We start from the raw sequence: 56,643 nt of genomic DNA on the forward strand, positions 1-56,643 counted from the left end.
GGCGCTACCAGCCGCGCTTATTGAAGGCTCTAAATGCATCGCTTATTGAAGGCTCTAAACGCATCGCTTATTGAAGGCTCTAAATGCATCGCTTATTGAAGGCTCTAAATGCATCGCTGATTGAAGGCTCTAAACGCATCGTTGATTGAAGGCTCTAAACGCATCGCTTATTGAAGGCTCCAAAGCTGTCGATTATTCAAACGTCACCCTGCGCTGCTGCGCGTGGCTCTGCATCGCCAGGCGGATGATCTTGATCACCGCCAGCCCTTCGCGCGCCGTCACCGGCGCGCCCTTGCCGTTGACGATGGCGTCGAACACGCGCTGGTAGTATTCCTGGTAGCTGCCGGGCAGCGAGGCTGCCTTGCCGGTCACCGTCAAGCCGCCCTTCACGAAGCTCACTTGCGCGTGCTGCCCTTCGGCTTCCACGCCCCATCCGGGCGCGCCGGGGCGCTCGCCGCGGATCAGCGCCGCCTCCTGCGGGTCCATGCCATGCTTGATAAAACTGCCGGTTTCGCCATGCACGATGAAGCGCGGGCCGGCCTGCAGCACCAGCGAGGCCGCGTGCAGGATCACGCGCCGCGCGCCGTAGCGCATGGTCAGATGGAAGTAGTCGTCCGAGGCGGTGCTGGGCGCGGCGCCGCGCTGCACGCCCATGTCGCAGTTGACGCAATCCGGGTTGCCGAACAAGACCAGCGCCTGGTCGATCAGGTGCGCACCCAGGTCGTACAGCAGGCCCGAACCGGGCAAGTCCTGTTCGCGCCAGCGCCCGCGCACGTTGGGCCGGTAGCGGTCGAAATGCGCTTCATAGGTGTTGATGGGCCCCAGCAGGCCCGATTCGATGGTCTGGCGCAGGGTCAGGAAATCGCTGTCCCAGCGCCGGTTGTGGAACACGCTGAGCACCAGTTGCCGCTCGTCGGCCAGCGCAATCAGGTCGGCGCCATCGTCGAGCGTGATGGTGAACGGCTTTTCCACCACCACGTGCTTGCCGGCCAAAAGCGCCTGCCTGGCCAGCGGCGCGTGGCTGGCGTTGGCGGTGGCCACGACCACCAGATCGACCTCGCTGGAATCGATCAGGGTCGCCGGATCGGCCACCACCACGGCATCGGGAAAGTCGCGCAGCACGCGTTCGCCCTGGCTGGAGCAGACGCGCGTGATGCGCATGCCCGCAATCGAGGCGATCAGCGGCGCCTGGAAGGTGGCGCCGGAAAAGCCGTAGCCGATCAGGCCGACGCGTACTTCACGCGCTGCGTCCGCCGTCATGCCTGCTGCCATGCCGCGTAGGCATCGACCAGGCCGGCACCGGTGGCGCCATCGATGCCCGGCCCGGCCTTGATGCCGAGGCCTTCGGGGTCGCTGGCCGGACTGGCCGAGCCGTCGCGCACGTCGATCGCGGTGCGCACCAGCAGCGCCTTGATTTCGGCCGGCGTCAGCTTGGGGTTTTTCTGCAGCAGCAGGGCGCACACGGCGGCGATCTGCGGGGCCGAGGCCGACGTGCCGCTGAACACGGCCCAGCCGTCGCCAGCGGTGGTGCCGTCATGCTCGGCGTTGCCGGTGTCGATCTCGGCGCCGGGCGGCACCGGCAGCATGATGTAGTCGGCATTCGGCAACATGCCGACCAGCCCGCACACATCGGGCACATGGCGACCTGAATAAATGCCGCTGGTAAAGGCCGAGGCGTAGTCGGACGCGGTCATCGCGCCATCTTCGGCCACGAAGGTGCCGCCCACGCTGAGCACTTCCGGCATCGAGGCCGGGAAAGCGTAGTGGCCGTTGCCTGCCGAGAAAACCACCACGATGCCGCTGGCAATCGCCGCCTGGATTTCGGCTTCCAGCGGCTTCAGGCCGTTCGGCAACTCGCCGAGTTCGGCAACGCCATTATCGTCGCGCAAGTCGTAGCACATGCTCACGGTAATCACGTGCGGCTTGTGCTTGAGCGCTTCCTGGAAACCTTCGAGGATGCTGGCGCCGCCGTTCGGATCGGCATCGTCGCCCAGCTTGACGCCGATAAAGGTCACTTTCGGCGCCACCGCGAACACATTGGCCGATTCGCCCGTGCCATGGCTGCCGGGGTCGGTCTGGCGATTGGTGGCCGAGGGCGCCAGCACCACCGAGGAGGTGAAGCCGTTGCGGGTGAAGAACGGGTGCGAATGGTCGAAGCCGGTGTCGATCATGGCCACCCGGATGCCTTCGCCGTGCTGGCGTTCCTTGTGGATATTCGTTACGTTCAGCTTGGCCGGCACATCCTTGAGCACGTCGAGATGGTAATACCCGACCGAGGGCGGACGCGCGCTGGCGCCCGGGTCGGCCAGGTAGATGTGCGGCCACTGGATATACGCGTCGTCGATCAGGGCGGACAGGGACGGATCGGGATTCCACGGCGCGCCCTTGGCCGGGTAAAACACCTTGTCGCTCGAATAGCTCTGCTTCTGGCTCAGGTTGAACGGGGTCAGGCGGGTGCCGAACGCGTGCTCGAACTGGGCCACGCTGCCTCGCACCGACACCGTCATGCGTCCGCGCCCGGACACGATGAAGCCGCGCTGGCGCAGTGCCTCGATGGCTTTTTCCATTTCACCGGGCTCGGGGGCAAAGCTGAGGATGCTGCGCGACGACAGGCGCGCCGCCAGCTTGGTCGGACCGGTGTGGGTGCGGCCCTTGAAGGTGATAGCGATGCGCAACTGTTCTTCCGGCGGAGCGGACTCGCCCACGGCAGGACGCGGTTGGCTGGGTTTGAAAGGCTGCATGGATTCCCCCTAGGTAGGTTGGCCCGGCGTGGCGTGGCGCGGAGCGATGGTAATCAGGCTGACGGCGTGTTGCAGATCTGCAGGAATCGCCAGTGCCGGGGTCGATGTTACATCGGATGCGAACCCAGCCCTTACATTTGGAATTGGTCCGAATAAATTTTCTGCCTCGGCCGGGGAGGTTTCGGCCGAGATGGTGGCCAAGCCGCAGGCGGTCACGTGCATGCCGTGCGCCTCGAGCAAGGCGCACAGGGCGGGGTCATCGCTGCGATCGCGGGCGGGATCGCGCAGCAGGAGCTGGAGCTTGATCATGACGGTGCGGAGAGGGGAACGCTGATGTCATGATAGTAAGGCTTCGCGGAAATTTCTGCCGGACACGGGCAATCGTGCGCGCCGGCGGGGTGTCAGGCGCCGCCGGCGTAGCCGTTCTGGCGCCAGGCTTCGAACACGACCACCGCGACGGTGTTGGATAAGTTCAGGCTGCGGTTGTCGGGACGCATCGGCAGGCGGATGCGCTGTTGCGCCGGAAACGATTCGCGCAACTCAGGCGCCAGGCCGCGCGTTTCGGCGCCGAACACGAAGACGTCACCCGGCAGAAATTTTGCCTCGGAGAACGGCGAGGAGCCGTGCGTGGTCAGCGCGAACATGCGCGCCGGGTCGGGCTGGCACGCACTGATATAGGCATCCCAGTTCTTGTGCACCTTCATGGTCGCATAATCGTGATAGTCGAGCCCGGCTCGCTTCATTTTGGCGTCGTCCAGCGGGAAACCAAGCGGTTCGATCAGGTGCAGCTGCGCGCCGGTGTTGGCGCACAGGCGGATGATGTTGCCGGTGTTGGGCGGGATTTCGGGTTCTACCAGTACGACGTGAAACAAGTCATTCTCCTTATATATGAGATCTGATGCATGGCATCTGATACGGCATCTGATTAATGCGGCGGCGTGCGTGCAAACACGATATTGCTCACGCGCGCGGCGCCGAAGCGCTTGAAGGTGGCCGCCAGCGCATTCAATGTGTGGCCGCTGGTCATCACGTCGTCGACCAGGCCGATGTGGCGCCCGCGCACCGCCGCCAACATGCCGGGCGCGACCAGGAATGCATGGCGCATATTCTTCTTGCGCTGGCCCGGCGCCACGCTCGACTGTGCCGGCGTGTCGAGCGGACGCAGCGCCAGGGCCGGATACAGCGCGATACCCAGCAGGCTTGATAACGGCCGGGCGATTTCGAGCGCCTGGTTGTAGCCGCGCTCGGCCAGGCGGCCCGGTCCCAGCGGAACCGGACACAGCATTTCCGGCGGCGCGAAGCCGGGCGCGGCCAGCACGGCCCGGGCCAGCACGCCGGCGCACCACGGCGCCAGCGCCAGGGCGCCGCCGAACTTGAGCCGCAACACCAACTGGTCGAGCGGACTGGCGTAATCGGCCCCCGCCACGGTGGCGTCGTAGGCCGGGACCTCGGCCAGGCAGGCGCCGCACACATGGCCGGCATCCGGTCCGCCGAGCGGATTGGCGCAGCAGCGGCAACGCGCGCCGCCGCCGGGCACGAACTGGCGCGCGCACGCTGTACAGACAGGCGCATCGGCGTCGCCACCGCACAACACGCAGGCCGATGGCAGCAGCGCGCCGGCGCCCGCCCGCACCACGGCCCCAAGCCAGCGCCGCGCAAACTCGCTCATCGGACGGCCCTTTCAAAATCGGCTCGCGCCGGACCGGTGGACGGCAGCGAGGACGGCAAACGGGTACACTGCCCGCATTATCTCATCTCACAGTCCTATGAACACCCCCGACACTTTGAGCGCGCCGATCGACCTGGCGCGCGTGCGTTTCCTGTTTTCGCGCCCGCAACGCGTGGAGCGGTCCGATTTCCTGCGGCGCGAGATCGCGTCGCGCATGCATGAGCGGCTGATGCTGGTCAAAGTCGCGCCCACGCGCGTGCTTGACGCCGGCTGCGGCAGCGGCGCCGACCTGGCCTTGTTGCAAAAAGATTATCCCGCCGCGCATATCGTCGGCCTCGACGCCGCCAGCGCCATGGTGGAGGCGGCCAGGACGCCGGCCTCGGCCCTCAAGTCCCTGATCAGCCGCCTGTTGCCCAGCAAGGCCGGAGTCGACCTGCTGTGCGGCGATTTCGGCAATTTGCCGCTGGGGCCGAACTCGGTCGACCTGGTGTGGTCCAACCTGGCCTTGCACTGGCATCCCCAGCCCGACCGTGTCTTTGCGGAATGGCGCCGGGTGCTGCGCAATGATGGCTTGCTGATGTTTTCGAATTTTGGCCCGGATACCCTGCGCGAGCTGCGCACGGCCTTTGCGCAAGCCGACGCTGCGCCGTCACCGCGCGTGTTGCCCTTCGTCGACATGCACGACTTCGGCGACCAGCTGGTGGCGGCCGGGTTTTCCACCCCGGTGATGGACATGGAAGTCATTACCGTCACCTACGACACGGCCGAGGCGCTGCTGGCCGACGCGCGCGCACTGGGCGGTAATCCGCTGGCCACGCGCGCGCGCGGCCTGTTCGGGCGCGCCGCGCACGCGCGCATGCTGGCGGCACTGGAGAAGCAGCGCCGCCCGGACGGCAAGCTCGCATTGAGCTTCGAAGTGATCTACGGCCACGCCTTCCGCCCGGCGCCGCGGGTGACGGCGGCGGGCGAGGCGATCATCCGCTTCGAGCCGCGCAAGGGGCGTTGATGCCGCGTCAAGGGTTTTCATGCCCGGGCGCCACTTGTACCCGGCATGGTACAAAACGGCTGTAAAAGCGGGGCAAACAGGGGGGCGCTGACCCGTTACGGGAGGATTTTCCCTTGATGACGTTGGGCATACTTGAGTATAATCAAGGACTAATTTTAGCGACTGTGTTGATTGCTCCTGAAAACATCATGAGTTTTTCAGCGGTGCAGCAGTCGAAAGCGATAGCAAGTCAGCGTTCATCAGTGTGCTTTGTGCGCCAATGGCCGATGTCAGGGTTCCAGTCGGGTCCGCCGTGCCGTGAGCGCGCCGGGACGGTATGGGCCCTTTTTGTGCGATGGTTTCGGAGCGCCGGCGTCCGATCAGGATGACCGGCGTAGAAAAAATATTTTTATTTTTGGGTGGTTGGGGAAAACATGACATATGCAAAGCGACTTCAGGCCTTGATGTTCGGTCTGGCAATTTCGGCCAGCATCCCAGCGCTGGCCGCACCGGTGGAGGGACGTCCGGTGGATTACCAGCTGAACCTGCAAATGCCAGTGACGAAGATTGCGACGGAAATCAACGACCTGCACACCTGGATGATGATCGTCTGCCTGGTGATCTTCGTCGCGGTGTTCGGCGTGATGTTCTATTCGGTCTTCAAACACCGCCGTTCGCTGGGCCACAAGCCAGCCACCTTCCATGAATCGACTGCCGTCGAGATCGCCTGGACCGTCGTACCGTTCCTGATCGTCATCGTGATGGCGCTGCCTGCGACCAAGACCGTGGTGGCAATGAAAGACACGTCGAACGCCGACATCACCATCAAGGCCACCGGCATGCAGTGGAAATGGGGCTACGATTACCTGAAGGGCGAGGGCGAAGGCATTTCCTTCCTGTCGAGCCTGTCGACCCCGCGTTCGCAGGTCGGCGAGCCAGGCGTGGCGCCTACCCAGGCCCGCGGCGTCAACTACCTGATGGAAGTCGACAACGAAATGTACGTGCCGGTCAACAAGAAGATCCGCATCGTCCTGACCGCCAACGACGTCATCCACGCCTGGATGATCCCGGCCTTCGGCGTCAAGCAGGATGCGATTCCCGGTTTCGTGCGCGACACCTGGTTCAAGGCCGAGAAGATCGGTGTCTACCGCGGCCAGTGCGCCGAGCTGTGCGGTAAAGAACACGCCTTCATGCCGATCGTGGTCAATGTCGTCTCCGACGCCGACTACACCAAATGGGTGAACGGCGAGAAGAAAAAAATGGCTGCCCTGGCCGACGATCCATCGAAAGTGTGGACCATCGACGAACTGAAAATCAAGGGCGAAAAAATCTACGCCACCAACTGCGTGGTCTGCCACCAGGCTAACGGCAAGGGCGTTCCGAACGCGTTCGCCGCGCTCGACGGCTCGCCTGTGGTGACCGGTCCGAAAGCGGAACAGATCAACGTGCTGCTGCATGGCCAGAAATCGGGCAAGTACCCGTCTGAAATGCCAGCCTGGAAACAATTGTCGGATTCCGATATTGCTGCGGTGATTACCTACACCCGCAACAACTGGTCGAACAAGGCAGCGGAAAACATCGTTCAACCAGCCGAAGTCCTGGCTGCACGTAACAAGTAATCGGGAGTAACTCATGAGCACCAGCACACTAGATCACGCACACGGCCATGACCACGATCATAGCCACGATCATCCGACGGGCATGACCCGCTGGCTGTTCGCCACCAATCACAAGGATATCGGTACCCTGTACCTGTGGTTCTCGCTCATCATGCTGCTCTCCGGCGGCGTGCTGGCGCTGATGATCCGTACCGAACTGTTCAAACCGGGCCTGCAATTCTTCCAGCCCGAGTTCTTCAACCAGCTGACCACGATGCACGGCCTGGTGATGGTGTTCGGCGCGATCATGCCGGCCTTCGTCGGCTTCGCCAACTGGATGATCCCGCTGCAAGTGGGCGCGTCCGACATGGCCTTTGCGCGCATGAACAACTTCTCGTTCTGGCTGCTGCCGCCCGCGGCAATCCTGCTGGCGACCTCGTTCCTGGTGCCTGGCGGCGCAACCGCTGCCGGCTGGACCCTGTACGCACCGCTGTCGACCCAGATGGGCCCCGGCATGGACATGGCGATTTTCGCGATGCACCTGATGGGCGCGTCGTCGATCATGGGTTCGATCAACATCATCGTCACCATCCTGAACATGCGCGCTCCCGGCATGACCCTGATGAAAATGCCGATGTTCTGCTGGACCTGGCTGATTACCGCCTACCTGCTGATCGCCGTGATGCCTGTACTGGCCGGCGCAATCACCATGACCCTGACCGACCGTCACTTCGGCACCTCGTTCTTTAACGCTGCCGGCGGCGGCGACCCGGTCATGTACCAGCACATCTTCTGGTTCTTCGGCCACCCCGAGGTGTACATCATGATTCTGCCGGCCTTCGGTATCGTCTCGCAGATCCTGCCGGCGTTTGCCCGCAAGCCACTGTTCGGCTACGCCTCGATGGTCTACGCCACCGCCTCGATCGCGATCCTGTCGTTCATCGTCTGGGCTCACCACATGTTCACCACCGGCATGCCAGTGACCAGCCAGCTGTTCTTCATGTACGCCACCATGCTGATCGCGGTACCGACCGGCGTGAAAGTGTTCAACTGGATCGCCACGATGTGGAAGGGTTCGATGACCTTTGAAACCCCGATGCTGTTCTCGGTCGGCTTCATCTTCGTGTTCACGATGGGTGGTTTCACCGGCCTGATCCTGGCTGTGACCCCGATCGACATCCAGCTGCAAGATACCTACTACGTCGTGGCCCACTTCCACTACGTGCTGGTTGCCGGTTCCCTGTTCGCCCTGTTCGCCGGTTTCTACTACTGGTCGCCGAAGTGGACTGGCCACATGTACAACGAATTCCGCGGCAAGATGCACTTCTGGCTGTCGCTGATCACGTTCAACATCACCTTCTTCCCGATGCACTTCCTGGGTCTGGCGGGGATGCCGCGCCGTTATGCGGATTACCCGGCGCAGTTCACCGACTTCAACACGATCGCCACCATCGGCGCTTTCGGTTTCGGTCTGTCGCAGGTGTACTTCCTGTTCTTCGTGATCCTGCCGACCATTCGTGGCGGCGCCAAAGCGGCCGACAAGCCATGGGATGGCGCTGAAGGCCTGGAGTGGACCGTGCCGAGCCCGGCGCCGTTCCACACCTTCGAAGTTCCGCCGACGGTGAAGTAATCAGTTTTACAGCAGCGTGGGCGCCGCAGTCGGTGCCCACGCTACTGCACTTGTAAGTGAGCACCATGTCCGATCCAAAAAAGCCGAACAACCTCCGCACGGGCCTGATTATCGGCGCGCTGGCGGTATTTTTCTTCTCGATGGTTTTCATCAAACGCATTTGGCTGTGAGCTGACGTGGCAAACGAACAATCCGGCATGTTGAAACTCAATCGCGCGATGCTCGGCAAGCTGCTGGTCGTCGCGGTGTTGATGTTTGGTTTCGGTTACGCCCTGATCCCCGTGTACAAGCACATGTGCGAACTGCTCGGCATCAATGTCCTGACCCAGACCGATGGCACGGTGACGTACGACAAGAATACCCAGATCGACCAGTCGCGCAAGATCACCATCGAGTTCGACGGAAATTCGCAGGGGCCGTGGCGTTTCCGCCCGACCAAGCGCTCGGTCGAAGTCCATCCGGGCGAACTGACCACCGTGATGTACGAAGTGGTCAATACGCAAAACCGCACCGTGCAGGCGCAGGCGATTCCAAGCTTCGCGCCGCAACTGGTGATGCAGCATTTTAAGAAAGTCGAGTGCTTCTGCTTCAAGCAGCAGACCTTGCAGGCGAACGAGGCCAGGCAGATGCCGGTGGTGTTCTACATCGATCCGGCCCTGCCGCGCGACGTCAAGACGATGACGCTCTCGTACACCTTCTTTGAAATTGCCGGTACCCAGGCCGTGGCGGCGAAGTAAAGGCCGCCATGAGCGACGAGCACAAGGGCCCCGAACGCAACGCTTCGTTCGGCGCCACCATGAAAGCGGTGTTCTGGTCCTTCCTGGGCATCCGCAAGCGCAGCGATTACGAAAAAGATTCGGCCAGCCTGAATCCGGTGCATGTGATTATTGCCGGATTGATTGGGGTGATGTTGTTCATCGGCGTGCTGGTGGCATTGGTGAAGTTTGCCGTGTCGTAAGCCAGCCGCTGGATTCAAGTTTTACAAAATTAGCAATAAATTCACCGCATACAGTTTGATTTAGGAGATGAAGATGAGTTCACCACACGCCGCCGCACCGCATTATTTCGTGCCAGGCCCGTCCAAATGGCCAATGGCCGCCGGCTTGTCGCTGCTCGTGACCATGATCGGCGCCTCGGCCTGGGTCAATGACGTGTCCTGGGGCCCGGCGGTCAATATCGCCGGCATCCTGGCGACCCTGATGGTCATGTACTTCTGGTTCGGCGACGCCATCGGCGAATCCGAAGCCGGCCAGTACAGCAAACGCATCGACCTGTCGTTCCGCTGGTCGATGAGCTGGTTCATCTTCTCGGAAGTCATGTTCTTCGGCGCCTTCTTCGGCGCACTGTTCTACGCGCGCACCATCAGCACGCCGTGGCTGGGCGACCTCGATCACAAGATCATCTGGCCTGATTTCGCAGCCCAGTGGGGCGGCGCCAGCCCGGCCGGCACCATCGACAGCTTCACCACCATGGGTCCATTCCCGATCCCGACCATCAACACCTGCCTGCTGCTGCTGTCGGGCGTGACCCTGACCATTTCGCACCACGCCCTGCGCGCCGGCCACCGTGCCAAGACCGCGTTCTGGCTGGCCGCGACGATCTTGCTGGGCGCCGTCTTCATGGGCTTCCAGGCGTACGAATACATGCACGCTTACAGCGAGCTGAACCTGAAACTGACCTCGGGCATCTACGGTTCGATCTTCTACCTGCTGACCGGCTTCCACGGTTTCCACGTGACGCTCGGTGCGATCATGCTGTCGGTGATCCTGTACCGCGTCATGAAGGGCCACTTCACCGCCGAGGACCACTTCGGTTTCGAAGGCGCGGCATGGTACTGGCACTTCGTCGACTTCGTCTGGCTCGGCCTGTACGTCGTCGTCTACTGGCTGTAATGGCGGCATGCGGGAGGGTGCGCCCTCCGGCAGGTTTGAAATAAGAAAAACCGGGGACAGTCCACCAAGCGGTGGCCTGTCCCCGGTTTTTTGCGGCTGGGATATAACCTTGCCGCCGGCAGGGTCGTCTGCTTCGCGGCGATCAGTCCCTCAGCGAATGCCGGTCGGAGCGATCCAGCCCATCTTGTAGCTGCCCAGCAGGATCAGGAACAGGGTGATCGACAGGCCCACGCGCAGCGCCAGCGCGTTCACCGTGCGGTTGCTCTTGCCCTTGTCGCGCATCAGGAAGAACAGGGCCGAGCCCAGGCTCCCGAGGATCAGCATGAAGGCAAAGGCGACGAGGATTTTCATAATGAGCTCGAATTTTTTGAGTAAGGCACCATTGTAATGCGTATCGGCTTCCGTTTTCGGGCGATCCCCTTCGTGGCCACCGTGCTGCTGGTGGCCGTCGGCATCGTGCTGGGGCGCTGGCAGGATGGCCGCGCCGCTGAAAAAATCGCCCTGCAGCAGGCCATCACCGAACGCGCCGGCGCCGCCCCGCTGGTGCTCGGCGCAGCCCTGCTCACGCCGGCGCAGGTCGAGCTGCGCCCGGTGACGGTGACGGGAACGTTCGTGCGCGCGTGGCCGCTGTTCTTGAACAACCGTCCGCAGGAAGGCAAGGCCGGTTTTTACCTGGTCATGCCGCTGCGCATCGACGGCAGCGATACCCATGTGCTGGTGGCGCGCGGCTGGCTGCCGCGCTACACCGGCCAGTTCGACAAACTGCCGCAGTTCGATACGCCGCCCGGCACGGTGACCATCAGCGGACTGGCGCGCCCCGGCATGGGCAAGGTCATGCAGCTGGGCACGGCGACGCCGGTGGCGCCGCAAGCCATTTTGCAAAACCTGACCCCGGACCAGTTCGCGCAAGCGAGCGGCCTGACGGTCCAACCGTTTTTTATTGAACAAAGCGGCCCGGCGCCGGCCGGCGACAAGCTGGTGCGCAACTGGCCGGCCCCCTCCCTGAATGTGGAAAAACATCAGGGTTATGCATTTCAATGGTACGCGCTGGCGGTCATGGCGCTGCTCTTTTTCGTGATTACAGGATTTCGACGTGGAACAAAACAAAACGACTGAAGCAACTACGAACGTAAGTCAGTGGAGCGGCCGCTGGAAACTGCTGGCCGTGGTCTTCGTGTGCGCGGCGCCGATGCTGTTTTCCTACCTGACCTACTACGTGATCAAGCCGACCGGGCGCACCAACTACGGCACCCTGATCGAGCCGCAAAAGCACCCGATCCCGGCCGCCATGGGCGCCACCACGCTCGACGGCAAGCCGATCGCGCTCGACGCTTACAAGGGCAAGTGGATCATGCTGCAGGTCGGCCCCGGCGAGTGCCCGCAGGCCTGCCGCGACCAGCTGGTCGCCATGCGCCAGCTGCGCCTGATGCAGGGCAAGGAAATGGAGCGCATCGAGCGCGTCTGGCTGATTACCGACGCCACCCCGATCGACACCATGCTGATCCGCGTGGTCGACGGCACCCGCATGCTGCGCGTGCCTGCCGCCAGCGTGACCTCGTGGCTGCCGGTCGAGCCGGGCGGCAATATCACCGACCATACTTACCTGATCGACCCGATGGGCCACCTGATGATGCGCTTCCCCAAGAATCCGGATCCATCCAAGGTCAAGAAGGATATGTACAAAGTGCTCAAAGCGTCCGCGATCGGCTAAGCGATGCAGCTCTCGTCCATGGTGCAACTGGGCCTGACCGGCCTGCTGGCGGCCTGCCTGCCGCTGTCGATGGTGTGGATGTCGTCCGACCCCAACAAATACCGCAAGCTGGTCTGGATCACGGTGTTTCTCACGTTCGACCTGATCGTGTTCGGCGCCTTTACGCGCCTGACCGATTCGGGCCTCGGCTGCCCCGACTGGCCGGGCTGCTACGGCGCCGCCAATCCCTTTCTGGCGCATGCCGAGATCGTGGCCGCCGAAACCCTGATGCCGAGCGGACCGGTGACGGTCGTCAAGGCCTGGATCGAAATGATCCACCGCTACCTGGCGATGGGCATTGGCGTCTTGATCATGGCGCTGATGGCGACCGCCTGGGTGCAGTGGCGCAAGACGCGGCGCGCCGAATACGCGCCGGCGCTGCCGACCATGCTGTTCGTGTTCGTGCTGGTGCAGGGCGCCTTTGGCGCCTGGACCGTCACGCTCAAGCTGCAACCGGTGATCGTCACCATCCACCTCTTGCTGGGGATGGGATTGCTGTCGATGCTGGTGTGGCTCGGCGCGCGCCAGAACCGCGCCAACGCGCTGGCGCACGGACGCTTTACCGCGCCGGACGCGGTCGACGCCACCGCGCCGCCGAGCAGGCTCGGACGCCTGGCCGTGCTTGCTGCCGTGGTGCTGGCCATGCAGATTGCCCTGGGCGGGTGGGTGAGCACTAACTACGCCACCCTGGCCTGCCTTGACTACCCGCTGTGTAACGGCAAGCTCGTGCCCGAGATGGACTTCGAGCACGGCTTCCACCTGTGGCGCGAGCTGGGCAAGACCGCGGCCGGCCACTACCTGCCGTTCTCGGCCCTGACCGCAATCCACTGGGTGCACCGCAACTTCGCCTTGTTGGTTGTGGCGGTGCTGGGCCTGGCGGCCTGGCGCGCGCGCGCCCATCCCGGCGTGGGCCGCCATGCGCGCGGGATCGGCATCGTGCTCGCGGTGCAGGCCGCGACCGGGATCGCCACCGTCTATTTGAACTTTCCACTGACCATCGCCGTGCTGCATAACGCAGGCGCGGCGCTGCTGGTGCTGATGGTGACCATGTTAAACTACAAGATCAAGTACCCCTCCGGACCGGTACTGCAAGCAAGCCACCCACAATGACAACCCAGACCGCAACACATAAATCCGCCAACCGCGCCGCCCAGTACTGGGCGCTGACCAAACCACGAGTGACCCAGCTGGCCGTGTTCTGCGCGGTGATCGGCATGCTGCTGGCCACCGAGGGCGTGCCGAGCTGGCGTATCCTGGTGCCGGCCACGATCGGCATCTGGCTGCTGGCCGGGGCCGCGTTCGCCGTCAACTGCCTGATCGAAGCCAAGATCGACGCGCGCATGGCGCGCACCGCGCGCCGCGCCACCGCCATGGGCGAGCTGACCAAGACCCAGACGCTGGTGTTTTCGGCCATCATCGGCGGCGCCGGCATGGCCGTGCTGTACCTGCTGGTCAACCCCCTGACCATGTGGCTGACCTTTGTGACCTTTGTCGGCTACGCGCTCATCTACACCGTGCTCCTGAAACCCAATACGCCGCAGAACATCGTCATCGGCGGGCTGTCGGGCGCGATGCCGCCGGCGCTGGGCTGGGCGGCGGTTGCCAACGACGTGCCGATGCAAGCCTGGCTGCTGGTGCTGATCATTTTCGTATGGACCCCGCCGCACTTCTGGGCGCTGGCCATGTACCGGCGCGACGATTACGAGCGCTCCGGCCTGCCGATGCTGCCGGTCACGCACGGCATGAACTTCACCGGTTTCCATGTCTGGCTGTACGCGATCGCGCTGGCCGCCACCACCTTGCTGCCGTACGCGGTGCGCATGAGCGGGCACATCTACCTGGTGTCGGCGGTGCTGCTCAATGCCGTGTTCCTGTGGCACAGCTGGCAGGTGTACCGCCACTATTCCGACCTGGTCGCCCGCAAGGCGTTTACCTGGTCCATCATTTACCTGTCGCTGCTGTTTGCCGCACTGCTGCTCGACCACTACGTCAAACTATGATCAAAAAATTGCTCGCTCTCTGCACCTTGTCGCTGGTCCTGACCGCCTGCGACAAGGTGGCCACGCCGCCTACGCCCCCGAGTTTCCAGAACACCGACCTGACCGGCCTCGACTACGCGCGCGACTTCGCCCTGATTGACCACAACGGCAAGCCGCGCACCCTGGCCGACTTCAAGGGCAAGGTGGTGGTGATGTTCTTCGGCTTTACCCAGTGTCCGGACGTGTGCCCGACCACTATGGCCGAAATGGCCGCGGTGATGAAGGAACTCGGTCCCGACGCCGACAAGGTGCAGGTGCTGTTCGTGACCATCGACCCGGAACGCGACACCCAGCAACTGCTGGCGCAGTACGTGCCGGCTTTCGATGCGCGCTTCCTCGGCCTGTATGGCGACGCGGAGGCAACCGCCAAGGTGGCCAAGGAATTCAAGGTCTTCTATGCCAAGGTCAAGGGCAAGGCCGAAGGCAGCTACTCGATGGACCACACCGCCGCCAGCTACGTGTTCGACCGCAACGGGAAGATTCGCCTGTTTGTGCGTCACGGCAAGGGCCCGGCGCCGATCGTGCACGACATCAAGCAATTGCTGAACTGATCCGCCACACTGACCTGACTGGGTAACCATGGACCAAGAGCGCAGCGGCAAGAATTACGCATTTATGGGCGCGATCGCGCTGCTCACCATCGGTTGCCTGTACGTCCTGCGTCCGTTCCTGGCGGCGATTTTGTTCGCCGCCGCCATCGTCATTTCCTCCTGGCCGATCTACCTGTACGTGCTGGCGCGCATGCGCGGGCGGCGCACCCTGGCCGCGCTCACGCTGACCCTGACATTGACATTCCTGGTGATCTTGCCGATCGCGCTGGTGGCCTACAACCTGGCCGACGACGTCGGGCGCTTCTACGAGCAGTTGAAGGCGGCGGTCGCCACCGGGCATGTCGAGCCACCGGCCTGGCTGCGCCAGATTCCCGTGGTGGGCGAGACGCTGTACAGCTACGTGGCCAATCTGGTGTCGAGCCGCGAGCAGATGATGGTGCTGGCGCAGCGCCTGCTGGAACCGGCGCGCCACTACCTGCTGGGCGGCGGCATCGTGCTGGGCACCGGCGTTGCGCAGATGAGCCTGGCAGCCTTCGTCAGCTTCTTCCTCTACCGCGACGGCAATACCTTGCTGGTCGCCATCGGCGTGGCCATGCAGCGCATCATCGGCGAACGCGCCGAGCGCATTGCCACCACGGTCAGCCAGACCGTGCGCGGGGTGATGTACGGCCTGCTGGGCACGGCGCTGGCGCAGGCGGTGGTGGCCGCGATCGGTTTCGTGATCGCCGGCGTGCCGGGGGTGCCGCTGCTGGCGGTGGCCACGTTCGTGATGTCGCTGGTGCCGGTCGGCCCGCCGATCATCTGGGGCGGGGCGGCGATCTGGCTGTTCAACCAGGGCCAGACCGGCTGGGCCATCTTCATGGTGGTGTGGGGGCTGGTGCTCATCAGCGGGGTCGATAATGTGGTCAAGCCGATGCTGATCAGCCGCGGCAGCAGCCTGCCGTTTTTGCTGGTGTTGCTGGGCGTCTTGGGCGGGGTGCTGGCGTTCGGTTTTGTCGGGCTGTTCATCGGGCCGACCTTGCTGGCGGTGGGGTATTCGCTGATGCGCGAATGGACCGGGATCGAGCCGGCTGTGGTCAACGATATTTAAATGGTGGACATCAGAGCCGCCATCATGGCCGACCTGGAACCGCTGGTCGCGCTCGATACCGTGGCGGCCAGCGATCCTGGGCGATGTGTCCAGATAAGGCAGTGGATCGATAACCGAACTTGCTACGTGGCCCACACCGGCGATGCTGTCGGCGCCTACGGCGTCCTGGCGTACCATTTTTTCGGTAACGGCTTCATTGAGATGGTCATGGTAGGCGAACGTTTCCGCCGCCAGGGGCTGGGTATGGCGCTCGTGCGCTATTTTCAGGCGTGCTGCACCACGCCGAAACTGTTCGCGTCGACCAACCTGTCCAACCAGCGCATGCAAGAACTTCTCAAGACCGCTGGATTTCGAACCAGCGGATTGATCGACAATCTGGATGACAACGATCCTGAAATTGTCTTCTTTTCACGCCCAGGCATCGAGGCTCCCTGTGGGATACCACATGAAAATACTTGAGGAATCGCGTTTTGGATAAAGAGCCGTTTGCGAAGGTTCATGTAGCGATGCGCGAAAAAAAATGGTCCTCTGCGCTTCGGATGTTACTCGATGTGCATACGGGCGCGCTCAGCGAGAATTTTCTCGACGATAAGAATCATGCCTGGTACTGCATTGGCGACATCTACTTTCGTCAAGAAAAATACGCGCTTGCGAAACAATCGTTTAAAAAATCCGTTTCCTACCGGTGCAGTGACGACGAGGCGCTGATGGCGATCGGTAACTGCTACGATGCCCTGAAGCGGCCGAGATTAGCAGAAAGGTATTTTCGGAAGGCTTTGAGTGTTTCGCTCTCGGCTAAAAGTCGGGCGAAGGCGACGTTTAACTTGGCGAATTCGCTTCTCGATCAAGCGCGATTTGACGAAGCAATTACGCTTTTCGAGCAGTTGATCAAGGATCACGTTTCAATCAGAAGCAGCGCGAAGAAAAACCTGATGTTCGCCCAGTCTCGTCGGAAAATAGTGAGTGGTAAAGGGTAGGTGCCTACGGCGCGGTCGAGGGGCAGTGCTTGCAATCGCATACGAACAGAAATGGCGAAATGCTTAACGGAGTGATAAATGCCACGCCCCATACTTTCAATCCACAAACCGGATTACCGGCTCCCACCAGGCCGACCAAAAATGACATGGCTACAATTCCTGAACGTTTAACTCTCAAACAGGCATACCTCGCTATGTTCATTTTTCTGGACAAAGAATACTAACGCGTCCCGTCGGATGACCTTGGGGGGCTGCTAGGCAGCTTACAACTAACAGTCGATGGAATGCCGATGGATCCAGGAGCGTGGGAAGATTGGTTAGATGCTGTACAGAAGCTCTCCGACTTGGAAGATGGCATCCTCGGTGATGAGTGAACGTCAGGGAGGGGTGACCACATACAACCATCCGCTTAGCCGTCTGCGTGGTGTCCTCACAGCCCGTCGGCTAGACTTCTCCGACCTTTACCTCGATTTCGTTCAAAATTTCGTCAAGTGTGGCGTCGATCCGAAAGACGCGCTATCGTGGCTTGGCCAAGAACACCGCTCAGCTGTTCACCATGTTCGGCTTTGCCAATCTTGTACTGGCCGGCAGGCGATTACGATCACTGAAACCCGAAGTGCATTCTGAGCGCCAAAAGGCGCAAAGAATACTGCCAATTCGCTGAAAAACCGGCTGTCGCGTTGCCAGGAAAAGTGCTTCAACGTGCCGGTGCAACCCCGAAGAAAAAAGACCCCGCTGCACCGAAAATCGTCAATTGATCAGCGCTTCCCTAGGTGCCCACCGTATTCCGCGGCCCGGTACCGCGCTTTATTCGCAGATCATTCGCCATTTTCTCTACAGGCTCAATTACATTCTGATGCGAGCCCATGCGCCGCATGAGACCAAGCCGCCTCTCGACCACTTCCTCAAATTCACCAGGATTAACCAGGTATGCCGCTGCGATGCCGGCGTACGCTGAGTTACTACGCGAACCGTGTGCCATATTCTCATCCGCATTTGCCTTTCTTTCGAAATCCCGCAGATCAAGACACTCCTGCAACAGCGGCACAATATGGTTGGCAAACACAGGACAAAGTGCATTCAAATGCGCGTTTAAATCATCAAGATTCTCAACGAAGAACTGGTTTGGCATCGCCGGAGCAAAGTAAGGCAGGACAATGTCATACGTGCCGGACTCCATATAATCGTCTGCCGCACCCCAGATATAGGGGTGAGTGATTGCTTGAACTGAATCGAAACGAAGCGAAACCAGATAGTCGACAGCGATTTTTGGACTTCTATCCATCAACATAACGTAAATGCGTTGAAATCCGCCATCAAATTTACGCTCGAACACCTCGTCCTTTTTTCTGCTCTGAAATCCCAATCCCGCCAGCATATCGTCTATCCCTGCATACAGGGCCGCCCGGGCTTCGCTTTTTTTCATTGAATGAATCTCTCCTTAACCAATTTCTGCATGACACTCCCAAAGAGTGCGCGAGCTGGGCACGAAAGCCATGCCCAACCCCCAAATAACTAACGAGCGGATTCAAGTGAGCAGGGCTGGCACAGGCGTCACCGCGCAGCACCTGCACCGACAAGGCACGCGTGACGCTGGCCGTCGAACCGTTGCTCAGTTCAGTGCTGCTCAGCTTGACCTCGAATCTGACGCACCCCATCGCTCAGTATATTGCCTGCCGCGATACCGCTCAGCTGTGTTTTGAGGCTGGCGTCGCTGTCGCCGTCCGCCAGCTTGGCGCCGATCGAGGGCAATGCAACCGTGCCGCGCACCAGGCCGTACACAAGCTCGGTGGCGGTGATCGACTGGTACTCGCAGCGCGTGCTGTCTTGGCGCATCAGCAACAGCATGGACGCTTCGTTCTGCCTGGACTGCCTGGAAGAGGCGTTGATCAGTCACGGCAAGCTGGACATCTTCAACACGGACCAGGGCGTGCAGTTCACGAGCCAAGCGTTCACTGGTGTGCTGCTGCGGGAAGGCGTGGCGATCCTGCAGAGGACGAAATGAGGGTCGTACTGTATGCAAAAAAAAAGGACACGGCGGTGACGCCAACTGGAGGGAGTGAGAAGAAGGGGAAAACTGCCGATGCGGTGTCCGGTGCGGTGCGGTGTCAGATACCGGCTTGCTGTTGAAGACGGTATCTGACACCAGTAGTTGTTAGTCCTGCTCGTCCAGATCGGGCGTGCGGTGCACCTGCGGAATCACCTTGATCAGCACGATGCGCGGGCCATTCATCTTCTTGACCACGATATCGAAGTGCGGGAACTCGATGCGCTGGCCCTGCTTGGGAATGTCGCCCAGCTTGACCATCAGCAAACCACCCACCGATTCGACTTCATCCAGGCCCAGGGTCTCGTTGTCGATATCGATTCCCAGAATGCGTTCGAGCGAGAAGATCGGCAGGCTGGCCTTGCCGATCAGGGTGCCGTCCGGCTGGCGCAGCCAGTCGTTTTCGTTGAGGCGGAACTCGTCGCGGATTTCGCCGACCATGGCGCCTAGCAAATTATCGAGCGTGATAAACCCGACCGGGCGCTTGCCCTTTTCGCCGATCAGCGCGAAGTGCGGCGCGCCGTCGCGAAAGCGCCGGAACATCTGCTGCGCAGGCGTGCGCGCCGACATCGTTTCGACCGGACGCAAAAACTGGGTCAGGTCCTTGATCTGGCGCCCGGCCTGCTGGGCAAAGAACAAATCCTTCAGGTGGATCACACCGAGCACGTCTTCGCCATTGGTATCGAAGTACGGGTAGCGGCTGAAGCGGTTCCTCACCACGGTCTGCAAGTTTTCTTCCATCGACTTGCTGGCATGCAGGGCGATGACTTCATTGATTGGACGCATCAGGTCGGCCACCGACAACTGGCTGAAGTCGAGCGACTGGGCCAGGATGTGGCGCTCGTCGCGGGTGAATTTTTCGCCCGGCTGGCTGGTGCGCAGAATCAGCTTGAGTTCTTCGGTCGAGTAATGGGCATCGTGCCCGCCCTTGCCGGACAGGCCCGCCAGGCGCAGCACCATGTTGGCGCTGCCGTTGAGCACGTAAATGGCCGGGTACATCGACCAGTAAAAGATATACAGCGCCGGCGCGGTCCACAGGCCGACCACTTCGGGATTCCTGATCGCCAGCGACTTCGGCGCCAGTTCACCGACCACGATGTGCAGGAAGGAAATCACGCTGAAGGCCACCACGAACGAGACCGTATGGATGATTTTCTCGGATTCGACGCCGATCATGCCGAACACCGGCTCCAGAATGCTGGCAAAGGCCGGCTCGCCGACCCAGCCCAGGCCCAGCGAAGCGAGGGTAATGCCTAATTGGCAGGCCGACAGGTAGGCGTCCAGCTGGCCGTGGACCTTGCCCAGCAGGCGCCCGCGCACCCCCTGGCTCTTGGCGATCGCGCGCACGCGGGTTTTTCGGAGGGTGACAATGCCGAATTCGGCAGCCACGAAAAAGCCATTGAGCGCGACCAGGAACAGGGCGAGCAAGACCAGTAAGGCATTTTGCATAAAGAGTGGGGTTAGTTTTTCGCTTGGCCACTTGGGACCGGGACGACCATTGTACCGTTCATGGCGTGCTGAACACACCTTGATGTACTGCGGAAAGGATCGCTTCGACCGCGGGATGCTTGATTTTACGCTCGTTCGAGATGGCATAGACGTGCTCGCGCACCTGGGGCACATGGCCGGCCAGCACCGCGCCGAACTGGTCGGCCAGGTCGCCGGCCAGCGCCGCCGGCGCGAAAAACAGGCCCGCCCCGCGCCGTCCGAAGGTGTTGAGCAGGGCATTGTCTTCGAATTCGCCGACCACGTCCGGCCGCACATTGTGCAGCTCGAACCATTCGTCGATCCGTCCGCGCAGGGCGTTGTTGCGGGTGGGCAGCAGGAACGGGGCGCCGTTCAGGTTGCCCGGAAAGCCCTCGGCATAGGCCCCGGCCAGGCTTGGGGTGCCGACCACGATGGTGTCGCTCTCGAACAGCATGTGGCTGAACACGCGCAAGGTGGTGCCCGAACGCACCGCGCGGTCGGTCAGCACCACGTCCAGCTTGTGCAGGGCCAGGTCGGCCAGCAGGGCTTCGAACTGGTCCTCAAAGCATACCAGGCGCACCGGCGTGGCCAGGTGCAGGGTCGCTTCCAGCAGGCGGAAGGCGGTCAGTTTCGGCAGCGAGTCGGAAATGCCGACCGTGAGCCGGGTGCGCCCGCTGTCGGCTTCGCCGAGCGCTTCCTGCAATTGCTCGCCCAGCAGGAAGATCTGGTCGGCGTAGGCCAGCGCCAGCCGTCCGGCCTCGGTCAGCACCAGCCCGCGGCCTTGCTGCATGAAGAGCGACTTGCCGATCGACTGCTCCAGTTGGCTGAGCTGGGTGCTGATGGTCTGGATCGCCAGCCCCAGCCGCTCGGCGGCGCGCGTCACGCCGCCTTCCTTGGCCACCACCCAGAAGTAGTACAAATGGCGAAAATTCATCCCGGTATTTTTCATGCTTCGGTTTTTCAGAAGTAATGCTCCGATTATCTCCTATTTTTAAAAATGTTGCTTACGGATACACTACCTGCATCAACAATAACAAATGAGGGAAATCAATACATGAAGCATTTCAGAATTTCGTTTCTGGTCACCTTCGTCTGCCTTGCGGTGGCCGGCTGGTGGGGCTACAGCCACCACGGCATCGGCGGCATGTTCTCGGCGCTGGGCGTGGCGGCCATTTTGGGCATCATGGAGGTGTCGCTGTCCTTCGATAACGCGGTCGTGAACGCTTCGGTGCTCAAGACCTGGGATGATTACTGGCAAAAGCTGTTCCTCGGCGTGGGTATCATCATCGCCGTGTTCGGTATGCGTCTGTTGTTCCCGCTGGTAATCGTGGCGCAAGCTGCCGACCTGGGCATTATCGAAGTGTGGAACCTGGCACTGTCCGATCCGAAAGCCTACTCGGCGCACCTGACGGCGCACCATGCCGAAGTGGCGGCCTTTGGCGGTATGTTCCTGTTGCTGGTGTTCCTGAACTTCTTGCTGGACGATGAAAAAGAAACCCACTGGCTGGGCAGCCTGGAAGAAAAGCTCTGCGCGCTCGGTAAAGTCGGCTCGATTTCGGTGATGATTGCCCTCGGTACCTTGATGGCCAGCATGACGATGGTTCCTGAAGCGCAAAAGATGGTCGTGCTGATGGCCGGCCTGTGGGGTATCCTGATTTACGTCGGCGTCGACACGATCAGCAGCCTGCTCGAAGGCGATGATGCCGAAGGCAGCAATGTCGGCGACATGGTCAAGCGCGGCGGTATCGGCGGCTTCCTGTACCTGGAAGTGCTGGACGCATCGTTCTCCTTCGACGGCGTGATCGGCGCGTTTGCGATCACCACCGATGTCGTGATCATCATGCTGGGCCTGGCGATCGGCGCGATGTTCGTGCGTTCGATGACGGTGTTTTTGGTCAAGAAGGGCACGCTCGACGAATTCGTGTACCTGGAGCACGGCGCACACTATGCGATCGGTATCCTGGCGCTGATTATGTTGGCAAGCATGAAGTTCCATGTACCTGAAATCTTCACCGGCCTGATTGGCGTGGCCTTTATCGTCGCCTCGCTGTGGTCCTCGGTGCAGCACAAGAAACAGCAGCTGGCGGCGTAATTCACCTTACCAAGCCCTGCGTAATACAAAGGCGGCAGACTGACGAACACCAGTTTGCCGCGTCATTCCCCCGGTGTTCATTGCAGTATTTTAATTTTTCTAACTTTTGGAGAACAAGTATGCCTATCAGCTTGCAAAAAGGCGGTAACGTCAACCTGAGTAAAGAAGCACCCGGCCTGACCAAGATGATCGTCGGCCTCGGCTGGGACACGCGCGCCACCGACGGCAGCGCATTCGACCTCGACGGTGCTGTATTCCTGCTGGGCGCCAGCGGCAAGGTCCGTTCCGACGCCGACTTCATTTTCTACAACAACCTGAAATCGGCTGACGGTTCGATCACCCACTCGGGCGACAACAAAACCGGCGACGGCGACGGCGACGACGAAAGCGTGACCATCGAGCTGGCCAACGTGCCGGCCGATATCGACAAGATCGTGCTGGCCGTGACGATTCACGATGCCGAGACACGCCGCCAGAACTTCGGTATGGTATCGAAAGCGTTCGTCCGCTGCGTCAACGCCGCCGGCAACACCGAAATCGCCCGCTACGACCTGTCGGAAGACGGCTCGACCGAAGCGGCCATGATCTTCGGTGAAGTCTACCGCGCCGGCAGCGACTGGAAATTCCGCGCCATCGGCCAGGGCTTCCAGGGCGGCCTGGGCCCCCTGGCAACGAGCTACGGCGTCAACGTTTAAGTTTGGAAGCGGCCCGCGCAGCGCCATGTCAGCAGCGGCGCGGGCCGCCAATAAGGAGTCAGCATGCCAGTTTTTACCGTCACAGGCGATATCGATCCTTTCCTGCACGTCTCGATGACGCGCGGCGACACGATTTACTGCGAGTCCGGTGCGATGGTCATGATGGAGTCCGCGCTTGACCTCAAGGGCAAGATGCAGGGCGGCATCGGCAGCGCGCTGATGCGGCGCTTCGCCAACGGCGAATCGTTCTTCCAGCAGCACATTGAAGCGGTGCGCGGCGATGGCGATTGCCTGCTCTCGCCAACCCTGCCGGGCGCGATGCAGATCATCGACGTCGGCCAGCACCAGTACCTGCTCAGCGACGGCGCGTTTGTCGCCGCCAGCGCCAGGGTCGAACTCAAGGTGCGCACCCAAAGTCTGGGTAATGCGCTGTTCGCCGACAGCGGCGGCTTTTTCGTCACCGAGACCAGTGGCAACGGCCAGGTGGTCGTGTCCGGTTTCGGCTCGATGCATGAGCTGATGGTCGAGAAGGGCAAGGACATCACGATCGACAATTCGCACGTGGTCGCCTGGGATAGCAGCCTGCACTACACACCGTCGATTACCACCGGCACCAGCGGCGGCTTTTTCGGTAATCTGATCAACAGCCAGACCAGCGGGGAGGGCATCGTGCTACGCTTCTCCGGCAATGGCAAAGTCTATATTTGTTCGCGCAACCGTGCCTCGTTCCAAGCCTGGGCGGCTGGCGGCGCGCGCTAAAACCAAGGAGTCATACCATGTCAATCAATCTGCAAAAAGGCCAGAAAATTTCTCTGGACAAAGAAGCCGGCAGCACCCTGACCCGCATCACCATGGGCCTGGGATGGGACGCCATCAAGACCAAGGGCCTGTTCGGCTTTGGCGGCAAGACCCAGTCGGTCGATCTGGACGCATCCTGCCTGCTGTTCGACGAGAGCGGCAGCCCGGTCGATGTGGTCTGGTTCCGCCAGCTCAAGAGCAAGGATGGCAGCATCGTGCACACCGGCGACAACCGCACCGGCGCCGGCGACGGCGACGACGAGCAGATCCTGGTCGACCTGACGGCGGTGCCGGCCAATGTCAAGTCGCTGGTGTTTACCGTGAACAGCTTCACCGGCCAGAACTTCGCCCAGGTCGAAAACGCCTACTGCCGCATCATCAACGGCGCCGACCAGAAGGAAGTGGCGCGCTTCAACCTGTCGGTGCAGGGCGAGCACACGGCCCAGATCATGGCCAAGCTGTACCGTCACGGCGGCGAATGGAAGATGCACGCGATCGGCGAAAACGGCAGCGGCCAGACTTTCGATCAGCTGATGCCGAAGATCACGCCGCACCTGTAATCGTTGCGCCGGCCGCCCGGCCGGCGCGCCAGCAGCGCTCCGCACCCATCCCGTCGCATGCGATACGGGTTTTTGGGACGGGGCGCTCTTTTTTTGTGCATTGATGAAGTGCGCGCTGCTAGAATCCGCCTCATAAAGCAAGCGAGGAACACCCCGCGGTGCGAAACTCTTCATTGCAAAGCGTTGTATGAATCTTGACACCCCCGGCCCGCAGGTCGAGCCGGAGCGGTCGGCCGCCGCTGCCGTCATCGCCCCGCGCTGCCTCTCGATCGATCTCGAAGTCGGCCTGAAAGACGGCCTGATCCACCAGTTCGCCGCCGTGCGCGGCGACACCGGCGCCGCTTTCGTCTTCACCAACGGCGATGTGCAGCACGCGCTGGCGCAGCTCGACGACTTCGCCGATCCGGTCGCCTTTCTGCTCGGCCACAACCTGATCGCGTTCGACGCACCGCACCTGGCCGCCTGCGCGCCGCAGCTGCGCCTGCTCAAGCTGCCGATGGTCGACACCTTGCGCCTGAACCCGCTGGCCTTTCCGCGCCACCCCTACCATCACCTGGTCAAGCACTACAAGCACGGCCAGCTCCAGCGCGGCAAGCTGAACGACCCGGAGCGTGACGCCCGCCTGACGCTCCAGGTGTTCGCCGACCAGCTGGCCGCCCTGCGCGAGACGCACGAGCGCGCGCCCGACCTGCTGCTGGCCTGGCACTGGCTCACCACCAGCGCCGCTACCCTGTCCGGCCTCAATTCCCTGTTCATGATGGTGCGCCGCCAGCCACGCCCGCTTGACGCCGATGCCAGCGCCGCCATCCTGCGCCGCCTCGATGGCCAGGCCTGCCTGAACCAGGCGCGCGCCATCGCCGCCGACGCGCCCGCGCTCGGCTGGGCGCTGGCCTACGCGCTGGCCTGGCTCTCGGTGGCCGGCGCCAGCTCGGTCATGCCGCCCTGGGTGCGCCACCAGTTTCCGCAGGCGGCGCAACTGGTGCGGCGCCTGCGCGACACGGCCTGCGCCAACCCGGCCTGCGCCTGGTGCAGGGCGCGCCACGACCCGCTATCGGAACTCAAGCGCTGGTCTGGCCTGGACGCCTTCCGCTCGGAACCATGCGACGCCAACGGCCGCCCCTTGCAGGAAGCGATCGTCGACGCCGCCATGCGCGGACGCCATGTGCTCGGCATCCTCCCCACCGGCACCGGCAAGTCGCTGTGCTACCAGGTCCCGGCGCTGTCGCGCTACGATAAAACCGGCGCGCTGACGGTCGTCATTTCGCCGCTGGTCGCGCTCATGGCCGACCAGGTGGCCGGGATGGAAGCGCGCGGCATCGCTTGCGCGGTGGCGATCAACGGCCTGCTCTCGATTCCCGAACGGGCCGCCGCGCTCGACCGGGTGCGCCTGGGCGACGCCGGCATCGTCATCGTCTCGCCGGAGCAGCTGCGCAGCCCGGGTGTGCGGCGCGTACTGGAACAGCGCGAGATCGGCGCCTGGGTGCTCGACGAAGCGCACTGCATCTCGAAGTGGGGCCACGACTTCCGGCCCGATTACCGCTACGTCGGGCGCTTTATCCGCGAACGGGCCGGGGAGGGCGCCATTGCCCCGGTGCTGTGCCTGACCGCCACCGCCAAGCCGGACGTGGTGGCCGATATGCTGGCCCACTTTCGCGACAAGGTCGGCATCGACCTGACCGTGCTCGATGGCGGCGCGCGCCGTGTCAACCTGTCGTTTTCGGTGGTGCCCACCACGCAGGCTGAAAAATTCGCCCACATCCACCAGCTGCTCGACGCCGAACTGCCCGCGTCCGCGCCCGGCGGCGCCATCGTCTACTGCGCCACCAAAAAACAGACCGAGGAAATCGCCGCCTTCCTGCGCCAGAAAGACGTGAGCGCGAGCCACTTCCATGCAGGCCTGCGCGGACGCGACAAAAAAGACCGCCAGCAAGCCTTCATCGCCGGCAAGCTCAAAGTCATCGTCGCCACCAACGCCTTCGGCATGGGCATCGACAAGCCCGACGTGCGCCTGGTGATCCACGCCGACATACCCGGTTCGCTCGAAAACTACCTGCAGGAAGCCGGGCGTGCCGGGCGCGATTGCGGCGCCGCCCAATGCGTGCTGCTCTACACCGTGGAAGACGTGGAGCGCCAGTTCGCCATGTCGGCCCGTTCGCGCCTGTCGCAGCGCGATATCCAGGTCGTGCTCAAGGCGATCAAGCGGCTCGAGCGCAAAAAGCATGGCGATGCCGACATCGTCGCCACCGCCGGCGAAATCCTGACCGAAGACGCCGACGGCGACTTTGCGCGCGACTCGGCCACCGACGACACCCGCGTGCGCACCGCCATCGCCTGGCTGGAAGAAGCCAGGCTCCTCACGCGCGAAGAAAACCAGGTGCAGATCTTCCCGTCCTCGCTGCGCGTGGCCACGTTGGAGCAGGCGCGCGAAAAGCTGGCCGCCTACCCGCTGTTCCAGGAGCACCGCAGCGCCTTGCTGGCGCTGGTCGAGGCCCTGATCGGGGCCGATACTGACGAGGGCATTTCCACCGACGACTTGATGAACGCCTCCGGCCTGTCGGCCGAGAAGGTGCGCGCCGCGCTGTATGAGCTGGAGCAGTACAAGATCGCCAGCAACGACACCGCGCTGACCGCCTTTGTGCACGTGGCGGTCGAGATGTCGTCGAAGCGCCTGTTCGAGCAAAGCTGCGCGCTGGAAGAAGCGCTGCTGGCGGCCATGCGCGAAGGCGCGCCCGACCTGGCCAAGGGCGGCTCGTCGGTGCTGCACCTGCGCCACGCCAGCTCGCGCCTGAAAGACGCGGGCTTGGCCTGGGCCCTGCCCGACCAGCTGCTGCGCATCGTGCGCAGCATCGCCAACGACGGCCAGGGCGACGATGGCGTGGGCAGTTTGGGCGTGCGCCAGCTCGACCCGGAAAACGTGCAGCTCACCTTGCAGCGCAACTGGAACCAGGTGGCCGCCACCGCCGCCCTGCGCCGCGATGGCGCCGCAGCGCTGCTGGAGCACCTGCTCGCCAGCCTGGCGCCCGGTGCGCGCGGCAACGACCAACTGGCCAGCACCACGCTCGGCCGGCTGCTGGCCGCGGTCGAAGGCGACCTGGAACTGGCGGGGCGCGCCAGATCGTGCCCCAGGCTGGTCGACCGCAGCCTGCTGTGGCTTCACGAACAGGGCGTGATCCGCCTGAACAAGGGCATGGCGGTATTTCGCCCCGCCATGACGATCCGTCTCGCGCCCGAGCGGCGCGGCTTCTACAAGGCCGACTACGCGCCGCTCGAACTGCACTACGGCGAACAGGTGGTGCAGATTCACGTCATGGCCGAATACGTGCAGCGCGGCTTGCAAAAGATGGCCGATGCGCTGCAGCTGGCGATGGACTACTTCAGCATGGAGCGCGAGCAGTTCCTGGCCCAATGGCTGCCCGCGCGCGGGAAGGAACTCGAGCGCCAGACCACGCCGGCCTCGTGGCGCGCGATTGTCGAGAGCCTGGGTAACAGCGCCCAGCAGCGCATCGTGACCGACGACCGCGAACGCACCAACGTGCTGGCGCTGGCCGGCCCCGGATCGGGCAAGACGCGCGTGCTGGTGCACCGCATCGCCTACCTGGTGCGGGTGCGGCGCGAAAATCCGCGCGCCATCCTGGTGCTGACCTACAACCGTCACGCCGCCGTCGAAATCCGGCGCCGCCTGGCGGCCCTGATCGGGCGCGACGCCGCCGGCGTGATCGTGCTGACCTGCCACGCGCTGGCGATGCGGCTGGCCGGCATCAGCTTGAGCAAACGCCTTGGCGCCGACGACGATCTGCTCAGGCAAGTCATTCCGCAAGCGGTGGCCCTGTTGAACGGCACGGGGCTGGCGCCACAGGAAGCGGACGAACAGCGCGACCGCCTGCTGGGCGCCTTCCGGGCGATCCTGGTGGACGAATACCAGGATATCGGAGCGGACCAGTACGCGCTGATCTCCGCGCTGGCGGGGCGCAACAGCGCCGACGAGGATGCGCGCGTGTCACTGTTCGCAGTCGGCGACGACGACCAGAATATCTACGCCTTCAACGGCGCTTCGGTCGATTTCATCCGCCGCTTCGAACAGGACTACAGCGCCAGGCCGGCCTACCTGACCGAGAACTACCGCTCGACGCGGCACATCATCGATTGCGCCAACCTGGTCATCGCGCCAGCCGGCGCGCGCATGAAAAGCGCGAACCCGATCGGCATCGACCGCGCCCGCAGCAAGTGCGATGCGGGCGGCGCATGGCAGGCGCGCGATGCCGTCGCGCGCGGGCGCGTGCAGATCATCGACGCCGGCGTGGACGACGCCAGCCAGGCGCTGGCCATCATGGCCGAATTGCAGCGCCTCGCCGCGCTCGATCCCGGCTGGGACTGGGCTCGCGTGGCGGTCATCGCGCGCGAATGGAAAACCCTGGAACCGGTGCGCACCTTGTGCATGCTGAACGCCATTCCGGTGCAGCTGGCCAACGAAGAAACCGCGCAGTTCTGGCGCCTGCGCGAAACCCAGGCGCTGGTGCGCTGGCTGCGCCAGGAGGCCAGTGCGCTGGTCGACACGGCCGCCATCGACGCCTGGCTCGACACCCAGCCGGCCGGCACCTGGCTCGCGCTGCTGCGCCAGGCGGTGCAGGAATATGCGCTCGAGACGGGCGGCGCCGAACTGCCGGTGGCGCACTTCATCGAATGGCTGGCCGAATGGGGACGTGAAGCGCGCCGGCGCCAGGGCGGTTTGCTGCTGCTGACAGCGCACCGCGCCAAGGGGCTGGAGTTCGACCATGTTGCCGTGGCCGATGGCGACTGGACTGCACTGGGCGAGAACGACGACGCCGATGCGCCGCGCCGCCTGTACTACGTGGCCATGACGCGCGCACGCCAGACCCTGACCCTGGCGCGCCATGCGCCATCGCGCAGCCGTGCGGCCAGCTTGCTCGACGCACTGGCCGACGCCCCCTGCCTGCTGCGCCGCGCGCCGGTGGCCCTGGGCGCGCCGGCGGGTGCGCTGCGGCGCCGCTACCTGCAGCTCACGCTGCAGGATATCGACATCGGCTTCGCCGGCCGCATGGCGCCGGGAGATCCGGTCCACCGTGCCATCGCCGCGCTGCGCATCGACGACGCCTTGCATCTGCGCGAAGGCAAGACCAAATGGGAACTGTCGACGCCCGATGGCGTGGTGGTCGGCCAACTGGCCAGGTCGTTCAAGCCGCCGCGCCATCTGCGCTGGAGCGCAGGGCGGGTGGCCGCGATCGTGGTGCGCCAGGCCGACGATGGCGATCCCGAGTTCCGCCACCTGGTCCGCTGCCCGCAGTGGGAAGTGGTGCTGCCTGAGCTCGTGTACGACGCCTGATCCAATGCGGGCTCCTCCAAATGCCCGTGTCCATCCCGGTGTCGGGCCGGGCCGGGCTCCTGTAGCCCGGCACTGCCATGACATCGTATTTATGGTTGGGTGTACAACATTTTTCACTGATACAATGTAAATTTTTACAACATTACAGGAATAAAAATGTTGCGTTATCTCGCGTGCGCAGCCACGGCCTTCATGTTCGCCGCCCCGGCCCACGCCGCTCTCCAGACCTATGACTGGACGTTTAACGGCGGCTTCCTCGGTCTCGAAAGCGGCTCTCCCTTCGACGGAATGCTCCAGGGCACTTTCACGGTGGACGATGTGAATGCCGACGGCAAGTTCGACAAAGCTCAATTGCAAGCGTTATCCTATAACGGCAAGAACTATCCGACCTGCGACGGCTGCTCGATCTCCAGTTTCTCGTGGATGCCGGGCAGTGCGCCGGAGTTCAGCATTTACTTCCGCAAAGAAACTTCAGAGTATTATTCTTCCGAGTCCCTCACCACGGGGCAAAGTTACGGATTCTCCTCAGGCTCATATAGCGGTGGCGCGCCGTCCATTGCCGGTGGCCGCTGGACTTCGGACGTCACTTATAAGGTGAGCGCCGTGCCCGAACCGCAAACCTGGCTGATGCTGGGCGCGGGCCTGCTGGCCATCGGCGCTGCCGTGCGCCGCCGCAAGGCTGCTTAAGACGTCAGGGAGGGCGACATGAAGGCAGCGTCACCCTCCCTGTTCAATCCGAACCCGCCGCCAGATCTGGCTTTCCGTGGGTTCGCCGCGCCTTGTGCCACACGCGTGCGCCAGAAGCGCCGCCGTCAGCCCTGACACCAAACAAGAAGATTGCCGGAAACACTTGACCGGGCCGTTTGCGCCGTATACTGTATTATTTAATTAATACAGTAGGTTGACATGACCATTCCACTAGTCCATCTGTTCTCGATCGCCACCGGGTCATCCGAGCCGATCTACCGCCAACTGGTGGACCAGGCACGGCGCCTGATCGCCGGCGGCCAGCTCGCTCCCGGCGACGCCATGCCGTCCGTGCGCGAAGTCGCGCTGGCCCTCGCGGTCAATCCCATGACGGTCTCGAAAGCCTGGGGCCTGCTCGAAACCGAAGGCGTGCTCACGCGCCGGCGTGGGCTTGGCATGACGGTGGCCGAAGCGCCGCCATCCGGCCACAGCCTGGCGCAACGCGCCCGGTTGCTGCGCCCGACCCTGGAACGCGCCGCACGCGAAGCGCGCCAGCTCGAACTCGACCCCGACACCGTCCTTGCCCTGTTCACCCAGATAATGAAAGACACGCCATGACCGCCCCCATCCTGCAAGCCTCGTCGCTGACCAAGCACTTTGGCGGCCAGCCAGTCCTCAACGCGCTCGACTGGCAGGTGCGGCCGGGCCAGGTCATCGGCCTGCTGGGCCGCAACGGCGCCGGCAAGTCGACCCTGCTCGAATGCCTGCTCGGCCTGCGCGAGCGCGATGGCGGCACGGTCACCGCCTTCGGCGAAGCCGTCGGCGACCTGTCGCCGGCCACGCGCGCCCGCATCGGCTACGTGCCGCAGGCGAGCGACCTGTTCGAGTGGATGACGGCGCAGCAGATGCTGGCCTACTTCGCAGCGCTGTACCCGCGCTGGAACGGCGGGCGCGTGGCGCAGTTGCTGGCGCGCTGGGGGTTTGACGCGCTCATGTGCGGCAAGCCGATCAGCAAATTGTCGGGCGGCGAAAAGCAGCGCCTGTCGATCATCCGCGCCCTGGCGCACGACCCGGAACTGCTGGTGCTCGATGAACCCGTGTCGGCGCTCGACCCGGTCGGCCGGCGCGAGTTTTTGCGCGAGCTGGTCGACGATGTGATCGGACGCGGCACCACGGTGGTGTTTTCGACGCACATTTTGTCCGACCTGGAGCGGGTGGCGCTGGACGTGGCTTTCCTGAAAGACGGAAAGATCGCGCTGCAGGGCGGGCTCGACGACTTGCTGGAGAGCGCGCGCCGGGTCAGCGGCCCGGCCGCGCTGTTTGCGTCGATCAAGGTCGACGGCGAACTGCGCCGCACCAGCACATCCGACGGCCAGGTCCATGTGATCACCGGCGCGGCCAATCCCGGCCTGCTGGCGCTGGCTGCGCGCGAACCGGCGCTGCGCCTTGAACCGCTCAGCCTGGAAGACCTGTTCGTGGAGGTGACCCAATGAGCGTGCTGCGCATCGACGATCTCGGCGCCGAATGGCGCGCCAGCCGCGCCATCGCGATGGCGGCGATCCGCAGCCGCACCAGCCTCGGCGGCAACGGACTGAACGCGGTTTTCCTGGCGTTGGCGCTGGTGATCCCGCTGCTGGCCGGCGCCTTGAGCGGGCATTGGCTTGTTTCGATCGGGCTCGGCGCGGGCATTCCGCTGTCGCTGCTGGCGCTGATGTGGTGGGGATTGCTGTTGCCGTCGATCGCCCGGCAGAACCACGCCGCCAGCATCCTGGTGCCCGACTTCGCCACACGCTCGCAGCGCCTGGTGGCGCTGCTCTTTGTGCTGGTCGCCACCGTCTTGACCGCGCTGTTTGCCTGCGCCGGCGCGCCCGCGCTGCCGACGCTGGTGCTGGTGTGCTCGGTGATGATCTTCACGGCGACTTTCGTGGTGTTGCCGCGCCTGGCTTACCTGTGTTGCGCCGCGCTGTTCATGCCCGGCGTGGTGTCGTGGTTCGCGCCAGGCGTGCCGGAACGATGGTTAAGCGCGGAGCGGCTCACTGCGATCGGCGCGGCATGTTGCGTGGCGATAGGCTATGCCTTGCTGCGGCGCATGGCGTGCGGCCCGTGGCCCGTGCCCGGGCATGGGCTGGTACCGGGCGGCACGGCACGGGGCGGGCGGGCGGCGGGGGGCGCCTATGCGCGCATGCTGCGGCGCGACTGCGTTCGCGGCGACGCTGGCGTCTTGCTGCTGCACGCGCTGGGCCCGGCGGTACGCCTGGAGCGCACTTGGTGGATCGGGGCGGTCGTCTTCAGCGCAATGAGCGTGGCGGCCGGGGCGGTTGGCTTGTTCAAGGCGACATCGTTCGTGCTTCCGATGCCGGCGATGATGTGCTTCTTGCTGCTGTTGCAAGCCATGCTGCCGTACGGGCTGGTCCTGGCGTTCCGCCAGACCCGCGCCGAACAATCCTTGCTGCGCCTGGCGCCGCGCATGCCCGGCGCCGCCGCCATGAATACGGTACTGGCGCGCGCCTTGCTCGGCCGCCTGGCCGCCTGCTGGGCCATCATCAACCTGCTTACACTGACATCGGCGTTCGGTCTCGGCGCCAGCCTGACGGAAGTGGTGCGCCTGCTGCCGGCCTGTTGCCTCGCGATGGGCGCCAGTGCGCTGGCCATGCGTGATTACGCGGCGGACGAGGGCGCGCCGGGTGCTGTGCTGGCCGCTTGCGCGGTCTGGCTGCTGCCTGCCCTGGCACTGCAATATGCCGCCCTGAGCGGCAGGTTCGACAACGCCATCTGGTGGACGCTCGGCGCCGTCACCTTGGTGGCCGGCGCCGCCTGGGCGCGCCATTGCTGGCTGCGCATGGTGAAGGCGGCGGCGGCCTTTCCAGCCGGCCGCCTCTAGTTCGCGCTTTTCTGCACCAGCGCGCTGCCGACGCCGTGCCGTTTGCCTTCGCTGACCGCCGTCACCGTGCCGTCGGCATTGAACACGATGGCGTTGGCCGCGCCAATTTCTTCCGGCCTGGCGGCCCACTTGTAGCCCAGTTTTTCCAGGGCCAGCGCCTGCGCGCTGCCGGCAAAGCCCGGTTCGATCTCGGTGGTCGCATCGTTGCGCTGGCTCAGGCGCGGGGCGTTGATGGCCTTGTCCATCGGCATGCCGAAGTCGACGTGGTTGACGATGGTTTGCAGCACGGTGGTGATGATGGTCGCGCCGCCCGGGCTGCCGATGGTAAACGCCGGCTTGCCGTTCTTGAAGGCCATGGTCGGCGCCATGCTGCTGCGCGGGCGCTTGCCCGCTTCCGGCACGTTGGGGTGGGGGCCGCTGAAGTCGAAATCGGTCATCTCGTTATTGAGCAGGAAGCCGTAGCCGGGCACCACGATGCCGCTGCCGCCCCACGATTCGATGGTGAAGGTGTAGGCGACGATATTGCCTTCCTTGTCGGACACGGCCAGGTGGGTGGTGTGGGCGTTGTCGGCCAACAGGCGCGTGGCTTGCGGACGCTGCGGCACGCTGGGGTCGTTCTGGAACGGGTACGGGTCGCCCGCCAGCACTTTGGGGCCGGCGCGTTCAAGGTTCATCTGGGTGCGCCGGCGCGCCGCGTATTCTTTGCTGAGCAGGCCCGCTACCGGCGCGTCGACATATTCCGGGTCGGCCAGGTAGGCGTTGCGGTCGGCGAACGACAGGCGGCTCGCTTCCATGGTCAGATGCTCGGCGCTGGCGCGCGGCAGCGCCTTGAGGTTGTAGCCTTCGAGCAAGTTGAGCGCTTCGCCGATGGCGATGCCGCCGCTGCTTGGCAAGGGCATGCCGACAATCTCGTAGCCGCGGTAGGTGGTCCTGACCGGCTGGCGGATGCGCGCTTCGTAGTTGGCCAGGTCGGCCATGCTCATCGCCCCGGCACGCACGCGCACCCCGGCCGCCACCGGCGGCCTGGCCACGGCGTCGACGATGGCGCGCGCGATCGGGCCCTGGTAAAAGGCTTTCTGGCCCTGCGCCGCCAGTTCGCGGTAGGCCTTGGCCAGGCCGGGGTTTTTCAGCACTGTGCCGACCGCCAGCGGCTTGCCATCTTTTAAGAACAGCGCGCTGCTGCTGGCAAACAGCTGGAATTTTTTCTGGTTGTCGGCGCTCATGCGATTGAAGTTCTCGCGCACAGGAAAGCCCTTGCTGGCCACGCCGATGGCGGGCGCCAGTACCTGCTTGAACGACATGGTGCCGTAGCGGCTCAGCGCTTCGTGCCAGCCGCGCACGGTGCCGGGCACGCCGACCGAGGCGGCGCTGGCGATGGTGGCATCGAGATTGCTCTCCTTGCCATTTTCCTGGAATACGGTGGGGGTGATCTTGCCTGGCGCCGTTTCGCGGTGGTCGACCGTGATCACGCGCTTGTCTTTGGCCAGGTAAATCATCATGAAGCCGCCGCCACCGATGCCGCAGCTGTAGGGATCGGTCACGCCCAGGGTGGCGGCCGCCGCCACGGCGGCGTCAATCGCATTGCCGCCCTTGTCGAGGATCGCCATGGCCGACTGCGAGGCCTGTTCGCTGATGGTGGCGACCGCGCCGCCGCTGCCGCTGGCCATCGGGGTGCCGGCCACCGGGGTGCCGGCCACCGGGCTGCCGGCATGGCCAGCGGGAACGATCAGGACGATGGTGCAGGCGAGGGCGAAGCGGCGGGCGGCGTGGCTCATGGGGCGTTATCCGCTTTCGGCAGGTTGGCTGATGGTCAGGCGCACCGCGGACGGCGGGGCCGGCGGCGCATTGGTCGGGCGCGGTGGCGGCGGGGTGGTGGCCAGGGCGATCACCAGGTCGGGCCGCTGCACCGAGATGTAGGTCGGCTCGGCCGGTTCCAGGTCGAACGGCTCTCGGCCTGTGGGAAAGATCAGGGTGAAGTGGTAGACAATCTTGCCGGCCGTGATGCACACCACGTCGGGCGGGCAGCGGCTGTCGTCGACGCGCTCGAAACGCAGGACGGTGTCCGGCGCCAGGGTGGTGCTGGTCTGCGGCAACAAGGCCACGGTTTGGTTGTTCTTGTGGTGCATCGGCGGTTCCTTCATTGGCGCGGCGGTGCTCCCGGTAAATACGCAGGCGGCGGCGATCGCGAAAAGTAGCTTGTTCATGATGGGCTCCTCAGTAGTGGGAAAGCCGATCATAGATCATATCAATTTCGCCACTGTGTGGCCGCGCAATTGAGGAGCCGGCGCGTGGCGCTGCTGCCGCGCACTTGCCTTGCAATGAGTAAATGCCAGGCCAGCCGGGGCTGGCCTTCAGGCAATGACACTTATGCCACGGCGTCTTGCAGGCGGCGCCGGGTGCGGCGGGTCAGGCCGATCACGGCCAGGCCGAGCGCCAGCATGGCGTAGGTTTCCGGTTCCGGCACGGCGCTGGTGTAGACCGTCAGGGTCGGGTTCAGCAGGGTCAGGCCGGCAAACGAATCCTGGCTATGGAGCACGCCGTCCGGCGTGGTCCAGGTGGCCGGCATGGCGAACACGGTCATGCTGCCGTTCAGCGACATGGTCATGTGCGTGAGCGCCACGTTGCCCGAGCTGAACACGAAGGTGTCGTTGCCATTGAGCAGATTGACCTGGCGGTTGCTGTTGGTGCTCCAGTTATCGTCGCCGTTGGCGAACAGGCTGACCGCGCCGCGGTTGCTGGCGCTGCCGCCCTGGCCGCCCGGCGCCATGGCGGCGTCGAGCGTGCCGACGAAGGTGGCCGAGAAGGAATAGCCGGTGATCACGTAGCCCGAGCGCGCCGCGAAGCCCAGGTCGCCCGAGTAGCCGTTGCCGTCGGCATCGTTGCTGGAGACGGCCATGCTGTTGGCAAAGTCGCTGAAACGGATGGTGGTGGCGGCGCCGGTATCGGATACCAGCACGTCGGCCACGCTCGAATCAGGGTTGCTGAAAGTGAAGGCTTGAGCTTCGATGACGGTCGGCGCCGCCGCTGCGTTGGCGGACGCGAAAGCCAGCGCGACTGCACCCATCTGCAATGTAAACAGTTTCATTGATCCGATTCCTTGTCGTGTCTTGACATCGATGAACGCCCCACGGCGTTTTCAAGTTGCCATCTTAATCGAGGGCTAGCCGTACGTCATAGCACAACATTGTAAGAAAGATACTGGGAGCAACAGGTGGCCGCCGGCGCGGTCGCAGCGGCCGGGATGGCGGCGTCGCGCCTGAGTGGCGCGCTTACGCGTCGAGACTGTCCTGCAGGCGCTTGCGGGTGCCGCGCGTGAGTACGATGACGGCCACGCCGACGGCGAGCATGATGTAGGTTTCGGGTTCAGGCACCGATTGCGAGGAGACGCTGGCGCGCGTGCCGGCCGTGTCGAAGGCGCTGCGCGGCTGCTTGTCGAAGCTGGTGCGCGCGTCGGGGTAAGCCTGGCGCAGGGTGGGCGTGCTCCAGGAGCCGAGATTGCTGTTGGCAACCACGCCCAGGGCGGCGGCGATATCGTGTTCGTTTTCGCCCAGCACGTCGCCGGGGCGCAGGTGCATGGCGCGGGTGACCTCGGCCAGGCCGCGGCTGGCGCGCACGTCGGCCAGTTCGATGCCGCCCTGGCTGGCGTAGCGTTTGCTCACATTATTCAGGGCAGGGGACTCGATCAGGGCCGGAGCGGCGCCGGCCAGGCCGGGCGCCAGCAGCAGGGCGGCCAGATGTCGTGTCCATGTTATGTATTTCATTTGCAGACTACCTATTCATGTTGATCTGTGAAAAAGGCTGTGACGGCGCTCGGGGCGGCTCGGGGCCTCATGATTGCCGCGCCCGCACACCGGCACGGTATGCATGATACGTCAAAGTCGAATTATAAATATGTAATCAAGTGTATTGACTTGTACAAGCTTAACGAATTGTACCGACAAAAAAAATGCCGCCTAGTCTACACCAGGCGGCATCGGCGCGGGGCGCCGTACGTGCGTTACTCTCAGATAAATGCTGAAAGTGCACCTTTCATCTTTTTCAGCGCGGCGCTTTCAATCTGGCGGATGCGCTCGGCCGAGACGCCGAATTCGTCGGCCAGGGCGTGCAGGGTCGCTCCCGAGCCGTCGTCGTTGGCCAGCCAGCGCGCTTCGACGATGCGGCGCGAACGGGCGTCGAGCTTGCCCAGCGCGGTTTCCAGGCCTTCGGACTGCAAGCGCGTGACCTGTTCGGCTTCGAGCACCTTGGTCGGCTCGGACAAGTCCGACGACAGATAGGCGATCGGCGAGAACTTGTCGTCTTCGTCGTCGGTCGGCGCTTCGAGCGCGATGTCGCGGCCGGACAGGCGCGTTTCCATCTCGATCACTTCTTCGCGCTTGACGTCGAGCAGCTTGGCCAGCGCATCGATCTGGGTCGGGCTCATGGCGTCCAGGCCCTGCTTGTTGCTGCGCAGGTTGAAGAACAGCTTGCGCTGGGCCTTGGTGGTGGCCACCTTGACCAGACGCCAGTTCTTCAGGATGTACTCGTGCATCTCAGCCTTGATCCAGTGCATCGCGTACGACACCAGGCGCACGCCCTGGTCCGGGTCGAAACGCTTGACCGCTTTCATCAGGCCGATATTGCCTTCCTGGATCAGGTCGGCGTGCGGCAGGCCGTAGCCCAGATAGCCGCGCGCGATCGACACCACCAGGCGCAGGTGCGACAGCACCAGTTCTTGCGCGGCGCCGAGGTCGTTGTTCTTTTGCAGGCGCTGGGCCAGGGAAATCTCTTCTTCGTGGGTCAGCATCGGCAGGCGGTTCACCGCCGAGATATAGGCGTCGATATTGCCCAGGTTGCCGGTGAAACCGAGTCCTAAAGCACGATTGCCGGTCGGAACCAATGCGGATTGTGCGGACAACGTCATCATGTATTTCCTCGTAGAGTTCTGTGCTGCATCATCGAATGCCCGGGCCGGAAGACGGGTGCGGGGCGATTGTTGCGCTCTGATGCCAGCGGTGGCTTCGGGTCTTCCCCGCCATGCAAGTCCCTATATTAGCACTCTCTGCCGAGGAGTGCCAATGTGCAGAATGTATGGCAGTGATAGCGAAATGTTATTGCGTAGAGGCAACCATAAATTGGCAAGCTTCACTCTAGTCGAGGACTGCAATTACGCCTTGATACGGATCAAACCAGCGCTGCGGAGAATCGTCATTTTCTTTGCTTTAGCGCACACCGGCACCAACAATCCCAGTATCGCGCAAGGCGGCGCCGGGGTCTGTTCGTTCCCACACCTTGGGCGCGCAGGCGGCGCAGTTGCTTACCCGCCACGGATAAATGCAAATGTAAGAAGTTGTATTGACAGAGTGAAAGAATTTCTTTAAAACAATGACATCTCAACATTTTTTGAAGGACATCATGGTTCCGATTATCATCATCGATGGCGACGACAATAACAACCAACTCAATGGCGGCTCGGCGGCGGAGGTGATCAACGGCAAAGGCGGTGACGACTTCCTGTCCGGCGGCGACGGCAACGACACCCTCGACGGCGGTGCCGGCAAGGATATCCTGCACGGGGGCATTGGCGCGAATACCTACCACTGGGGGCGCGGCGGCGGACAGGACATCATCGTCTATAACGGCGCGCAGGATGCCGGCATGAACGTGCTGCAACTGGGCGAGGGCGTGACCGCGTCCGAACTGCGCCTGACCCGCAACAACGACGATCTGGTGCTGCGCATCTCCGGTACCGAGGACAGCTTGACCGTCCATCTTTTTTTCGCACAGCAAGCGACGTATACGGGGGCCATGGCGTGGGCCTATTCCATCAGTGAAATCCGCTTTGCCGACGGTGCGCGCTGGGATATGCAAGCGATCCAGTCCACCTTCCTGATGGATGGCAGGCCGCTGCTGGTGCTCGACGAGCAGGACAACACGATGTACGGTCCGCTCATCGACGGCGCCGGCGGCAACGACATGCTGTACGGCGGCGGGCCGTCGGTGCTGAGCGGCGGTAGCGGCAACGATACCCTGATCGGTTCCCCGGGCAACGATGTGCTGCTTGGGGGCAGCGGCGACGACAGCCTGGTCGGCGGCTTCGGCAACGATTTTCTCGATGGCGGCGCCGGCAACGACGTGCTTAACGGCGAAGGCGGCTACGACACCTACCGCTTCGGTCATGGCAGCGGCCAGGATACCATCGTCGCGCCCAAGTACGCCCAGGGGGACGTGCTGACCATCGATATGGCGCCCGGGGTCCAGGCCGGGACCCTGGCGGTGCTGCGCACCCCGCCGGACAGCCCGGACCTGGTGCTGGAATTGCCGCTGAGCGGCGAGCGCCTGACCATCAAGGACTATTTCATCGTGCAGCGTACGGTGAGCATCCATTTCGCCGACGGCAGCGTGATGAACAAGTCGGCGATCGACATGCGGGCCTGGGGCGCAATGCCGGTCAACACCGTCAGCGGCACCGACGGCGCCGATTTCCTCAATGGCAGCTATGGCAGCGACATCCTGCGCGGCGGCGCCGGCGACGATACTCTGGCCGGCCAGAACGGCGACGATTTGCTGATCGGCGGCGACGGCAACGACATTCTCGATGTCTTCCAGGGCAACGACGTCGCCGATGGCGGCGCCGGCAACGACCGCATCATGATTGGCGAAGGCAGCGCCACGCTGCTGTTCGGGCGCGCCTCCGGCCATGACGAGCTGCTCCCGATGCTCGGCGGCCGCGGCGTCACCACGGTACTGCTGGAAGCGGGCATCGGCGCGGCCGATATCGTCCTGACCCGCAGCAATAACGGCCAAGGCCCCGAGTTGCTGATCAATGTAGGCGGCGCCGCAGCCAGCCTGCGGGTGGGCGCCTATTTTCCGCCAACGGACATGCAAGGGCCAGCGATCGCGCTGCAGTTCGCCGACGGCACGCGCTGGGACAATGCGCTCATCAACAACCTGCTGCTGACCGGTAACGACGACAATAATGACCTGCGCGGCAGCGCCGGCAACGACCGCATCGACGGCCGCGGCGGCAACGACATGCTGCATGGCATGCAGGGCAACGACCTGCTGCTGGGCGGGTCCGGCGTCGATCTGCTGCACGGCGGCGAGGGCGACGATACCCTCAACGGCGGCCAGGGCGAGGACTACCTGGACGACAGTCTCGGCAACAATACCTATGTGTTCGCGCGCGGCGACGGCCGCGACATGATTTTCAACAATCTCAAGATGCCGGAGCTGCGCTACCAGACCATCGTCTTTAGCGCCGGCATCGTTCCCGAGGAAGTGCAGTTGCAGCGCGTCAACCGCGGCAGTTTCGACGACCTGGTGCTGACGATTAACGGCGCGCCGGGCCAGGAAATCACGGTGCAGGGCTACATCTTCAACGACCCGCTGTACGCCACCAACATGCAGCTCAAGGAAATCCGCTTTGCCGACGGCAGCAAGTGGGACGCGGCGGCCATTTTCGAGCGCGTGAACCGGGGCAGCGAGATGGGCGAAAGCATGGCCGGCACCGATGGCAACGATGTGATCGACGCCAGGGGCGGCGACGATATCCTGGCCGGCAAGGGCGGCGACGACACCCTGATCGGCGGACGCGGCAACGACCAGTTGTCCGGCGGCGACGGCTCCGATACCTACGTATTCAACCTGGGCGACGGGCGCGACCTGCTGGTCGACACGCGCGAGATGAGCGGCGTTGGCAACACGCTGCGCTTCGGCGCCGGCATCACGGCCGCCGACCTGCGCATGACGCCGGCCGGCAGCGGCCTTGAGCTCGCCTATGGCAAGCTGGGCGACGTCATCATGTTCACCAGCGGCGGCACGCCGGGCACCGAAAGCCCGATCAAGCGCATCGAGTTTGCCGATGGCAGCGTGGGCTACCCGAGCGATTACCTCAACCAGGCGCCCCAGCTCAAGCTGCCGCTGCCTGACCAGGCGGCAACGCCGGGCCAGTATTTCAAGCTGAGCCTGCCAGCGGACATGTTTATCGACCCCAACGCGGGCGACGTGCTGAGCCTGATGATGGCGCAAAGCGACGGCTTGCCCTTGCCCGCCTGGCTGCGCTTCGATGCGGCCAGCGGCCTGCTGGAGGGCACGGTCCCGCAGGGCGTGCAGGGCAACATCCCGCTGCGCGTGACGGCGAAAGACCAGGCCGGGCTGCATGCCACCGATGACTTCATCCTGGCGGTGGGCGCCGGCAATACCGCGCCGACCGTGGCGCTCGCGCTCAAGCCCATCACCACCTATGAAAACAGCGGCTTCAGCGTACGCACGCCGACCTTTGCCGACGCCGACATCGGCGACAGCCTGAGCGTCAAGCTGCGCATGGCGGACGGCAGCGCCCTGCCGTCGTGGCTCTGGTTCGACGGTAAGGAAACCTTGAAGGCCGTGACCGATTACGACCGCGCCGGCAATTACCAGCTGGTGGCCACCGCCACCGACCAGGGCCGCCTGACGGTATCGAGCAACATCGATATCGTGGTCAAGAACGCCAACCGGGCCCCGGTCCCGACCGAGGCGCCCGGTACCCTTAACGCCGCGCGCGACACGCCGTTTTCCTTCGTGCTGCCGGCGCGCACCCTGGTCGACCCGGATGGCGACGCCGTCACCTACCGCCTGACGCAGTCGGGCGGCGCCGCCTTGCCGTCCTGGCTCAGTTTCGATCCGCTCACCCGCACCCTGTCCGGCACGCCATTGGCCGGGGATGCGCCAAGCCTGTCGCTGGCGCTGGGCGGCACCGATAGCTTCGGCCTGAACGGCGCCATCGGCTTCAAGCTCAACATCGCAGCCGATGCGGCGCGCAACCTCGACGGCAAGGCCGACGCCGATGTGCTCAATGGCGCCTCGGCCGGCGACACCTTATCCGGCATGGCGGGCAACGACCAGTTGAACGGTTTCGGCGGCAACGACACCCTCGATGGCGGCCTGGGTGCCGACCGCATGGCCGGCGGCATTGGCGACGACCGCTACCTGGTCGATGCGGCGGGCGACCTGGTGGTCGAACTGGCCAACGAAGGGCGCGACACCCTGGTGGCCGCGCTCAGCTACACCCTGCCGGTCAATGCCGAGGTGCTGGTACTGGGCGGCACCGGCGCGTTTGCCGGCTACGGCAACGGCACCGACAACGTCTTGTACGGCAATAGCGGGAATAACTTCCTGAACGGCTACGGCGGCAACGACCTGTTGCAGGGCGGCGCCGGCAACGACAGCCTGGTCGATACCATGGGCAAGAACCTGTTCGACGGCGGCAGCGGCGTCGACACGCTCAGCGGCGGTGCCAGTAACGAGATGTACATCGGCGGCGCCGGCAACGACATCATCACCACCGGCAACGGCGTCGACATCATCGCCTTCAACCGCGGCGACGGCAGCGATACGGTCACTCCCGGCAGCGTGGCCGACAACGTGATTTCGCTGGGACGCGGCATTACCTATGCCGACCTGACGTTCAAGAAAGCGGGCAGCGACCTGGTGTTCGGCACCGGCGCCGGCGAGCAGATCAGCCTGAAGGGCTGGTTTGCCACGAGCGGCAGCCACAGCGTGGGCAAGTTGCAAATGTTCATCGACGGCAGCAGCGATTTCCTGGCCGCGTCGCCGCTGGCCATGCACAGCCAGAAAGTCCAGCTGTTCAACTTCGATGCGCTGGCCGGCAAGTTCGAGCTGGCCATGCAGGCCAATCCGGCGCTGGCCAGCTGGAACCTGGCGCCCGAGCTGGCCGGCGCCTGGATCAAGGCGAGCGGCAACATGGCCATCGGCGGCGACCTGGCGCAGCAGTACGCCACGGCCGCCACCCTGGCCAACGTGGCCCAGATGCCGGCCCTGAACATCATCGGCAGCAGCAGCTTCGGCGACGGCCAGTACCTGACCTCGCCGATCAACCTGGCCGATGGCTCCGGCTTCCTGATCTGAGCAAGACGCAAAAGGGGCCGCATCAGCGGCCCCTTCGATTGTCTTGATGGCCGCGCAAGCGGCCATTTTTTCGTCTTAGCGCAGGCGCGCCAGGTGCCTGCGCACCGACAATACCGCGCCGGCCAGGCCGAGCGTGGCGCTGACCGCCAGCAGCAGCCCCATGAACACGGGATTAAGCGGCGCCAGCTGGAAGGAAGAGCCGTACAGGCGTGCGAAGTCGCCGATGGCCACGTTGAGCGGCTGCAAGGACAAGGTCACCGCGCCGAGCGCCACCGCGCCGGCGCACAAGCCGAGCAAGCCGCCGGTGTAATAGAAGGGCCGGTGGATAAAACCGTCGGTCGCGCCGATCAGTTTGCTGACGGCGATTTCATCGCGCTGGGTCAGCACCTGCAGGCGGATCGTGTTGAATACCACGGCCACCACCACCATCCCGAGCGTGACGGCCAGCAGCAGCAGGATCAGGCGCAGCACGCGCAGCAGCGCGGCCAGGCGCTTGACCCAGGCCGAATCGACCTGCACCGCGTCCACGCCCGGTAAAGTGCGCAGGCGCGCGGCGATGGCGTCGACGCTGCCGGCTTCGTTAACGCTCCTGAAACTGTCGAGTTTGAGCACATAGCCGTCCGGCAGCGGATTTTCGCCCAGGGTGGCCAGCACGTCGGTCAGCCCGGTCTTGCTGTTCAAGCTCTCGAGCGCCTGTTCGCGCGGCACGAACACGATGCGCGACTTGGGATCGGCGACGATGGCGCGGATCGCCGGTTCCATGGCCAGCACCTGCGCGCGCGTGGTGTCGGCCTTGGCGAACACGCTGATTTCAGGCTCGACCGAAAGCTGCTCGGACATCGGGCGCACATTGTCGAGCAGGGTCAGGCCGGCGAACGGCAAGGTGAGCGCGATGGCCACCACGATCACATTGAACAGGAAACTGAGCGGCGACTTGGCCAGGGTGCCGAGCGCCGAGCTGATCGCGAAACTGTGTTGGCGGAACCAGCGCTTCATGTGGCGTCTCCCACCACCGTGCCATGGTCGAGCCGGATCACGCGCGCGTGCTTGTGGCGCGCGGCGTCGTACAGCACCAGTTCGTCGTGGGTGGCCACCAGGCAGGTCACGCCCACCGAGTGAAAGGCGCGCAGGGCGTCGAGCACCTTGTCGGCGCTGGCGCGGTCCAGGTTGGCGGTCGGTTCGTCGGCCAGGATGATCTGCGGCCGGTTGACGATGGCGCGCGCGATCGCCACGCGCTGCTGCTCGCCGCCCGACAGTTCGAGCGGCTTGGACAAGGCGCGTCCCTCCAGCCCGACTTTGTCGAGCGCGGCGCGGGCGCGCAGTTCGGCCTCGGCCTTGGAGGCCCCGGTCACCAGCAGCGGCAGCATGGTGTTGGCCAGGATCGAGCGGTCTGTCAGCAGGCGCTGCTGCTGGAAGATCAGGCCGAGGTTACGCCGCAGGAAGGGCAGGGCGGCGTTGTTCATGCGTCCGATATCCTGCTCGTTGACCAGCACGCTGCCCGAGGTCGGGCGTTCCATCGCGGCGATCATCTTGAGCAGGGTCGACTTGCCGGCGCCGGACGGGCCGGCCAGGTAGACCAGCTCGCCGCGCGCGATGTTCAGGGTTACTTCGCGCAGCGCGGTGGCGTCGCCCGGGTAGGTTTTGGAGACACACCTAAATTCGATCATGAACGCTTATCCCAGCAGCGCCTCGACGAATTCGTCGGCGCTGAATGGTTGCAGGTCTTCGATTTTCTCGCCGACCCCGATGAAGTAGACCGGAATCGGGCGGGTGCGGGCGATCGCGGCCAGCACGCCGCCCTTGGCGGTGCCGTCGAGCTTGGTGATGACCAGGCCCGTCAGTTGCAGGGCGTCATCAAACGCCTTGACCTGGGCCAGCGCGTTCTGGCCGGTGTTGCCGTCGATGACCAGCAGTACTTCGTGCGGGGCGCCGTCCATGCCCTTGCCGATCACGCGCTTGATCTTTTTCAGTTCTTCCATCAGGTGCAGCTGGGTGGGCAGGCGGCCGGCCGTGTCGACCATGACCACGTCCATCTTGCGCGCCTTGCCCGATTGCACGGCGTCGAAGGCCACGGCGGCCGGGTCGCCCGACTCCTGGGCGATCACGGTGACGTTGTTGCGCTGGCCCCACACCATCAACTGCTCGCGCGCGGCGGCGCGGAAGGTGTCGCCGGCGGCCAGCAGCACCGATTGCTCGTATTTCTGCATGTGCTTGGCGAGTTTGCCGATGGTGGTGGTCTTGCCGGCGCCATTGACGCCCGCGATCATCATCACCAGCGGTTCGTGGCGGCCCAGTTCGAGCGGCTTGACCAGCGGACGCAGCATGTCGGTCATGAGCACCTTGAGTGCGGCCTTGACGGCGGCGGCATCGAGCAGCTTGTCTTCCTTGACCTTGCGGCGCAGCTCGGTGAGCAGGAAATCGGTGGCGTCCATGCCGGCGTCGGACATCAGCAGCGCCGCTTCGAGTTCCTCGTACAGGTCTTCGTCGATGCGCGCGCCCACGAACAGCAGGCTCAGGTTGTTCGAGGTCTTCGACAGGCCGGCTTTCAGGCGCGCCATCCAGGAACTCTTGCTGTCGGCCTCGTTGCCGAGGCGTTCGGCGGTTTCGGGAATCAGTTCGGTGCCGAAGGCCGGCACGGCCGGCGCCACAAAGGTCGAGGTGCTGCCGTAGCGGCGCGACGGCGACGGCGCGGGCGCCGGCTCGGTAACGGCGGGGGCCACGGGCGTGACTGCAAGCACCGGGGCCACGGGGACCGGCGGAGGAGGCGCTGCGGGCGGCGTTGGCGGCGGAGAATCGGGGGCGGGCGGTTTTTTCTTAAAAAAACTAAACATGGGAATGTGATGGAGGGCGCAGCATGCTGATGCCCGGCGGCGCCGGGCACGACGAATTCGATGCCGCGTATTTTACCAGAGCAGCACGCGCTTTCCCCCGCCTGGCTGGCCGCTATACATCGTTAAGTGGCAACCGCGCTGTTCTGCGCCCGCCAGCGTCCCACCGCCGCGTCGATATCATGCAGGTCGAGCACCCGGTTCGGCCCCAGCTGGCGCCGCGCCAGCGCCGCGCAACTGCCGCCGGCCCAGACCTGCACACGGTCTCCCAGCCGGCTTTGCAGCTCGATTACATTGTCGACCGCCGCGCGCGGCGACATCACGCTCGAAAACGACAGCGCCACGATGTCGGCGCGCTGCACCCGCGCCGCTTCGACGATGTCGGCCAGCGGGGTCTGCACCCCGAGCGAGACGCAGTGCGCCCCTTCCAGCGCGAACAGCGCCTCGGCCATCAGCAGGCCCAGGCCGTGGCGCTCCTGGGGCACGGTGGTGAGCAGGATGCGCGGAACGGCGTCGGCATGGCCGACCTGCTGGTTGGCCGAAAAAATCGCGTTGCGCATCACGCTTTGCAGCATTTCGGCGAACAGGTGTTCTTCGAAGATGGCCAGGCCGCCGGCGGCCCAGGTTTCGCCCACCAGCGTGGTCAGGGGCGCCACCAGTTCCAGCACGAAGCGGCGCAGCCCCAGTTGCAGCAGGGACTGGGCCATTTTCTGGCGCAGCTCGTGCATCTGGTGCGCCTTGATCATGGCCAGGCACTGGCGCAGTACCGGGTCCCCGGCGTCGCCGGCGATCGAGCCGGTGCCGGACTTGCTGGCCATGTTGCTCAGCTCCTCCGTACTCAACTGCATGATCTTGCCGGGCCGGTAGCCCATGTCGAGCAGGCGCTTGACCACGCGCAGGCGCGCCACCTGCTCGAGCGGATACATGCGCTCGCCGTTGCCGTCGCGCTCGGGCTGCGGAAAGTTATAGCGGCGCTCCCACACGCGCAGGGTTTCCTTGGGAACGCCGGTCTCGCGTTCAACGTCGCTGATGCTGCTGAAGACCGCAGTGGTCGGACCTTGGCTCATGGTCGCATTCATGGTTTGTTCAGGACATCGTCCCGATTGTAAATTGAAATGATATCCAGGAAACTACTCTTTGTATCAGCTTGTTTTCGCAGTTCGCTGCCAGCGCGACATGATGCCATGCCTGTGGATTTTTCTGCTCCGTCATCAATCACGATTTTTGAATCCAATTTTCCACCCGTTGCGTATACATCCATGCTGACACATTTTTGTCATGGACAAATCGTTGACAGATTTCATTATTTCACGGATTATCCGTCAGGTGGTAATTTTGTCCTGGACAAAACAAGGAAAACAGGTGGATGTATGAAAATTGCAGTGATTGGGGCAGGCATTTCCGGTTTGTCGTGTGCGTACCGGCTTGTCCATGGCGGGGCGGAGGTGACCCTGTACGAGGCGGGCACTTACTTCGGTGGCCACAGCAACACCGTCGACGTCACCCTGGACGGCGTCACGCACGGTGTCGACACCGGTTTTTTGGTGTTCAACGAGCGCACCTATCCCAACTTGATTTCCCTGTTCGCCGCGCTGGGCGTGGAAACGGCGCCGAGCGACATGTCGTTTTCGGTCAAGCTGCCGCTGGGGCAGCAAGCCGGCGCGCGCGTGCTGGAATGGGCCGGCGGCAATCTCGACACCCTGTTCGCCCAGCGCGGCAACCTGCTGCGCCCGCGCTTCTTGCGCATGGTGCGCGACATCCTGCGCTTCAATCGCCACGCCACCAGCCTGGCCACCGCCAACAGCATGCCGGCCATGTCCCTGGGCGAATTCCTCGACCAGCATCATTACAGCGAGCAGTTCCGCGCTTGGTACCTGCTGCCGATGGCCGCCTGCATCTGGTCCTGTCCATCCGACCAGATGCTGGCCTTCCCGGTGGCGACCTTCATCCGCTTCTGCCACAACCACGGCCTGCTGCAGGTGAGCGACCGCCCGCAGTGGCACACCGTGCGCGGCGGCTCGCGCAATTACGTCGACAAACTGCTGGCCGCGATTCCCCAGCGCCGCCTCGCCACCCCGGTCACGTCCGTCACGCGCAACCCGGCCGGCGGCGCGCGCTCGGTGCGGGTCGACACCTCCCACGACTGCGAACAGTTCGACCATGTCGTCATGGCCTGCCACAGCGACCAGTCGCTGGCGCTGCTCAAGGATGCGCGCGAGGACGAGCGTTCGGTGCTGGCGGCGGTGCGCTACCAGCCCAACCGCGCCGTGCTGCACACGGACGCGAGCTGCCTGCCGCGCAGCCGCAAGGCCTGGGCGGCCTGGAATTACCAGAGCACGGCGTCGGCCACGCCGCAGGTGTGCGTGCATTACCTGCTCAACCAGTTGCAGCCGCTGCCTTTCAAGACGCCGGTGATCGTTTCGCTCAACCCGATCGACGAACCGAATTCGGCCCGCATCATCAAGTCCTTCGACTACGCGCACCCGGTGTTCGACGACGCCGCCGTGGCCGCGCAAGGGCGCCTGGCTGGCTTTCAGGGCCAGCAAAATACCTGGTTCGCCGGCGCCTGGACCGGCTACGGCTTCCATGAAGATGGCCTCAAGTCGGGCCTGGCCGCCGCCGCTGCCTTGACGGACCTGATGCAGGGCACGCGGCATGCTGCGGCCTGACCCGGCGCCTGCGCCACGCGCGCAGCTGTGCTTCGGCCAGGTGCGCCACACGCGCTTGCGGCCGGTGCTCAACGCCTTCGCCTATGCCACTTATTATGTGCGCCTGCCGCTGCGCGCGATGGCCGCGCAAGGCTTCGATTGCGCGCTGTTTTCGCGCAACCGCTTCAACCTGCTGTCGTTTGCCGACGCCGACCATGGCGACGGCAAGACCGCGCTGGTCGACTGGATCGACGGCCTGCTGCGCCAGGAAGGCATTCTTGACGCCGATGGCGAAGTCTGGCTGCAAACCATGCCGCGCGTGCTCGGCTTCGTGTTCAATCCGGTCTCGTTCTGGTTTTGCCACCGGCGCGACGGCGCCCTGCGCGCGCTGGTGTGCGACGTGCGCAATACCTTCGGCGAACGCCATTTCTATTTGCTCGACACCGGCGCCGACATCGCCAACGGCCAGGAACTGCACGCGCGCAAGGTGTTCCACGTCTCGCCCTTCTGCGACGTGCAGGGCGGCTACCGCTTCCGCTTCACGCACGTGGTGCGCATGCAGGATGACCAGGCCCGCGACAGCACGCTGGCCTGCATCGACTACGACGACGCCGACGGCCCGCTGCTGCAAACCAGTTTGTCCGGCAGCGCCGCGCCGATCAGCGCCGCCAGCGTGGCGCGCGCCTTCTTCGGCTTTCCGCTGATGACGGCCGGCGTGGTGGCGCGCATCCATATCCAAGCGCTGCGCCTGTGGCTGCGGCGCGTTCCGTTCTTTTCCAAACCGACTCCACCCCAACATAAGGTAACCCGATGAGCTCCCAATCCCTGCCATCGCTTGTTCCGGCCGCGCCGGGTATTCGCGCCGCCACGCCCGCGCCGTCGTCCGCCAAGGTCATTCTCAAGCTGCTCGAGAACCTCAAGCACGGCGCGCTGACATTGATCACGCCGGACGGCGCGCAGCGTCACTACGGCGACGAGTCGGTTGCGGTGATCCTGGAACTGAATAACTGGAACTGCTTTTCGGCGGCCCTGCGCTCGGGCGACATCGGCTTTGCCGAAACCTACATCGAGGGCGACTGGCAGACCAACAACCTGACCGGCCTGATCGCCCTGCTGGCGCGCAACCGCGCCGCCATCGAAACGCTGGTCTACGGCAGCTGGTGGGGCAGCCTGGCGTACCGCATCAAGCACCTCTTGAACCGCAACAGCAAGTCGGGCAGCCGCAAGAACATCCACGCCCACTACGACATCGGCAACGATTTCTACAAACTTTGGCTGGACCCGTCGATGACCTATTCGAGCGCCTTGTATACAGAGGCCAGTGGGCGCGACCTGGAACAGGCGCAGAAGGCCAAGTACCGCAGCATCCTGCGCCAGCTGGAAGTCTCGCCCGGCCAAAAGGTGCTGGAAATCGGCTGCGGCTGGGGAGGCTTTGCCGAACTGGCCGCGCGCGATGGCGAAGTCCATGTGACCGGACTGACCTTATCAAGGCAGCAGCTGGCCTACGCCAAAATCCGCCTCGACAAGGCCGGCCTGGCTGATAAAACCGACCTGCGCCTGTGCGACTACCGCGACAGCGCCGGCCAGTACGACGCGATCGCCTCGATCGAGATGTTCGAAGCGGTTGGCGAGAGCTACTGGCCAAGCTACTTCGCGTGCATCGCGCGCAATCTCAAGCAGGGCGGGCGCGCCTGCATCCAGACCATCGTGATCGCCGACGAACTGTTCGAGCGCTATCGCAAGGGCACCGACTTCATCCAGCAGTTCATCTTCCCGGGCGGGATGCTGCCGTCGCCCTCGGCCTTCGAGCGCATGGCCTTCGAACATGGCCTGATCGTCACCAGCGAGTGCCGCTTCGGCATCGATTACGCCGACACCCTGGTCGAATGGCGCAAAGCCTTCCACGCGCGCCTGGACGAGGTGCGCGCGCAGGGCTTCGACGAGCGCTTCATCCGCACCTGGGAGTTTTACCTGTGCTACTGCGAGGCCGCGTTCCGTGAAAAGAACACCGACGTCATGCACTTCACCTTGACGAAAGCCTGAGATGCTGCGCCGCCAGCTCCTGTTGTCCGCCTGTGCGCTGATGGTCGTCACGTCCGCCAGCGCAGCCCCCGGCCATATCGAAGAGCACCTGCCGCAGGCCAGGGTGGCCGGCAAGGGTACGTTTACCTGGTTCTCGCTGGCGATCTACGACGCCGAACTGTGGGTGGGCGAGAAGGGCTACCGGCTGGACGCTCCCTTTGCTGCGCCGTTTGCGCTCGACCTGCGCTACGCGCGCAAGCTCGATGGCGTCAAGATCGCCGAGGCCAGCGCCGAGCAGATGGAAAAAACCGGTGCCGGCACGCCCGCCCAGCGCGCCCAATGGCTGGCAAAAATGAAGACCATCTTCCCGGATGTGAAAGAGGGCACGCATATCAGCGGCGTGTTCCTGCCTGGCGCGGGCGCGCGCTTCTACCTTGACGGCAAGGCGCTGGCATTGGTGCCCGACCAGGACTTCGCGCGCGCCTTTTTCGGCATCTGGCTCGACCCGGCGACCACTGCCCGTTCGCTGCGCACGGCACTGCTTAAAGACGCCGCGCCGCGATGAGCCGCCTGTCGCTGGCCAAGCTGCTCTCGTACGGCCTGTTCGGCCTGCCGCTGGCGATGGTCGCGCTGCCGATCTATGTTTACCTGCCCCAGTTTTACGCCGAACGCGCCGGCCTGTCGCTGGCGCTGATCGGCGCCGTGCTGCTGGCCGCCCGCGTGGCCGCCGCCTTCATCGACCCGCTACTCGGCTGGTGGATCGAGCGCGGGCAGGGCGCTTATGCGCGCTACGTCGCATTGGCGCTGCCGCTGCTGCTGGCCGGCTTCGTGGCGCTGTTCCACCCGCCGGCGCTGGGCAGCCTGGCGACCATGGCCTGGTTTCTCGGCACGCTGATGCTGGTCTACCTTGGGTTCAGCATCGCCACCATCGCGCACCAGAGCTGGGGCGCGGCGCTGACCCAGGCGCCGCTGGAACGCGCGCGCGTGACCGGCGTGCGCGAAGCCTGCGGCCTGGCCGGCGTGGTGTTGGCCGCCGCAGTCACCGGTGCGGCCGGCTACGACGCCTTGAGTCTGGCCTTCGGCGCCACCCTGGCGGCGGGCGGCGCGCTGCTGCTGGCGCGCTCGCCGCGTCCCGTGGTCAAGGCTGCGGCGGAGGCCTTGCCCGGCTGGCGCGCCATGGCTGCCCCGTTTCGCGAAAAGCCGTTCCGGGCCTTGTTCGCGGTGCTGATCGTAAACGGCGTCGCCTCGTCGATTCCGGCCACGCTGTTCCTGTTTTTTGCGACCGACCGGCTGCAACTGGGCGCCATGTCGGCCCTGTTCCTGATTATTTACTTCGCGGCGGCGGCCTGCTCGATGCCGCTGTGGATCGCCGCCTCCGCCCGCTTCGGCGAGGCGCGCGCGTGGGCCGCCGGCATGCTGCTGGCGGCCGCCGTTTTCGTCTGGGCGTTTGGCCTCGGCGCGGGTGCGGGCATCGCCTTCGGCGTCATCTGCCTGCTCTCAGGGCTGGCGCTGGGGGCCGACCTGGCGCTGCCGCCGGCGCTGCTGGCCGGCGTGATCGCCGGCGCCGGTCATGCGGGCGGGCGCGAAGCGGCGTACTTCGGCGTGTGGAACTGGGGCGTGCAAATGACCCTGGCGCTGGCGGCCGGCATCGCCCTGCCGCTGCTGGCGTGGCTCGGCTACGTGCCCGGCGCGGGCGGTGGCAGTGGTAATGGTACTGCGGCGCTGGCTGCGGCTTACGCGCTGCTGCCGTGCGCCCTCAAATTGCTGGCCGCCGCCATGTTGTGGCGCGCGCCGCTTCGTCACTGTTAACTGAAAAGGATAGCCCCATGAAACTCCACAGGATCTTTGCCGCCGGCGCCCTGGCGCTGGCCATTGCCGGCTGCAGCACGCCCACCCCCGAGACGTATGCAAAACAGACTCCGGCGCTCGACATCACCAAGTACTTCAACGGCACGCTGGACGCGCACGGCATGTCCCAGGACCGCTCCGGGGAAGTCATCAAGCGTTTCGTGGTGCAGATGCGCTGCACGTGGAATGGCGACACCGGCATCCTCGATGAAGATTTCGTCTACTCGGACGGCACCCGCCAGAAGCGCATCTGGACCCTGACCCGCACCGGCCCGAACACCTTTACCGCCACCGCGGCGGATGTCGTCGGCAGCGCGCGCGGCACGGTGTCGGGTAATGCGCTGCGCTGGCAGTACGTGCTGGCGCTGCCGGTCGACGGCAAGGTGATCAACATGGACATGGACGACTGGATGTTCCTGATCGACGACAAGGTCATGTTGAACCGCACGGCGATGAGCAAGTTCGGCGTGAACCTGGGCAGCGTGACCCTGTCGTTCACCAAGCGCACGGGCGCGGCGCCTCAATGAACCCGCGCATCAACGAGTGGCGCGGGCAGCGCGTGTGGATGATCGGCGCCTCGACCGGGATCGGCGAAGCGGCGGCGCATCTGCTGCTTGACCTGGGCGCGCGCGTGGCGTTTTCGGCGCGTAGCGCCGACAAGCTGGAACAGACGGTGGCGGGCGAACCGCGCGCGCTGGCGCTGGCGCTCGACGTCACCGACCGGGCCAGCGTGGACATGGCCTGCCAGCGCATCGTGGCCGAATGGGGCGGCATCGACCTGGTGCTGATCGTCGCCGGCGGCTACAACGAGATGCGGGCCGACGCGATCGACCTGGCGGCGGCTAACCAGATGATCGACCTGAACCTGCGCGGCGCCTTCAACTGCCTGGACGTGGCGCTGCCGGTGTTGATCAAGCAGGGGGCGGGCGGGATCGGCATTGTGGCGTCGGTGGCCGGTTACGGCGGCCTGCCCAAGGCGCTGGTGTATGGGCCGACCAAGGCGGCGCTGATCAACCTGTCCGAGTCGCTGTACCTGGACCTGCGTTCGCGCGGGATCGCGGTATACCAGATCAATCCGGGCTTTGTCGACACGCCGCTCACGGCCAAGAACGACTTCAAGATGCCGGCGCTGATGAGCGCCGCCGACGCCGCGTATGCGATGGTGGACGGGATCGAACGGGGCGACTTTCATATTCATTTTCCGAAGCGCTTCACCAACAGCATGCGCCTGGCGCGCCTGCTGCCGTACCGCCTGTATTTCTGGCTGATCCATAAGGTGACGGGTCTATGAACCGCGCGCCGGAACTGGCACGGCTGGTGGCGTTTTACGAAGCCATCGAGCGGGCGTCGATGCGCGACCGGATCGAGCAGATCTACGCCCCCGATGCGCAGTTCAAGGACCCGTTCAACGAGGTGCGCGGGACCGGGCCGATCGTGGCGATCTTCCAGCATATGTTCGAGCAGGTCGATGAGCCCCGCTTCGTGGTGACGTCGACGGTATTGCAGGGCGACGATGCCTTTCTGACATGGGAGTTCCTGTTCCGGATGAAGCGTTTTTCAAAGGAACCGCAATGCATTCGCGGCGCCACCCGGATTCGCTTTGACGCGAGCGGAGCTGTAACGACGCACCGCGATTATTGGGACGCCGCCGAGGAGCTTTACGAGAAGCTGCCGCTGATAGGAAGCGTGATGCGCTGGCTCAAACGCGCCGTAAATAAATAGGCTGTCGGGATCGGCACACATATGCATCAATTCCCCTCAAGAATCGCTAGGCTTTTATCTGGAAAGGGTATAAATTATTACGAAACTATGACAGGAGGCAGTGTGAAAAGCCCAGAAAATTTCAGCTTGTTGATTTCGCCGGAGACGATTCATGTGGCGGGGTCGATGTGGATACGTAATGTTATCGGACTGGCGTTTATCGCCACCGTTGCATGTTTCTTTACGGCACCGGTTGCCCAGACCCAGAGTGCCTACGACCGCCCGCTGCCGATGCCAGCCGGGCTCAGTCTTGAACTGCTGCCGCAGGCACAGTTGCCCAGCCCGCAGTAATTCTTTCGTCGTTCCCGGCCTTGGCGGCCCCCTTGGCGGGAACGACGTACGTTGTTTACTTGCCGGCCTTGGCCGCTTCAGCCGTCTTGCGAATGGTTTCCAGGGTCGCGTTCGGCGTAATCAAATTCCCGTCGTAACGCAATTCGATCACTGCCGGCAGCGCATGCTCGCGCGTGTGCGCCAGCGCGCGGGCCAGTGCCGGAGCAAATTCAGCCGTGGCATTGACCACCTCGCCATGCGCACCATACGCCCTGGCCAGTTCGGCAAAGTCCGGGTTATGCAATCCGGTGCCCGATACGCGGCCCGGATAATCCCTTTCCTGGTGCATGCGGATGGTGCCGAACATGCCATTATTAAAAACAATAATAATCACGCCGGCTTTATATTGCACCGCCGTGGCCAGTTCTTGTCCATTCATCATGAACTCGCCATCGCCGGCAAATGTCACCACCGTGCGTGACGGGTCGACAATCTTGGCCGCGATGCCGGACGGGACGCTGTAACCCATCGCGCCATTGGTCGGCGCCAGCTGGGTGCGCATGCCGCCGTAGCGGTAAAAGCGGTGCGCCCAGGAAGCGTAATTGCCGGCGCCATTGGTAATGATCGTATCGCGTGGAACCTGGGCCATCAATTCCTGCACCACTTGCCACAGGTCGAGCGGGGCCTTGCCATCCTTGAAAATCGGCGGCTGTTCCTGGTAGGCGGCCAGCTCGGCCTTCGCCTCGGCCACCGTGCCGCGCCAGGCGGCGGCGTCCACCGGTTCCATCGCGGCCAGCATGGCGCAGGCTTGCGCGGCGCCGCTGTTGATCATCAGCTCAGCCTGGTAGACGCTGCCCAGTTCCTCGGCGTCGGCATGGAAATGCACCAGGCGCTGGCTTGGCACGGGCGAGGCCAGCAGGGTGTAGCCGCCGGTCGTCATTTCGCCCAGGCGCGGGCCGATAGCGATCACCAGGTCGGCATTTTTCACGCGCGCGGCCAGCTTTGGATTGATGCCGATGCCGACGTCGCCGATATAGTTGGGGTGGGCGTTGTCAAGCAGGTCCTGGAAGCGGAAGGTGCAGCCGACCGGCAGCGCGTTAGCTTCCGCAAAACGTTGCAAGTCGGCGCAGGCCTGGGCGTTCCAGCTGGCGCCGCCGAGCAGCACCACCGGGCTTTTTGCGGCGGCCAGCATCTCGCGCAGGGTGGCGATCTGGGCGGCGGAGGGCGACGCCTGCACCGGCTGGTAGCGGCGGGTGTCGGCCACGGCGGCGGTGTCGATCAGCATGTCTTCGGGCAGCGCCAGCACCACCGGGCCGGGACGGCCGCTGGTGGCCACCTGGAAGGCGCGCGCGATGTATTCGGGAATGCGGTCGGCGCGGTCGATCTGGGTGACCCACTTGGCCATCTGGCCGTACATGCGGCGGTAGTCGATTTCCTGGAAGGCTTCGCGGTCGATGAAGTCGTTGCCGACCTGGCCGATGAACAGGATCATCGGGGTCGAATCCTGGTAGGCCGTGTGCACGCCGATCGAGGCATTGGTCGCGCCCGGGCCGCGCGTGACGAAGCAGATGCCGGGTTTGCCGGTCAGCTTGCCATAGGCTTCGGCCATGAACGCGGCGCCGCCTTCCTGGCGGTTGATGATGAAGCGGATATCGGAGTCGTGCAGGGCGTCGAGCACGTCGAGGTAGCTTTCGCCGGGAACCCCGAAGGCGGTGTCGACGCCATGAATGTTGAGGGCATCGACCAGAATCTGGCCGCCACTGCGGGAAGGGTGCGTCATGGAGTCTCTGCCTGGATGGTTGAGTATGCGCCATTCTATGCGAGCCGATTGCGGCAAGCTTTTGAAATTACGACATTAAATATCACAATTTCTATCCCCGCCGGACCGCGC

The 56,643-nt window shown here is 64.1% G+C and carries 54 protein-coding genes and 1 pseudogene; 34 read left to right on the forward strand and 21 right to left on the reverse strand.

The window, feature by feature from the left end; all coding sequences use genetic code 11:
* Positions 1-192: 192 nt before the first annotated feature.
* The 5 genes from F1609_RS06015 to F1609_RS06035 form a co-directional block, all read right to left on the reverse strand.
* Complete coding sequence (locus F1609_RS06015; RefSeq protein WP_167075602.1) at positions 193-1,260, reverse strand: oxidoreductase; 1,068 nt, start codon at positions 1,258-1,260, stop codon at positions 193-195.
* A complete protein-coding gene (locus tag F1609_RS06020; RefSeq protein WP_167075603.1) occupies positions 1,257-2,741 on the reverse strand; it encodes a S8 family serine peptidase in 1,485 nt (494 codons plus the stop codon). The genes F1609_RS06015 and F1609_RS06020 overlap by 4 nt, the downstream gene beginning before the upstream one ends.
* Positions 2,742-2,750: 9 nt before the next feature.
* Positions 2,751-3,050 (reverse strand): hypothetical protein, encoded by a 300-nt coding sequence (locus F1609_RS06025; protein WP_167075604.1) that lies wholly within the window; start codon positions 3,048-3,050, stop codon positions 2,751-2,753.
* A 92-nt stretch (positions 3,051-3,142) separates the two neighbouring features.
* Complete coding sequence (gene trmL / locus F1609_RS06030) at positions 3,143-3,613, reverse strand: tRNA (uridine(34)/cytosine(34)/5-carboxymethylaminomethyluridine(34)-2'-O)-methyltransferase TrmL (RefSeq protein ID WP_167075605.1); 471 nt, start codon at positions 3,611-3,613, stop codon at positions 3,143-3,145.
* Positions 3,614-3,666: 53 nt separating this feature from the next.
* Complete coding sequence (locus F1609_RS06035; protein WP_167075606.1) at positions 3,667-4,410, reverse strand: ComF family protein; 744 nt, start codon at positions 4,408-4,410, stop codon at positions 3,667-3,669.
* Positions 4,411-4,507: 97 nt separating this feature from the next.
* Between F1609_RS06035 and F1609_RS06040 the strand changes: the two genes are divergently transcribed.
* From F1609_RS06040 to F1609_RS06065, 6 genes are all read left to right on the forward strand, one after another.
* A complete protein-coding gene (locus tag F1609_RS06040) occupies positions 4,508-5,416 on the forward strand; it encodes a methyltransferase domain-containing protein (protein WP_167075607.1) in 909 nt (302 codons plus the stop codon).
* Positions 5,417-5,829: 413 nt separating this feature from the next.
* Complete coding sequence (gene coxB / locus F1609_RS06045; RefSeq protein ID WP_167075608.1) at positions 5,830-7,014, forward strand: cytochrome c oxidase subunit II; 1,185 nt, start codon at positions 5,830-5,832, stop codon at positions 7,012-7,014.
* A 13-nt stretch (positions 7,015-7,027) separates the two neighbouring features.
* Complete coding sequence (gene ctaD, locus F1609_RS06050) at positions 7,028-8,623, forward strand: cytochrome c oxidase subunit I (RefSeq protein WP_167075609.1); 1,596 nt, start codon at positions 7,028-7,030, stop codon at positions 8,621-8,623.
* 197 nt (positions 8,624-8,820) lie between these two features.
* Entirely contained in the window at positions 8,821-9,360 is a 540-nt protein-coding gene (locus F1609_RS06055) for a cytochrome c oxidase assembly protein (protein WP_167075610.1), read from the forward strand.
* An 8-nt stretch (positions 9,361-9,368) separates the two neighbouring features.
* On the forward strand, positions 9,369-9,581 hold the full coding sequence (locus tag F1609_RS06060) for a DUF2970 domain-containing protein (protein ID WP_167075611.1): 213 nt from the start codon (positions 9,369-9,371) through the stop codon (positions 9,579-9,581).
* Positions 9,582-9,654: 73 nt separating this feature from the next.
* The gene (locus F1609_RS06065) at positions 9,655-10,515 is read left to right on the forward strand and encodes a cytochrome c oxidase subunit 3 (RefSeq protein ID WP_167075612.1); all 861 of its coding nucleotides are present in this window, start codon (positions 9,655-9,657) and stop codon (positions 10,513-10,515) included.
* 150 nt (positions 10,516-10,665) lie between these two features.
* Here the strand turns inward: F1609_RS06065 and F1609_RS06070 are convergent, their stop codons facing one another.
* Positions 10,666-10,866, reverse strand: coding sequence for a twin transmembrane helix small protein (locus F1609_RS06070; RefSeq protein WP_167075613.1), 201 nt, complete (start codon positions 10,864-10,866; stop codon positions 10,666-10,668).
* 36 nt (positions 10,867-10,902) lie between these two features.
* Here F1609_RS06070 and F1609_RS06075 point away from each other — a divergent pair, with 36 nt between their 5' ends.
* Genes F1609_RS06075 through F1609_RS06110 form a run of 8 tightly spaced genes read left to right on the forward strand, consistent with a single transcriptional unit; the run spans position 10,903 to position 16,922 of the window.
* Complete coding sequence (locus F1609_RS06075) at positions 10,903-11,631, forward strand: SURF1 family protein (protein WP_167075614.1); 729 nt, start codon at positions 10,903-10,905, stop codon at positions 11,629-11,631.
* Entirely contained in the window at positions 11,609-12,226 is a 618-nt protein-coding gene (locus F1609_RS06080) for a redox-active disulfide-containing membrane protein (RefSeq protein WP_167075615.1), read from the forward strand. Before F1609_RS06075 ends, F1609_RS06080 begins: the two co-directional genes overlap by 23 nt.
* Before the next feature lie 3 nt (positions 12,227-12,229).
* The gene (locus F1609_RS06085) at positions 12,230-13,375 is read left to right on the forward strand and encodes a COX15/CtaA family protein (RefSeq protein WP_167075616.1); all 1,146 of its coding nucleotides are present in this window, start codon (positions 12,230-12,232) and stop codon (positions 13,373-13,375) included.
* Entirely contained in the window at positions 13,372-14,265 is an 894-nt protein-coding gene (gene cyoE, locus F1609_RS06090) for a heme o synthase (RefSeq protein WP_167075617.1), read from the forward strand. Before F1609_RS06085 ends, cyoE begins: the two co-directional genes overlap by 4 nt.
* Complete coding sequence (locus tag F1609_RS06095) at positions 14,262-14,855, forward strand: SCO family protein (protein ID WP_167075618.1); 594 nt, start codon at positions 14,262-14,264, stop codon at positions 14,853-14,855. Before cyoE ends, F1609_RS06095 begins: the two co-directional genes overlap by 4 nt.
* Positions 14,856-14,883: 28 nt before the next feature.
* Complete coding sequence (locus F1609_RS06100) at positions 14,884-15,945, forward strand: AI-2E family transporter (RefSeq protein WP_167075619.1); 1,062 nt, start codon at positions 14,884-14,886, stop codon at positions 15,943-15,945.
* Entirely contained in the window at positions 15,946-16,404 is a 459-nt protein-coding gene (locus tag F1609_RS06105; protein WP_187362941.1) for a GNAT family N-acetyltransferase, read from the forward strand.
* An 11-nt stretch (positions 16,405-16,415) separates the two neighbouring features.
* Positions 16,416-16,922 carry a tetratricopeptide repeat protein gene (locus F1609_RS06110; protein WP_167075620.1) on the forward strand — a complete coding sequence of 169 codons (507 nt, stop codon included), beginning with the start codon at positions 16,416-16,418 and terminating at the stop codon, positions 16,920-16,922.
* Positions 16,923-17,691: 769 nt separating this feature from the next.
* Here the strand turns inward: F1609_RS06110 and F1609_RS06115 are convergent.
* On the reverse strand, positions 17,692-18,348 hold the full coding sequence (locus tag F1609_RS06115) for a hypothetical protein (protein ID WP_167075621.1): 657 nt from the start codon (positions 18,346-18,348) through the stop codon (positions 17,692-17,694).
* A 191-nt stretch (positions 18,349-18,539) separates the two neighbouring features.
* Positions 18,540-18,770: a hypothetical protein gene (locus tag F1609_RS06120; protein WP_167075600.1), complete on the reverse strand. Its 231-nt coding sequence runs from the start codon at positions 18,768-18,770 to the stop codon at positions 18,540-18,542.
* On the opposite strand from F1609_RS06120, the pseudogene F1609_RS06125 reads away from it, so the two are divergent.
* Positions 18,709-18,909 (forward strand): annotated as a pseudogene (locus F1609_RS06125) (DDE-type integrase/transposase/recombinase); the annotation flags it as partial. The gene F1609_RS06120 and the pseudogene F1609_RS06125 sit on opposite strands and share 62 nt — an antisense overlap.
* A gap of 168 nt (positions 18,910-19,077) precedes the next feature.
* On the opposite strand, the gene F1609_RS06130 reads toward F1609_RS06125, so the two are convergent.
* Both F1609_RS06130 and F1609_RS06135 read right to left on the reverse strand, forming a co-directional pair.
* The gene (locus tag F1609_RS06130; RefSeq protein ID WP_167075622.1) at positions 19,078-20,418 is read right to left on the reverse strand and encodes a hemolysin family protein; all 1,341 of its coding nucleotides are present in this window, start codon (positions 20,416-20,418) and stop codon (positions 19,078-19,080) included.
* Positions 20,419-20,476: 58 nt separating this feature from the next.
* Positions 20,477-21,385, reverse strand: a complete 909-nt coding sequence (locus F1609_RS06135) for a LysR family transcriptional regulator (protein WP_167075623.1) — start codon at positions 21,383-21,385, stop codon at positions 20,477-20,479.
* 105 nt (positions 21,386-21,490) lie between these two features.
* On the opposite strand from F1609_RS06135, the gene F1609_RS06140 reads away from it, so the two are divergent.
* From F1609_RS06140 to F1609_RS06180, 9 genes are all read left to right on the forward strand, one after another.
* On the forward strand, positions 21,491-22,528 hold the full coding sequence (locus F1609_RS06140) for a DUF475 domain-containing protein (RefSeq protein WP_167075624.1): 1,038 nt from the start codon (positions 21,491-21,493) through the stop codon (positions 22,526-22,528).
* A 119-nt stretch (positions 22,529-22,647) separates the two neighbouring features.
* On the forward strand, positions 22,648-23,223 hold the full coding sequence (locus F1609_RS06145) for a TerD family protein (RefSeq protein ID WP_167075625.1): 576 nt from the start codon (positions 22,648-22,650) through the stop codon (positions 23,221-23,223).
* A gap of 63 nt (positions 23,224-23,286) precedes the next feature.
* Positions 23,287-23,982, forward strand: coding sequence for a TIGR00266 family protein (locus F1609_RS06150; protein ID WP_167075626.1), 696 nt, complete (start codon positions 23,287-23,289; stop codon positions 23,980-23,982).
* A 17-nt stretch (positions 23,983-23,999) separates the two neighbouring features.
* A complete protein-coding gene (locus F1609_RS06155) occupies positions 24,000-24,581 on the forward strand; it encodes a TerD family protein (RefSeq protein ID WP_167075627.1) in 582 nt (193 codons plus the stop codon).
* A gap of 187 nt (positions 24,582-24,768) precedes the next feature.
* Positions 24,769-29,922 carry a RecQ family ATP-dependent DNA helicase gene (locus F1609_RS06160; protein WP_167075628.1) on the forward strand — a complete coding sequence of 1,718 codons (5,154 nt, stop codon included), beginning with the start codon at positions 24,769-24,771 and terminating at the stop codon, positions 29,920-29,922.
* A gap of 156 nt (positions 29,923-30,078) precedes the next feature.
* A complete protein-coding gene (locus F1609_RS06165) occupies positions 30,079-30,609 on the forward strand; it encodes a PEP-CTERM sorting domain-containing protein (RefSeq protein ID WP_167075629.1) in 531 nt (176 codons plus the stop codon).
* Between the two features lie 219 nt (positions 30,610-30,828).
* Complete coding sequence (locus F1609_RS06170) at positions 30,829-31,227, forward strand: GntR family transcriptional regulator (RefSeq protein WP_167075630.1); 399 nt, start codon at positions 30,829-30,831, stop codon at positions 31,225-31,227.
* Complete coding sequence (locus tag F1609_RS06175) at positions 31,224-32,102, forward strand: ABC transporter ATP-binding protein (RefSeq protein WP_167075631.1); 879 nt, start codon at positions 31,224-31,226, stop codon at positions 32,100-32,102. Before F1609_RS06170 ends, F1609_RS06175 begins: the two co-directional genes overlap by 4 nt.
* Complete coding sequence (locus F1609_RS06180) at positions 32,099-33,490, forward strand: hypothetical protein (protein ID WP_167075632.1); 1,392 nt, start codon at positions 32,099-32,101, stop codon at positions 33,488-33,490. Before F1609_RS06175 ends, F1609_RS06180 begins: the two co-directional genes overlap by 4 nt.
* Here the strand turns inward: F1609_RS06180 and ggt are convergent.
* The 5 genes from ggt to rpoH all read right to left on the reverse strand — a co-directional run bounded on the left by ggt (position 33,487) and on the right by rpoH (position 38,393).
* Positions 33,487-35,265, reverse strand: coding sequence for a gamma-glutamyltransferase (gene ggt / locus F1609_RS06185; protein ID WP_167075633.1), 1,779 nt, complete (start codon positions 35,263-35,265; stop codon positions 33,487-33,489). The genes F1609_RS06180 and ggt overlap by 4 nt on opposite strands.
* 6 nt (positions 35,266-35,271) lie before the next feature.
* Complete coding sequence (locus F1609_RS06190) at positions 35,272-35,694, reverse strand: hypothetical protein (RefSeq protein ID WP_167075634.1); 423 nt, start codon at positions 35,692-35,694, stop codon at positions 35,272-35,274.
* Between the two features lie 161 nt (positions 35,695-35,855).
* Complete coding sequence (locus F1609_RS06195; protein WP_167075635.1) at positions 35,856-36,575, reverse strand: PEP-CTERM sorting domain-containing protein; 720 nt, start codon at positions 36,573-36,575, stop codon at positions 35,856-35,858.
* Between the two features lie 184 nt (positions 36,576-36,759).
* Positions 36,760-37,251 (reverse strand): PEP-CTERM sorting domain-containing protein, encoded by a 492-nt coding sequence (locus F1609_RS06200; protein ID WP_167075636.1) that lies wholly within the window; start codon positions 37,249-37,251, stop codon positions 36,760-36,762.
* A gap of 242 nt (positions 37,252-37,493) precedes the next feature.
* Positions 37,494-38,393 (reverse strand): RNA polymerase sigma factor RpoH, encoded by a 900-nt coding sequence (gene rpoH, locus F1609_RS06205; RefSeq protein WP_166870551.1) that lies wholly within the window; start codon positions 38,391-38,393, stop codon positions 37,494-37,496.
* A gap of 488 nt (positions 38,394-38,881) precedes the next feature.
* On the opposite strand from rpoH, the gene F1609_RS06210 reads away from it, so the two are divergent.
* A complete protein-coding gene (locus tag F1609_RS06210; protein WP_167075637.1) occupies positions 38,882-43,375 on the forward strand; it encodes a putative Ig domain-containing protein in 4,494 nt (1,497 codons plus the stop codon).
* A gap of 75 nt (positions 43,376-43,450) precedes the next feature.
* On the opposite strand, the gene ftsX is transcribed toward F1609_RS06210, so the two are convergent.
* The 5 genes from ftsX to F1609_RS06235 all read right to left on the reverse strand — a co-directional run bounded on the left by ftsX (position 43,451) and on the right by F1609_RS06235 (position 47,464).
* Positions 43,451-44,371 (reverse strand): permease-like cell division protein FtsX, encoded by a 921-nt coding sequence (ftsX, locus tag F1609_RS06215; RefSeq protein ID WP_167075638.1) that lies wholly within the window; start codon positions 44,369-44,371, stop codon positions 43,451-43,453.
* The gene (locus F1609_RS06220; protein ID WP_167075639.1) at positions 44,368-45,042 is read right to left on the reverse strand and encodes a cell division ATP-binding protein FtsE; all 675 of its coding nucleotides are present in this window, start codon (positions 45,040-45,042) and stop codon (positions 44,368-44,370) included. The genes ftsX and F1609_RS06220 overlap by 4 nt, the downstream gene beginning before the upstream one ends.
* 6 nt (positions 45,043-45,048) lie before the next feature.
* The gene (gene ftsY / locus F1609_RS06225) at positions 45,049-46,206 is read right to left on the reverse strand and encodes a signal recognition particle-docking protein FtsY (protein ID WP_167075640.1); all 1,158 of its coding nucleotides are present in this window, start codon (positions 46,204-46,206) and stop codon (positions 45,049-45,051) included.
* A gap of 122 nt (positions 46,207-46,328) precedes the next feature.
* On the reverse strand, positions 46,329-47,270 hold the full coding sequence (locus tag F1609_RS06230; RefSeq protein ID WP_167075641.1) for a MerR family transcriptional regulator: 942 nt from the start codon (positions 47,268-47,270) through the stop codon (positions 46,329-46,331).
* A gap of 8 nt (positions 47,271-47,278) precedes the next feature.
* Positions 47,279-47,464, reverse strand: a complete 186-nt coding sequence (locus F1609_RS06235; RefSeq protein ID WP_167075642.1) for a hypothetical protein — start codon at positions 47,462-47,464, stop codon at positions 47,279-47,281.
* A 109-nt stretch (positions 47,465-47,573) separates the two neighbouring features.
* Here F1609_RS06235 and F1609_RS06240 point away from each other — a divergent pair, with 109 nt between their 5' ends.
* From F1609_RS06240 to F1609_RS06280, 9 genes are all read left to right on the forward strand, one after another.
* Positions 47,574-48,872: an NAD(P)/FAD-dependent oxidoreductase gene (locus tag F1609_RS06240; RefSeq protein WP_167075643.1), complete on the forward strand. Its 1,299-nt coding sequence runs from the start codon at positions 47,574-47,576 to the stop codon at positions 48,870-48,872.
* Positions 48,859-49,665 carry a DUF1365 domain-containing protein gene (locus tag F1609_RS06245; protein ID WP_167075644.1) on the forward strand — a complete coding sequence of 269 codons (807 nt, stop codon included), beginning with the start codon at positions 48,859-48,861 and terminating at the stop codon, positions 49,663-49,665. Before F1609_RS06240 ends, F1609_RS06245 begins: the two co-directional genes overlap by 14 nt.
* Entirely contained in the window at positions 49,662-50,894 is a 1,233-nt protein-coding gene (locus tag F1609_RS06250) for an SAM-dependent methyltransferase (protein WP_167075645.1), read from the forward strand. The genes F1609_RS06245 and F1609_RS06250 overlap by 4 nt, the downstream gene beginning before the upstream one ends.
* Before the next feature lies 1 nt (position 50,895).
* Positions 50,896-51,438: a chalcone isomerase family protein gene (locus tag F1609_RS06255; RefSeq protein WP_167075646.1), complete on the forward strand. Its 543-nt coding sequence runs from the start codon at positions 50,896-50,898 to the stop codon at positions 51,436-51,438.
* Entirely contained in the window at positions 51,435-52,682 is a 1,248-nt protein-coding gene (locus F1609_RS06260) for an MFS transporter (RefSeq protein WP_167075647.1), read from the forward strand. The genes F1609_RS06255 and F1609_RS06260 overlap by 4 nt, the downstream gene beginning before the upstream one ends.
* Before the next feature lie 17 nt (positions 52,683-52,699).
* A complete protein-coding gene (locus tag F1609_RS06265; protein WP_167075648.1) occupies positions 52,700-53,248 on the forward strand; it encodes a DUF3833 domain-containing protein in 549 nt (182 codons plus the stop codon).
* Positions 53,245-54,012 (forward strand): SDR family NAD(P)-dependent oxidoreductase, encoded by a 768-nt coding sequence (locus F1609_RS06270; protein ID WP_167075649.1) that lies wholly within the window; start codon positions 53,245-53,247, stop codon positions 54,010-54,012. Before F1609_RS06265 ends, F1609_RS06270 begins: the two co-directional genes overlap by 4 nt.
* Positions 54,009-54,443, forward strand: a complete 435-nt coding sequence (locus F1609_RS06275; RefSeq protein WP_167075650.1) for a nuclear transport factor 2 family protein — start codon at positions 54,009-54,011, stop codon at positions 54,441-54,443. The genes F1609_RS06270 and F1609_RS06275 overlap by 4 nt, the downstream gene beginning before the upstream one ends.
* A gap of 102 nt (positions 54,444-54,545) precedes the next feature.
* On the forward strand, positions 54,546-54,773 hold the full coding sequence (locus tag F1609_RS06280; RefSeq protein ID WP_167075651.1) for a hypothetical protein: 228 nt from the start codon (positions 54,546-54,548) through the stop codon (positions 54,771-54,773).
* Between the two features lie 55 nt (positions 54,774-54,828).
* Here the strand turns inward: F1609_RS06280 and F1609_RS06285 are convergent, their stop codons facing one another.
* A complete protein-coding gene (locus F1609_RS06285; protein ID WP_167075652.1) occupies positions 54,829-56,532 on the reverse strand; it encodes a thiamine pyrophosphate-binding protein in 1,704 nt (567 codons plus the stop codon).
* Between the last annotated feature and the right edge of the window lie 111 nt (positions 56,533-56,643).

The organism is Massilia aquatica, assembly GCF_011682045.1.
Taxonomy (GTDB): Bacteria; Pseudomonadota; Gammaproteobacteria; order Burkholderiales; family Burkholderiaceae_D; genus Telluria_A; species Telluria_A aquatica.

Bases quoted from the DNA above. Each gene is read 5' to 3' on its own strand.
- F1609_RS06015 (WP_167075602.1), bottom strand. From the start codon at position 1,260: ATGACGGCGGACGCAGCGCGTGAAGTACGCGTCGGCCTGATCGGCTAC.
- F1609_RS06020 (WP_167075603.1), bottom strand. From the start codon at position 2,741: ATGCAGCCTTTCAAACCCAGCCAACCGCGTCCTGCCGTGGGCGAGTCC.
- F1609_RS06025 (WP_167075604.1), bottom strand. From the start codon at position 3,050: ATGATCAAGCTCCAGCTCCTGCTGCGCGATCCCGCCCGCGATCGCAGC.
- F1609_RS06035 (WP_167075606.1), bottom strand. From the start codon at position 4,410: ATGAGCGAGTTTGCGCGGCGCTGGCTTGGGGCCGTGGTGCGGGCGGGC.
- F1609_RS06040 (WP_167075607.1), top strand. From the start codon at position 4,508: ATGAACACCCCCGACACTTTGAGCGCGCCGATCGACCTGGCGCGCGTG.
- coxB (WP_167075608.1), top strand. From the start codon at position 5,830: ATGACATATGCAAAGCGACTTCAGGCCTTGATGTTCGGTCTGGCAATT.
- ctaD (WP_167075609.1), top strand. From the start codon at position 7,028: ATGAGCACCAGCACACTAGATCACGCACACGGCCATGACCACGATCAT.
- F1609_RS06055 (WP_167075610.1), top strand. From the start codon at position 8,821: ATGTTGAAACTCAATCGCGCGATGCTCGGCAAGCTGCTGGTCGTCGCG.
- F1609_RS06060 (WP_167075611.1), top strand. From the start codon at position 9,369: ATGAGCGACGAGCACAAGGGCCCCGAACGCAACGCTTCGTTCGGCGCC.
- F1609_RS06065 (WP_167075612.1), top strand. From the start codon at position 9,655: ATGAGTTCACCACACGCCGCCGCACCGCATTATTTCGTGCCAGGCCCG.
- F1609_RS06070 (WP_167075613.1), bottom strand. From the start codon at position 10,866: ATGAAAATCCTCGTCGCCTTTGCCTTCATGCTGATCCTCGGGAGCCTG.
- F1609_RS06075 (WP_167075614.1), top strand. From the start codon at position 10,903: ATGCGTATCGGCTTCCGTTTTCGGGCGATCCCCTTCGTGGCCACCGTG.
- F1609_RS06085 (WP_167075616.1), top strand. From the start codon at position 12,230: ATGCAGCTCTCGTCCATGGTGCAACTGGGCCTGACCGGCCTGCTGGCG.
- cyoE (WP_167075617.1), top strand. From the start codon at position 13,372: ATGACAACCCAGACCGCAACACATAAATCCGCCAACCGCGCCGCCCAG.
- F1609_RS06095 (WP_167075618.1), top strand. From the start codon at position 14,262: ATGATCAAAAAATTGCTCGCTCTCTGCACCTTGTCGCTGGTCCTGACC.
- F1609_RS06100 (WP_167075619.1), top strand. From the start codon at position 14,884: ATGGACCAAGAGCGCAGCGGCAAGAATTACGCATTTATGGGCGCGATC.
- F1609_RS06105 (WP_187362941.1), top strand. From the start codon at position 15,946: ATGGTGGACATCAGAGCCGCCATCATGGCCGACCTGGAACCGCTGGTC.
- F1609_RS06115 (WP_167075621.1), bottom strand. From the start codon at position 18,348: ATGAAAAAAAGCGAAGCCCGGGCGGCCCTGTATGCAGGGATAGACGAT.
- F1609_RS06120 (WP_167075600.1), bottom strand. From the start codon at position 18,770: ATGCTGTTGCTGATGCGCCAAGACAGCACGCGCTGCGAGTACCAGTCG.
- F1609_RS06130 (WP_167075622.1), bottom strand. From the start codon at position 20,418: ATGCAAAATGCCTTACTGGTCTTGCTCGCCCTGTTCCTGGTCGCGCTC.
- F1609_RS06135 (WP_167075623.1), bottom strand. From the start codon at position 21,385: ATGAAAAATACCGGGATGAATTTTCGCCATTTGTACTACTTCTGGGTG.
- F1609_RS06140 (WP_167075624.1), top strand. From the start codon at position 21,491: ATGAAGCATTTCAGAATTTCGTTTCTGGTCACCTTCGTCTGCCTTGCG.
- F1609_RS06145 (WP_167075625.1), top strand. From the start codon at position 22,648: ATGCCTATCAGCTTGCAAAAAGGCGGTAACGTCAACCTGAGTAAAGAA.
- F1609_RS06150 (WP_167075626.1), top strand. From the start codon at position 23,287: ATGCCAGTTTTTACCGTCACAGGCGATATCGATCCTTTCCTGCACGTC.
- F1609_RS06155 (WP_167075627.1), top strand. From the start codon at position 24,000: ATGTCAATCAATCTGCAAAAAGGCCAGAAAATTTCTCTGGACAAAGAA.
- F1609_RS06160 (WP_167075628.1), top strand. From the start codon at position 24,769: ATGAATCTTGACACCCCCGGCCCGCAGGTCGAGCCGGAGCGGTCGGCC.
- F1609_RS06165 (WP_167075629.1), top strand. From the start codon at position 30,079: ATGTTGCGTTATCTCGCGTGCGCAGCCACGGCCTTCATGTTCGCCGCC.
- F1609_RS06170 (WP_167075630.1), top strand. From the start codon at position 30,829: ATGACCATTCCACTAGTCCATCTGTTCTCGATCGCCACCGGGTCATCC.
- F1609_RS06175 (WP_167075631.1), top strand. From the start codon at position 31,224: ATGACCGCCCCCATCCTGCAAGCCTCGTCGCTGACCAAGCACTTTGGC.
- F1609_RS06180 (WP_167075632.1), top strand. From the start codon at position 32,099: ATGAGCGTGCTGCGCATCGACGATCTCGGCGCCGAATGGCGCGCCAGC.
- ggt (WP_167075633.1), bottom strand. From the start codon at position 35,265: ATGAGCCACGCCGCCCGCCGCTTCGCCCTCGCCTGCACCATCGTCCTG.
- F1609_RS06190 (WP_167075634.1), bottom strand. From the start codon at position 35,694: ATGAACAAGCTACTTTTCGCGATCGCCGCCGCCTGCGTATTTACCGGG.
- F1609_RS06195 (WP_167075635.1), bottom strand. From the start codon at position 36,575: ATGAAACTGTTTACATTGCAGATGGGTGCAGTCGCGCTGGCTTTCGCG.
- F1609_RS06200 (WP_167075636.1), bottom strand. From the start codon at position 37,251: ATGAAATACATAACATGGACACGACATCTGGCCGCCCTGCTGCTGGCG.
- rpoH (WP_166870551.1), bottom strand. From the start codon at position 38,393: ATGATGACGTTGTCCGCACAATCCGCATTGGTTCCGACCGGCAATCGT.
- F1609_RS06210 (WP_167075637.1), top strand. From the start codon at position 38,882: ATGGTTCCGATTATCATCATCGATGGCGACGACAATAACAACCAACTC.
- ftsX (WP_167075638.1), bottom strand. From the start codon at position 44,371: ATGAAGCGCTGGTTCCGCCAACACAGTTTCGCGATCAGCTCGGCGCTC.
- F1609_RS06220 (WP_167075639.1), bottom strand. From the start codon at position 45,042: ATGATCGAATTTAGGTGTGTCTCCAAAACCTACCCGGGCGACGCCACC.
- ftsY (WP_167075640.1), bottom strand. From the start codon at position 46,206: ATGTTTAGTTTTTTTAAGAAAAAACCGCCCGCCCCCGATTCTCCGCCG.
- F1609_RS06230 (WP_167075641.1), bottom strand. From the start codon at position 47,270: ATGAGCCAAGGTCCGACCACTGCGGTCTTCAGCAGCATCAGCGACGTT.
- F1609_RS06235 (WP_167075642.1), bottom strand. From the start codon at position 47,464: ATGGATGTATACGCAACGGGTGGAAAATTGGATTCAAAAATCGTGATT.
- F1609_RS06240 (WP_167075643.1), top strand. From the start codon at position 47,574: ATGAAAATTGCAGTGATTGGGGCAGGCATTTCCGGTTTGTCGTGTGCG.
- F1609_RS06245 (WP_167075644.1), top strand. From the start codon at position 48,859: ATGCTGCGGCCTGACCCGGCGCCTGCGCCACGCGCGCAGCTGTGCTTC.
- F1609_RS06250 (WP_167075645.1), top strand. From the start codon at position 49,662: ATGAGCTCCCAATCCCTGCCATCGCTTGTTCCGGCCGCGCCGGGTATT.
- F1609_RS06255 (WP_167075646.1), top strand. From the start codon at position 50,896: ATGCTGCGCCGCCAGCTCCTGTTGTCCGCCTGTGCGCTGATGGTCGTC.
- F1609_RS06260 (WP_167075647.1), top strand. From the start codon at position 51,435: ATGAGCCGCCTGTCGCTGGCCAAGCTGCTCTCGTACGGCCTGTTCGGC.
- F1609_RS06265 (WP_167075648.1), top strand. From the start codon at position 52,700: ATGAAACTCCACAGGATCTTTGCCGCCGGCGCCCTGGCGCTGGCCATT.
- F1609_RS06270 (WP_167075649.1), top strand. From the start codon at position 53,245: ATGAACCCGCGCATCAACGAGTGGCGCGGGCAGCGCGTGTGGATGATC.
- F1609_RS06275 (WP_167075650.1), top strand. From the start codon at position 54,009: ATGAACCGCGCGCCGGAACTGGCACGGCTGGTGGCGTTTTACGAAGCC.
- F1609_RS06285 (WP_167075652.1), bottom strand. From the start codon at position 56,532: ATGACGCACCCTTCCCGCAGTGGCGGCCAGATTCTGGTCGATGCCCTC.